The 55,830-nt window shown below is 63.4% G+C and carries 55 protein-coding genes (2 of these 55 cut by a window edge); 32 read left to right on the forward strand and 23 right to left on the reverse strand.

Features of this window, described 5'->3' with window-relative positions; translation table 11 throughout:
* A protein-coding gene (locus MOD31_RS09310) for an ABC transporter substrate-binding protein (protein ID WP_142937230.1) crosses the window boundary here: on the reverse strand, positions 1–1,188 show its 5' portion. It extends 129 nt beyond the left edge of the window; 1,188 of the gene's 1,317 nt are visible here — the first part of the coding sequence; the start codon lies at positions 1,186–1,188; the stop codon falls past the left edge of the window.
* Between the two features lie 293 nt (positions 1,189–1,481).
* Here MOD31_RS09310 and MOD31_RS09315 point away from each other — a divergent pair, with 293 nt between their 5' ends.
* Both MOD31_RS09315 and MOD31_RS09320 read left to right on the forward strand, forming a co-directional pair.
* The gene (locus MOD31_RS09315; protein ID WP_142937229.1) at positions 1,482–2,093 is read left to right on the forward strand and encodes a nucleotidyltransferase domain-containing protein; all 612 of its coding nucleotides are present in this window, start codon (positions 1,482–1,484) and stop codon (positions 2,091–2,093) included.
* A gap of 136 nt (positions 2,094–2,229) precedes the next feature.
* The gene (locus MOD31_RS09320; protein ID WP_250820409.1) at positions 2,230–3,696 is read left to right on the forward strand and encodes a lysozyme; all 1,467 of its coding nucleotides are present in this window, start codon (positions 2,230–2,232) and stop codon (positions 3,694–3,696) included.
* 47 nt (positions 3,697–3,743) lie between these two features.
* Here the strand turns inward: MOD31_RS09320 and MOD31_RS09325 are convergent, their stop codons facing one another.
* Both MOD31_RS09325 and opgC read right to left on the reverse strand, forming a co-directional pair.
* Entirely contained in the window at positions 3,744–5,099 is a 1,356-nt protein-coding gene (locus MOD31_RS09325; protein WP_250820410.1) for a uracil-xanthine permease family protein, read from the reverse strand.
* Between the two features lie 85 nt (positions 5,100–5,184).
* Positions 5,185–7,695 carry an OpgC domain-containing protein gene (opgC, locus tag MOD31_RS09330; protein WP_250820411.1) on the reverse strand — a complete coding sequence of 837 codons (2,511 nt, stop codon included), beginning with the start codon at positions 7,693–7,695 and terminating at the stop codon, positions 5,185–5,187.
* 203 nt (positions 7,696–7,898) lie between these two features.
* On the opposite strand from opgC, the gene MOD31_RS09335 reads away from it, so the two are divergent.
* A complete protein-coding gene (locus tag MOD31_RS09335) occupies positions 7,899–8,504 on the forward strand; it encodes a malonic semialdehyde reductase (protein WP_223941387.1) in 606 nt (201 codons plus the stop codon).
* Positions 8,505–8,683: 179 nt separating this feature from the next.
* On the opposite strand, the gene pgm is transcribed toward MOD31_RS09335, so the two are convergent.
* Positions 8,684–10,345 carry a phosphoglucomutase (alpha-D-glucose-1,6-bisphosphate-dependent) gene (gene pgm / locus MOD31_RS09340; protein ID WP_250820412.1) on the reverse strand — a complete coding sequence of 554 codons (1,662 nt, stop codon included), beginning with the start codon at positions 10,343–10,345 and terminating at the stop codon, positions 8,684–8,686.
* 273 nt (positions 10,346–10,618) lie between these two features.
* Positions 10,619–11,374 carry an SDR family NAD(P)-dependent oxidoreductase gene (locus MOD31_RS09345; RefSeq protein WP_166842668.1) on the reverse strand — a complete coding sequence of 252 codons (756 nt, stop codon included), beginning with the start codon at positions 11,372–11,374 and terminating at the stop codon, positions 10,619–10,621.
* 220 nt (positions 11,375–11,594) lie between these two features.
* Between MOD31_RS09345 and MOD31_RS09350 the strand changes: the two genes are divergently transcribed.
* Positions 11,595–12,266, forward strand: coding sequence for a DUF4190 domain-containing protein (locus MOD31_RS09350; RefSeq protein WP_250820413.1), 672 nt, complete (start codon positions 11,595–11,597; stop codon positions 12,264–12,266).
* Between the two features lie 92 nt (positions 12,267–12,358).
* Here MOD31_RS09350 and MOD31_RS09355 read toward each other — a convergent pair whose 3' ends face one another.
* The 3 genes from MOD31_RS09355 to MOD31_RS09365 are packed head-to-tail and all read right to left on the reverse strand — an operon-like array spanning position 12,359 to position 16,085.
* Positions 12,359–13,858: a peptide MFS transporter gene (locus MOD31_RS09355; protein WP_250820414.1), complete on the reverse strand. Its 1,500-nt coding sequence runs from the start codon at positions 13,856–13,858 to the stop codon at positions 12,359–12,361.
* Positions 13,859–13,912: 54 nt separating this feature from the next.
* A complete protein-coding gene (locus MOD31_RS09360; protein WP_374206984.1) occupies positions 13,913–15,334 on the reverse strand; it encodes an amidase in 1,422 nt (473 codons plus the stop codon).
* A gap of 7 nt (positions 15,335–15,341) precedes the next feature.
* Positions 15,342–16,085, reverse strand: coding sequence for a peptidase E (locus MOD31_RS09365; protein WP_142937220.1), 744 nt, complete (start codon positions 16,083–16,085; stop codon positions 15,342–15,344).
* A 175-nt stretch (positions 16,086–16,260) separates the two neighbouring features.
* Here MOD31_RS09365 and MOD31_RS09370 point away from each other — a divergent pair, with 175 nt between their 5' ends.
* From MOD31_RS09370 to MOD31_RS09380, 3 genes are all read left to right on the forward strand, one after another.
* Complete coding sequence (locus tag MOD31_RS09370) at positions 16,261–16,587, forward strand: rhodanese-like domain-containing protein (protein ID WP_142937219.1); 327 nt, start codon at positions 16,261–16,263, stop codon at positions 16,585–16,587.
* A 32-nt stretch (positions 16,588–16,619) separates the two neighbouring features.
* A complete protein-coding gene (gene pheA, locus MOD31_RS09375) occupies positions 16,620–17,552 on the forward strand; it encodes a prephenate dehydratase (protein WP_250820415.1) in 933 nt (310 codons plus the stop codon).
* A gap of 105 nt (positions 17,553–17,657) precedes the next feature.
* Complete coding sequence (locus MOD31_RS09380; protein WP_142937217.1) at positions 17,658–17,888, forward strand: hypothetical protein; 231 nt, start codon at positions 17,658–17,660, stop codon at positions 17,886–17,888.
* Here MOD31_RS09380 and MOD31_RS09385 read toward each other — a convergent pair.
* Positions 17,885–18,946, reverse strand: a complete 1,062-nt coding sequence (locus MOD31_RS09385; RefSeq protein ID WP_142937216.1) for a diacylglycerol kinase family protein — start codon at positions 18,944–18,946, stop codon at positions 17,885–17,887. The two genes, MOD31_RS09380 and MOD31_RS09385, sit on opposite strands and share 4 nt — an antisense overlap.
* Before the next feature lie 112 nt (positions 18,947–19,058).
* Here MOD31_RS09385 and serS point away from each other — a divergent pair, with 112 nt between their 5' ends.
* A complete protein-coding gene (gene serS, locus MOD31_RS09390; protein ID WP_166842675.1) occupies positions 19,059–20,339 on the forward strand; it encodes a serine--tRNA ligase in 1,281 nt (426 codons plus the stop codon).
* Positions 20,340–20,368: 29 nt separating this feature from the next.
* Here the strand turns inward: serS and MOD31_RS09395 are convergent, their stop codons facing one another.
* Positions 20,369–21,397: a hypothetical protein gene (locus tag MOD31_RS09395; protein WP_250820416.1), complete on the reverse strand. Its 1,029-nt coding sequence runs from the start codon at positions 21,395–21,397 to the stop codon at positions 20,369–20,371.
* 219 nt (positions 21,398–21,616) lie between these two features.
* Between MOD31_RS09395 and MOD31_RS09400 the strand changes: the two genes are divergently transcribed.
* From MOD31_RS09400 to MOD31_RS09410, 3 genes are all read left to right on the forward strand, one after another.
* The gene (locus MOD31_RS09400; protein WP_142937213.1) at positions 21,617–22,462 is read left to right on the forward strand and encodes an HAD family hydrolase; all 846 of its coding nucleotides are present in this window, start codon (positions 21,617–21,619) and stop codon (positions 22,460–22,462) included.
* 128 nt (positions 22,463–22,590) lie between these two features.
* A complete protein-coding gene (locus MOD31_RS09405; protein ID WP_250820417.1) occupies positions 22,591–23,472 on the forward strand; it encodes a helix-turn-helix domain-containing protein in 882 nt (293 codons plus the stop codon).
* 80 nt (positions 23,473–23,552) lie between these two features.
* On the forward strand, positions 23,553–23,948 hold the full coding sequence (locus MOD31_RS09410) for a DUF1761 domain-containing protein (protein ID WP_142937211.1): 396 nt from the start codon (positions 23,553–23,555) through the stop codon (positions 23,946–23,948).
* A 30-nt stretch (positions 23,949–23,978) separates the two neighbouring features.
* Here MOD31_RS09410 and MOD31_RS09415 read toward each other — a convergent pair whose 3' ends face one another.
* Positions 23,979–24,245 (reverse strand): ANTAR domain-containing protein, encoded by a 267-nt coding sequence (locus MOD31_RS09415; RefSeq protein ID WP_250820418.1) that lies wholly within the window; start codon positions 24,243–24,245, stop codon positions 23,979–23,981.
* Between the two features lie 54 nt (positions 24,246–24,299).
* A complete protein-coding gene (locus MOD31_RS09420) occupies positions 24,300–24,719 on the reverse strand; it encodes a hypothetical protein (protein WP_250820419.1) in 420 nt (139 codons plus the stop codon).
* Positions 24,720–24,860: 141 nt separating this feature from the next.
* On the opposite strand from MOD31_RS09420, the gene MOD31_RS09425 reads away from it, so the two are divergent.
* A complete protein-coding gene (locus tag MOD31_RS09425) occupies positions 24,861–25,637 on the forward strand; it encodes a sigma-70 family RNA polymerase sigma factor (RefSeq protein WP_250820420.1) in 777 nt (258 codons plus the stop codon).
* A gap of 42 nt (positions 25,638–25,679) precedes the next feature.
* On the opposite strand, the gene MOD31_RS09430 is transcribed toward MOD31_RS09425, so the two are convergent.
* Entirely contained in the window at positions 25,680–26,642 is a 963-nt protein-coding gene (locus tag MOD31_RS09430) for a glycosyltransferase family 9 protein (RefSeq protein WP_250820421.1), read from the reverse strand.
* Positions 26,643–26,728: 86 nt separating this feature from the next.
* Here MOD31_RS09430 and MOD31_RS09435 point away from each other — a divergent pair, with 86 nt between their 5' ends.
* The 7 genes from MOD31_RS09435 to MOD31_RS09465 are packed head-to-tail and all read left to right on the forward strand — an operon-like array spanning position 26,729 to position 33,540.
* Positions 26,729–27,331 (forward strand): HAD-IIIA family hydrolase, encoded by a 603-nt coding sequence (locus MOD31_RS09435; RefSeq protein ID WP_250820422.1) that lies wholly within the window; start codon positions 26,729–26,731, stop codon positions 27,329–27,331.
* A complete protein-coding gene (locus tag MOD31_RS09440) occupies positions 27,328–28,416 on the forward strand; it encodes a glycosyltransferase family 9 protein (RefSeq protein ID WP_250820423.1) in 1,089 nt (362 codons plus the stop codon). The genes MOD31_RS09435 and MOD31_RS09440 overlap by 4 nt, the downstream gene beginning before the upstream one ends.
* Positions 28,413–29,426, forward strand: coding sequence for a glycosyltransferase (locus tag MOD31_RS09445; RefSeq protein ID WP_142937205.1), 1,014 nt, complete (start codon positions 28,413–28,415; stop codon positions 29,424–29,426). Before MOD31_RS09440 ends, MOD31_RS09445 begins: the two co-directional genes overlap by 4 nt.
* Positions 29,423–30,691, forward strand: a complete 1,269-nt coding sequence (locus tag MOD31_RS09450; protein ID WP_250820424.1) for a glycosyltransferase — start codon at positions 29,423–29,425, stop codon at positions 30,689–30,691. The genes MOD31_RS09445 and MOD31_RS09450 overlap by 4 nt, the downstream gene beginning before the upstream one ends.
* A gap of 14 nt (positions 30,692–30,705) precedes the next feature.
* Positions 30,706–31,392 carry an SIS domain-containing protein gene (locus MOD31_RS09455; protein WP_250820444.1) on the forward strand — a complete coding sequence of 229 codons (687 nt, stop codon included), beginning with the start codon at positions 30,706–30,708 and terminating at the stop codon, positions 31,390–31,392.
* Positions 31,389–32,816, forward strand: coding sequence for a PfkB family carbohydrate kinase (locus MOD31_RS09460; RefSeq protein ID WP_250820425.1), 1,428 nt, complete (start codon positions 31,389–31,391; stop codon positions 32,814–32,816). The genes MOD31_RS09455 and MOD31_RS09460 overlap by 4 nt, the downstream gene beginning before the upstream one ends.
* Before the next feature lie 28 nt (positions 32,817–32,844).
* Positions 32,845–33,540 (forward strand): SDR family oxidoreductase, encoded by a 696-nt coding sequence (locus tag MOD31_RS09465; protein WP_011772894.1) that lies wholly within the window; start codon positions 32,845–32,847, stop codon positions 33,538–33,540.
* Here MOD31_RS09465 and MOD31_RS09470 read toward each other — a convergent pair.
* Positions 33,506–34,681, reverse strand: coding sequence for a glycosyltransferase family 9 protein (locus tag MOD31_RS09470; protein WP_250820426.1), 1,176 nt, complete (start codon positions 34,679–34,681; stop codon positions 33,506–33,508). The genes MOD31_RS09465 and MOD31_RS09470 overlap by 35 nt on opposite strands.
* Before the next feature lie 159 nt (positions 34,682–34,840).
* On the opposite strand from MOD31_RS09470, the gene rfaE2 reads away from it, so the two are divergent.
* Both rfaE2 and MOD31_RS09480 read left to right on the forward strand, forming a co-directional pair.
* Entirely contained in the window at positions 34,841–36,418 is a 1,578-nt protein-coding gene (rfaE2, locus tag MOD31_RS09475) for a D-glycero-beta-D-manno-heptose 1-phosphate adenylyltransferase (RefSeq protein ID WP_250820427.1), read from the forward strand.
* Between the two features lie 13 nt (positions 36,419–36,431).
* Positions 36,432–37,466, forward strand: coding sequence for an NAD-dependent epimerase/dehydratase family protein (locus MOD31_RS09480; protein ID WP_250820428.1), 1,035 nt, complete (start codon positions 36,432–36,434; stop codon positions 37,464–37,466).
* A 2-nt stretch (positions 37,467–37,468) separates the two neighbouring features.
* Here the strand turns inward: MOD31_RS09480 and MOD31_RS09485 are convergent, their stop codons facing one another.
* A complete protein-coding gene (locus MOD31_RS09485; protein WP_223941405.1) occupies positions 37,469–38,551 on the reverse strand; it encodes an aromatic acid exporter family protein in 1,083 nt (360 codons plus the stop codon).
* A gap of 183 nt (positions 38,552–38,734) precedes the next feature.
* Between MOD31_RS09485 and MOD31_RS09490 the strand changes: the two genes are divergently transcribed.
* Genes MOD31_RS09490 through MOD31_RS09500 form a run of 3 tightly spaced genes read left to right on the forward strand, consistent with a single transcriptional unit; the run spans position 38,735 to position 40,697 of the window.
* A complete protein-coding gene (locus MOD31_RS09490) occupies positions 38,735–39,676 on the forward strand; it encodes a hypothetical protein (RefSeq protein WP_250820429.1) in 942 nt (313 codons plus the stop codon).
* On the forward strand, positions 39,673–40,104 hold the full coding sequence (locus MOD31_RS09495; RefSeq protein WP_250820430.1) for a phage holin family protein: 432 nt from the start codon (positions 39,673–39,675) through the stop codon (positions 40,102–40,104). Before MOD31_RS09490 ends, MOD31_RS09495 begins: the two co-directional genes overlap by 4 nt.
* Complete coding sequence (locus MOD31_RS09500) at positions 40,101–40,697, forward strand: DUF3618 domain-containing protein (RefSeq protein ID WP_142937199.1); 597 nt, start codon at positions 40,101–40,103, stop codon at positions 40,695–40,697. Before MOD31_RS09495 ends, MOD31_RS09500 begins: the two co-directional genes overlap by 4 nt.
* Before the next feature lie 79 nt (positions 40,698–40,776).
* Here MOD31_RS09500 and MOD31_RS09505 read toward each other — a convergent pair whose 3' ends face one another.
* The 7 genes from MOD31_RS09505 to MOD31_RS09535 all read right to left on the reverse strand — a co-directional run bounded on the left by MOD31_RS09505 (position 40,777) and on the right by MOD31_RS09535 (position 45,771).
* Positions 40,777–41,253, reverse strand: coding sequence for a phage tail protein (locus MOD31_RS09505; RefSeq protein ID WP_250820431.1), 477 nt, complete (start codon positions 41,251–41,253; stop codon positions 40,777–40,779).
* Positions 41,254–41,269: 16 nt separating this feature from the next.
* A complete protein-coding gene (locus MOD31_RS09510; protein WP_142937197.1) occupies positions 41,270–41,869 on the reverse strand; it encodes a hypothetical protein in 600 nt (199 codons plus the stop codon).
* Between the two features lie 71 nt (positions 41,870–41,940).
* On the reverse strand, positions 41,941–42,576 hold the full coding sequence (locus MOD31_RS09515) for a hypothetical protein (protein WP_250820432.1): 636 nt from the start codon (positions 42,574–42,576) through the stop codon (positions 41,941–41,943).
* The gene (locus MOD31_RS09520) at positions 42,563–43,198 is read right to left on the reverse strand and encodes a hypothetical protein (RefSeq protein ID WP_223941408.1); all 636 of its coding nucleotides are present in this window, start codon (positions 43,196–43,198) and stop codon (positions 42,563–42,565) included. The genes MOD31_RS09515 and MOD31_RS09520 overlap by 14 nt, the downstream gene beginning before the upstream one ends.
* Positions 43,199–43,272: 74 nt before the next feature.
* The gene (locus tag MOD31_RS09525; RefSeq protein ID WP_223941409.1) at positions 43,273–44,079 is read right to left on the reverse strand and encodes a hypothetical protein; all 807 of its coding nucleotides are present in this window, start codon (positions 44,077–44,079) and stop codon (positions 43,273–43,275) included.
* A complete protein-coding gene (locus MOD31_RS09530; RefSeq protein ID WP_250820433.1) occupies positions 44,076–45,056 on the reverse strand; it encodes a hypothetical protein in 981 nt (326 codons plus the stop codon). The genes MOD31_RS09525 and MOD31_RS09530 overlap by 4 nt, the downstream gene beginning before the upstream one ends.
* Before the next feature lie 223 nt (positions 45,057–45,279).
* Complete coding sequence (locus tag MOD31_RS09535) at positions 45,280–45,771, reverse strand: inorganic diphosphatase (protein WP_039239147.1); 492 nt, start codon at positions 45,769–45,771, stop codon at positions 45,280–45,282.
* A 147-nt stretch (positions 45,772–45,918) separates the two neighbouring features.
* Here MOD31_RS09535 and dacB point away from each other — a divergent pair, with 147 nt between their 5' ends.
* From dacB to MOD31_RS09560, 5 genes are all read left to right on the forward strand, one after another.
* The gene (gene dacB, locus MOD31_RS09540) at positions 45,919–47,364 is read left to right on the forward strand and encodes a D-alanyl-D-alanine carboxypeptidase/D-alanyl-D-alanine-endopeptidase (RefSeq protein ID WP_250820445.1); all 1,446 of its coding nucleotides are present in this window, start codon (positions 45,919–45,921) and stop codon (positions 47,362–47,364) included.
* A gap of 60 nt (positions 47,365–47,424) precedes the next feature.
* Positions 47,425–48,546, forward strand: a complete 1,122-nt coding sequence (locus tag MOD31_RS09545; RefSeq protein ID WP_142937192.1) for a zinc-dependent metalloprotease — start codon at positions 47,425–47,427, stop codon at positions 48,544–48,546.
* A 113-nt stretch (positions 48,547–48,659) separates the two neighbouring features.
* Positions 48,660–49,730 (forward strand): tRNA lysidine(34) synthetase TilS, encoded by a 1,071-nt coding sequence (gene tilS, locus MOD31_RS09550; protein WP_308196360.1) that lies wholly within the window; start codon positions 48,660–48,662, stop codon positions 49,728–49,730.
* A gap of 31 nt (positions 49,731–49,761) precedes the next feature.
* Positions 49,762–50,313 (forward strand): hypoxanthine phosphoribosyltransferase, encoded by a 552-nt coding sequence (hpt, locus tag MOD31_RS09555; RefSeq protein WP_011772910.1) that lies wholly within the window; start codon positions 49,762–49,764, stop codon positions 50,311–50,313.
* A gap of 202 nt (positions 50,314–50,515) precedes the next feature.
* On the forward strand, positions 50,516–51,343 hold the full coding sequence (locus tag MOD31_RS09560) for a hypothetical protein (protein ID WP_250820434.1): 828 nt from the start codon (positions 50,516–50,518) through the stop codon (positions 51,341–51,343).
* A 13-nt stretch (positions 51,344–51,356) separates the two neighbouring features.
* Here MOD31_RS09560 and MOD31_RS09565 read toward each other — a convergent pair whose 3' ends face one another.
* Complete coding sequence (locus MOD31_RS09565) at positions 51,357–52,334, reverse strand: type IV toxin-antitoxin system AbiEi family antitoxin domain-containing protein (protein ID WP_250820447.1); 978 nt, start codon at positions 52,332–52,334, stop codon at positions 51,357–51,359.
* Positions 52,335–52,873: 539 nt separating this feature from the next.
* Between MOD31_RS09565 and ftsH the strand changes: the two genes are divergently transcribed.
* The 3 genes in view from ftsH to folP are tightly spaced (at most 9 nt apart) and all read left to right on the forward strand, a layout consistent with a single transcriptional unit that may run on beyond the window.
* Complete coding sequence (gene ftsH, locus MOD31_RS09570) at positions 52,874–54,943, forward strand: ATP-dependent zinc metalloprotease FtsH (protein WP_223941412.1); 2,070 nt, start codon at positions 52,874–52,876, stop codon at positions 54,941–54,943.
* 9 nt (positions 54,944–54,952) lie between these two features.
* The gene (gene folE, locus MOD31_RS09575) at positions 54,953–55,588 is read left to right on the forward strand and encodes a GTP cyclohydrolase I FolE (protein WP_026005412.1); all 636 of its coding nucleotides are present in this window, start codon (positions 54,953–54,955) and stop codon (positions 55,586–55,588) included.
* 6 nt (positions 55,589–55,594) lie between these two features.
* Positions 55,595–55,830, forward strand: partial view of a dihydropteroate synthase gene (gene folP, locus MOD31_RS09580; protein WP_250820435.1) — the start only. It continues 670 nt past the right edge of the window; 236 of the gene's 906 nt are visible here — the first part of the coding sequence; it begins with the start codon at positions 55,595–55,597; the stop codon falls past the right edge of the window.

Raw genomic sequence — 55,830 nt, forward strand, 5'->3', positions numbered from 1 at the left:
CGGACCCTTGAACTGTGCGATCACACCTTCAGCGCGGGACTCAAAGATGGCGCCATAGGGAGCGTTGTTGAACAGTTCGTTCGGCTTTGCCGCTTCCACGATCTTTGCCTGTGCTTCCAGGGTGCTGGGGAAGTTGTTCGCCGCAGCGGACTGCTTGATCTGCTGCTCAGGTGCGGTCAGCCATGCTGCCAGCTTGGCTGCTTCAGCGGGGTGCTTGGAGGTCTTGGGAACCGAGAGGAAAGCACCGCCCCAGTTGGAGGCACCGCCCGGGAAGACATCCGCTACATCCCAGCCGCTTGCCGGTCCGCCGCCGGCGGACTCGAGCTGGCCCTTGATGGTGCCCAGCATCCACGCCGGGCAAACGTGGGTAGCGAAGGATCCGTCCACGAAGGCCTTGCCGTTACCCCAGTCGAACTGGGTCTGGTTGGCGGAAAGGCCATCAGCGGTTCCGGCGGCGAGCATGTCGAACTTAGCCCGCATTTCCTTGTTGCCTTCGACGTTCAGCTTGCCGTCCTTGGTGTAGTAGCCCTCGTCCATCTGGTTGACCATGGAATTCCAGACGAAGCCGGACTGGTCATACCAGGCCTTGCCGGTGGCCTCTTTGTACTGGCGGCCCAACTTGAAGTACGTTTCCCAGCTTCCGTCCTTGCCGCCGAAAAGTTCCGCGACTTTCTCGCGGTCACTCGGCAGGCCCGCCGCCTCGAAGAGCTTGCCGTTGAAGCAGAGTGCCTGCGGTCCTATGTCCGTGCCGTAACCGATCACACGGCCGTTGGGGTCCGTGCCCTGCTTGAACTTCCAGTCCACCCAGTTGCCCTTGATGTCCTCAGCGCCGTGCTCCTTGAGGTCCACGAACTGGTCCGAGACCTCCATGATGGAGCCGAGCCAGCCTTCCTCGATAGCCGTGACGTCGCTGAGCCCGGAGCCTGCGGCGAGCTTGGTGAACGCATCGGTCCGGGCGTTGGAACCGCGGTCGATGTTGGTGGCCTCAATGGTGACGCCGGGGTTCTGCTTCTCATATTCGGCATACAGGTCGTCGTATCCGAAGGTGCCGAAGGTGGTCACGGTCAGTGTGACGGGGTTGTCGGCGCTCGCCGCCTTATCGCCTCCGCCGCTGCAGCCCGCTGCTACGAGGGCTAGTGAGGCTACGCCCGCCAGGGCAGTGAATTTCCTTAGTCGTGAAAACTCCACGATCACTCCTTTGTGTGTTCGAGCGACCGTACGCCAACGGCGAGAGAGCGCTCTCTGGGATGTGGGACCAATGTATGTGCTGCAAGTCACGTACGTCAAGAGAGCGCTCTCTGAGAAGTGCTCTATGTCTTCGGGCGACCACTTAGCCGCGTCCTCGGTGCCCGCCCCTCGAAGGGTTAGCTCTCGGGGCTTTGGGTGGCTCATGTCGCCGAGAATCCGTCCCTCGATGATCACTTCCGGGGCGGCTGGAAGTTTGAAAAATCGCGTACAATAAGAAGCGATTAGGAGACCACATGCAGCTGCAGAACCCGTTGAGGGCGATTTGTCCGACGCTTGAGGCTGATGTCCTCATGGCATTGGCTGACGGTCGTCCAAGTACACCCGGGCATCTGGTTCGGGACCGCGGCATCCAAGCCTCTGTGTCGGGCACTCGGCGATGCTTGGAGCGCCTTCAAGAGGGCGGCATTGTGATGGGAATCCAAGTCGGAAACCGAACCGAGTACGCCCTGAATTCATCCCACATGCTCGCTGGCGTCATCGCAGAAGCATCCCGGGGCAGGGATCGATTCATGCGTTTTGTTTCCCGCGCAATATTGAGATGGCCTGAACGCCCGCTGCAGGTAACCCTTTTTGGTTCAGCGGCACGCGGAGACATGCGCAATGACTCTGATATCGACTTGCTGTTCATCATTCATGACGGTGCTGACGACGACCTATATGAGCAGATTGGAAACCTGGCCGTGGACGTGTACCGCCTTACCGGCAACGACGTTCGTCCGATGATTTACGAAGCGGCCGAAGTGCGGGCGGCACCGATATTCGACTCGATTATGAGGGAAGGCGTCCACGTTCACGGTGACCGTCACTGGTTGTCGCGCCGCCTGCTTGATGCGGCGGCTGCCTAGTGACGGCGAGGTCAGATGCGGGTGCGCGGCTAGAGGATTCGCGGGCTTTCCTCGACGTCGACCTTTAGTTTGGCTGTAGGCTGGGCTGAACCACGTGGGGGCGCCGGTTCCTCCCGCATGCCGAAGGAATCGTCGAATGAAACTCTCCACGCCCAGCTGCCCAAGCACCCCGGAAACGTCACCCAAACGGCGGCCGCAAGGGATTGCCGGCACCAAAACGGCCGCTGCCTTGCTCGCCACCATGCTTCTCATCGCGTCCGGTGCGACGCCGGCCACCGCTTCCGATGAATCGCCCACAGTCCAGAACGACCACGCCATGGGATCTACAATTCGTGGTCATGAAAGCGCAGGCCACTTGTTCACCCTTCAGGCCACGGAGTCCGCCTCATCATTGCCGGGGGTGCCCGGAATGGATGTCAGTAGCCACCAAGGGGTGGTGGACTGGACCAAGGCTGCAGAAAACGGGGCCAGGTTCGCGTACGTCAAAGCCAGCGAGGGAACCGAATACAGCAACCCGTACTTCGCCGACCAGTACGCCGGGGCAGCTTCGGTTGGGATGCTGCGTGGCGCGTATCATTTCGCACTTCCCAACGCGTCTTCCGGTGCCGCTCAAGCCAGCTATTTCCTGCAGAGCGGTGCAGCCTGGACTCCTGATGGTGAAGCACTGCCTGCGCTGTTGGACCTCGAGTACAACCCCTACGGCAGCTCTTGCTACGGAATGACCCCGGGTCAAATGGTTTCGTGGATCTCCGACTTCTCCACCACCATCCTGTCGCGAACCGGGCGCCTTCCCGCCATCTACACCACCACGGACTGGTGGAACACCTGCACGGGTAGGGCCAACGGATTCGGCAACCACCCGCTGCACATCGCGAGGTGGTCAGCGACGCCCGGAGAGCTGCCCGCAGGTTGGCAGGCCTACACCCTGTGGCAGCACGCCGATTCCGGCGTTTTCCCGGGTGATCAGAATGTTTTCAACGGTACCGTCCAGCAGCTGGCAGCCTTCGCCAGCAACCCAGGCCCCATCTTTTCCGACATAACCGGGGGACAATTCACCACCGAAGTCAATTGGCTCGGGTCCCGTGGAATTTCAACCGGATGGACCGAGTCCAACGGAGCCAGGACCTACCGGCCCCTGGCCCCTGTTGCCCGTGATGCAATGGCTGCTTTCCTGTATCGCTTGGAAGGTAGCCCGGAGTTCACGGCCCCCGCCAAGTCGCCCTTTGCCGACGTAGCCACCACCAACCCGTTTTACAAGCAGATCACCTGGCTCGCCAGCAAGGGCATTAGTACCGGATGGGTTGAGGCGAACGGGACCAAGACGTACCGCCCGCTTGAACCGGTAGCCCGCGATGCCATGGCCGCCTTCATGTACAGGCTGGCCGGTTCGCCGGAGTTCAATGCCCCAGCGGAGTCGCCGTTTGCGGACGTTGACACCACCAACCCGTTCTACAAGCAGATCACCTGGCTGGCGAGCAGTGGCATCAGTTCCGGGTGGAACGAAGCCAATGGGACCAAGACCTACAGGCCCTTTGAGCCGGTGGCCCGCGATGCCATGGCCGCGTTCATGAGCCGTTTCGACACCAAGTTTGGGGACCAGTAAGGCTGCTCCCGGATCCACACCTCATCCGCAGGTCCCGGCAGGAAGCCCTACTTCCCCTTCTTCCCGCCCCTCTTGGCCGCAGCATTCATTGCTGACTTCACCGCAGGCGGCAGCCCCGCCGTCTCGGTTTCCGGCTCGGCCACAGTCCCGCGCCAGAGGGCCAGCCCCTTCATGCCGTGGTAGATCACCAGGGCAGCGGCGGAACCCAGTGCAATGCCCGTGAACTTCAGCTCGCCAATGGTCCACGTGTAATCAGCAATGCCGATGATCAAAGCGACGGCGGCTGTGGTCAGGTTGATCGGGTTGGAGAAGTTCACCTTGTTCTGAACCCAGATCTTCACGCCGAGCACGCCGATCATGCCATACAGCATGGTCGCGGCGCCGCCCAGCACGCCCGCCGGAACGGTGGCGATCAATTCGCCGAATTTCGGGGAGAAGCTCAGCAGGATGGCGAAGATACCGGCCACCCAGTAGGCCGCCGTCGAGTAGACCTTGGTGGCGGCCATGACGCCGATGTTCTCCGCATACGTTGTGGTACCGGAACCGCCGCCGAACCCGGCAAGTACCGTCGCGGCGCCGTCGGCCATCAGCGCGCGGCCGGAGACGCCGTCGAGGTTTTGGCCGGTCATCGCGGCCACCGACTTCACGTGCCCCACATTCTCCGCCACGAGCACCAGCACCACCGGCACAAACAGGCCCACCACGCCGATGTGGAATTCGGGCGTCTGGAACAGTGGCAGGCCTACCCACGCGGCGGCGTCCATCTTTTCGTAGTTGACCTCGCCGCGCATCATCGCCACGAGATACCCCACCACAACACCCACCAGGATGCTCAGGCGGCCAAGAATCCCGCGGAACAGCACGGAAACCAGGATGATGGTAACCAGCGTGATCAGCGCGGTGACGGGAGCGGCGTCGAAGTTCGCTTTCGCGGCCGGCGCGAGGTTCAGGCCGATCAGCGCCACAATCGCGCCGGTGACAATGGGCGGCATTAGCCGGTTGATCCATTCGGCGCCAAACTTCTGGACCACCGCACCAATAAGCGCCAGTACGACGCCGGCAAGCACCACACCGCCCAAGGCGCCGCTCACGCCGTACTGCTGCTGGGACGCCATGATGGGGGCGATGAATGCGAAGCTCGAACCGAGGTAGCTGGGCACCCGGCCTTTGGTGATCACCAGGAACAGCAGCGTGCCGATACCCGAGAAGAGCAGTGTGGTGGCCGGGGGCATGCCCGTGATGATGGGGACAAGGAACGTCGCGCCGAACATGGCAACCACGTGCTGCATGCCGATGCCGATGGTCAGGGGCCAGGCGAGCCGCTCGTCGGGGGCCACCACGTGGCCGGGGCGGATGGACTTGCCGTTGCCGTGGAGCTTCCATTTGATGCCGAGCATGCTCATGGCGGGGCCTTCCTCAGAAGAGTATTGGGATTCGGTGCAACATTACCGCCAATGCGGACCTTGGGGCGGCGGCGAATGCTGGCCTCTAGCGGGGAACCAGCCCGAACAGGAACTTTGTTTTGACCATTACCCACAGTGTGGCAAGCAACGCGATGTACACGGCAGTGTTCAGCCACAGGTTTCCGTCCCGCAGGGCAGGGATGTTGGCAATGGCCACAATAAAGAACACGTGCATGATGAACACGTACAGCGTGGCCTGGCCCAGAGGTATGAAGAACCAGCCCACGGCACGAGACAACGGCTTCCAGAAAGCACTCAACAATGCGTACAGGGCAATGGTGATGAGGAAGACGTTGAGCACCCGCCCCGGGCCAAGGTAGGTCCTACTGAAGAAGGTGTCGTAGACAAACCTGAACGTGCTTTCCGGGATCAGCGCGAGCCTAACGTCCAGTTGATTGGTCAGGTAAGGGCCGCTCCAGGAGAACACCGCACAGGCAGCGGCCAGGAAGACGCAAACTCCCAGAAGCAGGCGGCGCTGCGGGTCACCGAACCACTCGATGATCTGACGCCGATAGAACCCGGCGGTCATCCCCACAACAAACAAGAGCTGCCACACGAGAAGCGGGAAAGAATCCTCGAACTGCGACGGCAGCAGGCGGAAACGGAAAATTGATCCCGCCGTGTAGAGGCCGACGCTGAGCGTGAGGACCAGCCACGTGAATCCGCGCGAGAGCGCAACGAGGATCAGGGGGCTAATCAGCAACAGGATCACGTAGAGCCCCATGATGTTGAACTGCCACGGCCCAACCTGCAGCAACAGCAGAGCCGGGATGAGACCCTGCGGGACGGGGAACTGCAGCAGTCCCTCCATCCCGGCGTAGAGATCGTACGTAGTGCCTGCCGCTGCGCGGCCTGCCCCGCCGGTTCCTTGATCCGTGAAGGTGGTGACTGCTGCGGCGTTTATGAAGGGAAGCAGGCTCAGCCCGTACACGATCAACACCACGGCAAGGGCCGTGAAGTACAACTTCCAAGCGCGCTTGGTGGTCCCGTCCACAACGTCACCCAGGTCGGTGGCTATCCGGGGACCGTAAACCATGCCGAGGACCACACCGGAGAGCATGACGAAGAGCTCCGCACCGGAAACCACCCCCAAGGTCTCCTGGCTGAGCAGCTGGAAAACGGAGTTGATGCCCACATGGTTCACCACCACGAACACGATGGCCAGGCCCCGGAGCATGTCGATCCGCGCATCACGCTTACCCGTGCCTGTGTAGGACCATTTACTGGCGAAAGCCCGCGAGGACAACAGCCACAATGCCGCCACAGCAATCAGCACAGACCCGGCCGAAGCCCACGCCGCCCAGCCTTGTATGACCGTCCCACTCTTCGCTTGAGGGGCCTCAATGCCGGGCACGTTGTCCAGGCCCTTCTCAGTGACAGGTCCAAGGGTGAGGCCTGAGGTGTCCAACGAGGTTCGGAACGGGGTGGCCAGCTGGGGCTCAGCAGTGCTCCTCCAGTCAATGGGCACCCGCCCTGGTTCGCGCACATCGGTGGTCTCATTCCACACCACAGCCCGGACCGCCCCATTACCGGGCTCCGCCACCGAGGCAAAGACCTGGTGCCACCACGTTTGCTTGACGTCCAGCTCAGAAGCGCCACCGGCTCCGGGCGAGTAGAAAGCCCCCGTCTCAACCAAGAGAGGCTTGCCGCGGGCCTGTGCATAGGTGTTGTAGAAATTGTCCGTCCCAGCCCCGCCGCTGGAAATTCCCCCGCTGGATACGTGCAGGGCTTCATTGAACTCACCCGCCGTGGGCAGCGTATTGCTGGCCTTACCGGCGCCCGTCGTGTCGTGATAGACGGACAGCCCAACCCAATCCACCACGTCGTCGCCCGGATAGTACGGCTCAAAAGCGGAGTCATCCTGATCCCACACGCCATTACCGCTCGTGTCCACCGATCCCAAGGGCACACCCTTGGGAGGCGTAGACGTTGCACTCTGGAACGGGTAATCCTTCTCAGCTGTGGGAGACCACACCATCTCCGGATCCGGCAGGGTGGACCGGAGTGCTGCGGCTACGTTGTCGAAAGCAGCTCGATAAGCTTCCGGCTCCTGTCCCCAGCTGACCCACGGGGCGTTCATTTCCGGTGCGAAGCGGACCAGGACCTTCCCCCGGAAGCCGGCTGCCGCCGTCGTGATTTGACGCGCAAAAGCGGACGCAACGTCGTCGTCGATGTCCTTCAGGGCGATCCCGGGGCGGACCGTGAGCAGCGCGTGCGAGCCTTGATCCGCGATCTTGGAGAAGTAACCCTTCAAATATTCGCGGCCGCCGTCATCCACGGGCATGGACACGTTCTGGCCGTACAAAGCCGCGGGCGTACCGAGTCGCTGGGCGTAATCCGCAGCTGAGTCCTTGTCCCAGTCCAGCAAAGCCCCGAAAAAGCGTGTTCCAGGATCCTCGACGCCAGGCTGCTGCTGTTCGGAACCGAGTGTCTGCGTGGACGCCAACGCCTGCCCGGTTGGCATCAGGAACATCACCAAAAGCACCACAAGAACAGCCAGTGCCCGCTGGCGGGCCGCTAAGGGAAAGGTAGGCATCAGGCCCCTTCTGGTGTCGTCATTCCCACGGCTGAACGTCCCCCACAACGGGTGGCAGCTCGTATGCACGATGCTACCGACTTTTGCGCTGTGCCCAACGTCACGGGCCGTCATGGGAAGAGGACAACGGAAGTTGAAGTTGCAACCATGGAAAGCAGACGTGCCCGGCCGGTTCAGGGCCGGGCCCAGCGAAAGGTTTACCCATGACGATTGCACACGAAGAAGCAGTCATTGACGCCGCAGCAGTCGACGCCATCTTTGCCGAAGCCCGCACCGCCAACAGCTTCGCCGGCGAGGTCACCGACGAGCAGGCCCGCGCCATCTACGAGCTCACCAAGTTCGGCCCCACCGCATTCAACTCCCAGCCGCTCCGCGTGACCTACGTCCGCTCGGACGAGGCCCGCGCCAAGTTGGTGGACACCCTTTCGCGTGGCAACCAGGCCAAGACCGCGTCCGCCCCGCTGGTTGCCATCCTGTCCTACGACACCGACTGGCAGGGCCAGTGGGACAAGTTCCTCCCCGCCTACGACGCGCCCAAGGCTATGTACGACGCCGACCCCGCTTTCGCCGCTGCTACGGGCAACAACAACGCTCACCTGCAGGCCGGCTACTTCATCCTCGCCGTGCGCTCGCTGGGGTTCGCCGCTGGCCCGATGACCGGTGCCGACTTCTCCGCAATCGACGCCGAATTCTTCCCGGCCGGCGACCAGAAGAGCTTCCTGGTGGTCAACATCGGCCAGCCCGGCCCGGACGCCTGGGGCGAAGCCAAGCCGAAGTTCGCTTACGACGACGTTGTGCGCACCGTCTAGAGTCTTCCCGCAGCAGAAACGCCCGCTCACTTTCGTGTGAGCGGGCGTTTTGCCTTAACGGGGCGACCCTCTGGACGTTCTCTCACATCCCTCGGGTTTGGGGCCAACGCTCTATCACTTCCACCCGGGAGAGAGGGACCCGGATTTAAGGCTGGAATGTGAGAGAAGATTTGAGGAAGTTACGCGATAACGCCGTCCACCAACGCCTTGGCCTCTTCCTGGACCTGCTTCAGGTGATCCGCACCCTTGAAGGACTCGGCGTAGATCTTGTACACATCCTCGGTGCCGGAAGGCCGTGCCGCGAACCAAGCGTTCTCCGTGACAACCTTCAAGCCCCCGATTGACGCGCCGTTGCCGGGAGCCTCGGTGAGCTTGGCCGTGATCTCTTCGCCTGCAAGGGAAGTCGCGGTGACGTCCGCGGCGGAGAGCTTGCCCAGCTTGGACTTCTGCTCGCGGGTGGCCGCAGCGTCAATGCGTGCGTAAACAGGCGCGCCGAACTGGTCAGTCAAACCCTTGTACAGCTGTGAAGGAGACTTGCCGGTGACGGCTGTAATCTCCGACGCCAGCAGGGCCAGCAAGATGCCGTCCTTGTCCGTAGTCCACACACTGCCGTCGAGCTTATTGAAGGATGCTCCGGCCGATTCCTCGCCACCGAACGCGCCCTCACCGGAGAGCAATCCGGGCACGAACCACTTGAAGCCCACGGGAACCTCAACCAACTTGCGGCCGAGCCCATTTGCAACGCGGTCGATGATGGAGGACGAAACCAGCGTCTTGCCCACAACAGACTCGGGGTTCCAGCCGCTACGGTTCCGGTACAGGTAATCGATGGCTACGGCCAGGTAGTGGTTGGGGTTCATCAACCCACCATCCGGTGTCACAATGCCGTGGCGATCGGCGTCGGCGTCGTTGCCAGTGGCGATGTCATAGGCGGCGGTACCATCGGCACCGGCGGCCATCCGCTGGATCAGCGACGCCATGGCCGACGGCGACGAGCAATCCATGCGGATCTTCTCGTCCCAGTCGAGGGTCATGAAAGCCCACTGCGGATCCACGGTGGGGTTGACCACCGTGAGGTTCAGCTGATGGCGCTCGCCGATCTCGCCCCAGTAGTCAACGGACGCGCCACCCATGGGATCAGCCCCGATGCGGACGCCGGCGTTCCGGATGGCGTCAAGATTCAGCACGGAAGGGAGGTCGTCCACATAGCTGCTGAGGAAGTCGAACTTGCCGGTGGTGTCGGCGGCCAGGGCATCGTTCAACGGCATGCGCTTGACCCCGCGGAGGCCGTTCTCAAGCAACTGGTTGGCGCGGTCGGCGATCCAACCCGTTGCGTCCGTGTCAGCGGGGCCGCCGTGCGGAGGGTTGTATTTGAAGCCGCCATCACCTGGCGGGTTGTGGCTGGGGGTGACCACGATGCCGTCGGCCTGGGGAGTGCCCGGGGCGGCTTCGCGGTTGTACTTGAGAATGCCGTGGCTCAGCGCCGGCGTCGGGGTATAACCGTGGCGTGCGTCCACCAGAACGGTGACGCCATTGGCAGCTAGTACTTCCAGTGCTGAGTTCTGCGCCGGCTCACTGAGGGCGTGGGTGTCACGTCCGATGAACAGCGGCCCGGTGATGCCCTGACGGCCACGGTATTCGACGATTGCCTGCGTGATCGCGAGGATATGCGGCTCGTTAAACGACGCCTTCAAGCTGGATCCGCGGTGCCCGGACGTACCAAATGCCACGCGCTGCGCAGGGTCGCCCAGATCTGGAGTTACGTCGAAGTACGCGTCCAGCAGGGCTGTGATGTCAACAAGGTCCTGGGGAAGGGCAACTGTGCCCGCTCGGCTAGCCATGGGGTCCAGCATGCCAGACCTTGGCGTCAGCTGACACGAAATGTCCGCCGATCCGGCCCCTGTGACGCCGAATGGCGTTGTTACGTCAGGAGAAAAACCGCCGAGTCAGCAAAGATTCATTCCCCGTTCACACCACAGCAGGCGCACCCGTTCCCCTTGGGTGCGCCACTTGTTCACCGGTGGCGCACCCTTTCGCGCCATTCGCTCCAGAGGTTAGGGGTGCGATCGGGGGTAGGGGTAGCGAACAACCCAGTGGGAACGAAACTAGGAACGCTAGACGGCGGTGTAGCCGCCATCGACGAGCACGTAGGAGCCGGTCATGAAGCTGGCCTTGTCGGAGAGGAGGAACGTGGTGACGTTCGCGACTTCCTCGGCCGTGCCCAATCGGCCAAGCGGGTGCTTCGCTTCGAGCCCGCTGACAACTTCCTTCGGCGCGGCGGCCAGCAAGGGAGTGTCGATGTAGCCGGGGCCGATTGCATTGACGCGAAGGCCCTGAGCTCCGTATTCAGCGGCAGCGTTCTTGGTCATGCCCACAACGCCGTGCTTGGCTGCGGTGTACGCGGCGTTGCCGGGAGCGGCTACGGCGCCGTGGATCGATGCCATGTTCACAATGGCGCCCTCGGATGCGCCGGCGGCAAGGATGGCCGGGACTTGGTAGCGCATTCCGTAGAGGACGCCACTCAAGTTAATGGCGATGACCCGGTCCCAGTCCTCGATGTCGATTTCTCCAACGGGAGCACTGGCACCGCCGATACCGGCATTGTTGACGGCGTAGTTGAGGGCTCCGTACGTCTCCACTGCGAAGTCGACGGCTTTCTTGCTGTCCTCGGCCACAGCAGTGTTGCCTTGGAACGGTACTGCCGTGCCGCCGTCGGCCGTGATCTGCTCGGCTACGCGCGTGGCGGCGTCGAGGTTGACGTCCACAACAACAACGTTGACGCCGTTCTTCGCGAGGTCCTTGCTGATTGCTTCCCCGAGGCCGGAGCCTCCGCCGGTGACGAGCGCGGTTTTGCCTTCAAAGTTACCCATGATTCCTCCTTTGCGGGACAGGGCCCCGCAGATTTAGTTGGTGAGCGATGATTTAGGTCGCTATCGATGAAAACCAAGTCCGGCTCGAAAATATTCCATGCGTATGCATGAATATGCCCCTACGTGATTCGGTGGCACACGCGCGGGTCGCGCGCTACCTTATGTGGCGCCCCTGGCGGCGGTAGTGTTGGGACCAAAGACCACATCCAGGGGGATACCTATGTCAGACCAGCCATCCAAGGGCAACGAGGATAAGCCTGCGGGCTACGAACCGCCCCAGTACGTCCCGCCCGCACAGTTCAGCGCGCCCGAGCCGGGCACGTACAGCCAGAGCCCGTCCGCCGGGAGCGCGCCGGAGCCGAGTGGGCCTGAGCAAAATGCGCATGAGCAGAGTGGGCCGGAGTACGGCACGCCTGAGTACGGCGCCAACGCCACCCAGCCGATCCCGCCCTACGAACAGGGCTCGCAAGGCCAGAACCCGTACACGCCTGGCGACTACAGCCAACAGCCCCCCTCGCCCTACGGCCAGCCACCCAGCCCGTACCAGCAGCAGGCGTTCAACCAGCAGCCCTACGGCCAGCAGCCTTACGGTCAGCCGCAGTCACCCTACGGCCAGCCCGCCTACTACGCCATGCAGGCCGAGCCCAAGGGCCTGAGCATTGCCAGCATGTGCTGTGGCATCGCCGTCTACGTTGGCTTCGGGTTCTTCATCCTCCCGCAGATTGCAGCCGTGATTCTGGGCCACCTCGCCCTGAAGCGTGAGCCTGCAGGCAAGGGCATGGCGATCGCCGGCCTGGTGATGGGTTACCTCGGCGTGGCGCTGACGCTCATCTTGGGCATCATCTTCTTCGTCGCCATTGGCGCGTCAAGCAGCGGCCGCTACAACTACTAAGACGCGTACGACGGCGACCCTTGCGTCAGGTGGGATTTCCACCGGACCCAAGGGTCGCCGTCGTTAAGGTTGCGTGCCGTGTGCCGGGAAGCCTAGCGAACGCCGCCCATCAGCTTCTTGATCGCGGGCGTAGCCGCAGCCAAGCCAACGGCCAGGACCACTGCAACGCCGCCGATCCCCAGGAAGTACGGGAGTTCGTCCTGGGGGTTGTACAGCCCGGCGAGGATGCCGGCCAGCGTGGTGCCGAGTGAGACGGACAGGAAGAACAAGGCCACCATCTGGGTGTGGAACGCCTGCGGGGCGAGCTTGGTGCTCACGGACAGGCCGATGGGGGAAAGGAACAGTTCGGCCAAGGTGAACATGAACAGGATGCCCACAAGCGCCAGCAGTGGAGTTTTGCCCTCGCCGGCCAGCGGGATGAACGCCAGGAATGCCAGTCCCATGATGAACAGGCCGGCGGAGAACTTCAGCGGCGAACTCGGCTGCTTGGAACCCAGCTTCGTCCAGAGGGCAGCCATGACGCCGGCGAAGATGATGATGAACACCGGGTTGATGGACTGAACCCAGGCGGCCGGCATTTCCCAGCCGAACAGGTTGCGGTCCAGCTTCTCCTGCGAGTACACGGCGATGAAGGTGAATTGCTGCTGGAACAGTGCCCAGAACCCGGCCGATGCAATGAACAAGGGGATGAAGGCGACCACGCGCTTGCGCTCAATGCCGGTGACCAGCGGGCTTCGGAAGATCAGGAACAGGTAGATCACAGCGGCGCCAATTGCGGCGTAGGCCATGCTGCTGGCGAGGTTGTTGACGTTGACGAGCCCCGTTCCGAGCAGTACGCCGATGACAACCAGGATGGCCAGGAAGATGAGCCCATACTTGGTGCGGTCCTTCGCCGGGAGCGGGTTGGGAACGCGGTGCGCTTCCTCGGGGAGCCTTTTGCGGCCCAACGCGTAGATGACCAGGCCGATGGCCATGCCCACGGCTGCGGCGCCGAAGCCCACGTGGAAGCCGTAGCTCGTCTGCAGCCAGCCGGTCACCAGCGGGCCGATGAGCCCGCCGATGTTAATGCCCATGTAGAAGATGGAGAAGCCGGCGTCGCGGCGCTCGTCCTTCTCGCCATAGAGGGTGCCCACCAATGCCGTGGCATTGGCTTTCAAGCCGCCGGAGCCGATACCTACGAGCACCAGGCCCGCTATCAGGCCCGGAACGCCCGGAAGCAGCGCCAGTGCGATGTGGCCGGCCATGATCATGATGGCCGAGCCGAACAGAACTTTTTCGGAGCCGAAGAGACGGTCGGCGAGCCAGGCGCCGAGGATCGTCGACAGGTAAACGCCACCACCGTACGCGCCCACCAAACCAGCAGCGAGCCCCTGGTCGATGGAAAGACCGCCCTGCTCGGCGGTGAAGTACATGTAGTAGAGCAGGATTCCCTGCATGCCGTAGAAGGAGAATCGCTCCCACATTTCCACGGAGAAGAGGCTGGCCAACATCTTTGGGTGGCCGAAGAATGACGTATCGCCCGCTGGCTTTGCGGACTCAGCCGTGGTTTGAGGTGTGCTCATTTTCTCAATGCTGGCACTGACTGCGGGCATTGTCACATCGATCAATGCCCGGGGCAACCACTTTCCATATGTTAGACGTGCTGGCTACCGGGCCTCCAGGACGGCTGCAAGCTGGAGAAGTTGCAGTTCAGATCCCGGCCGGCCGATAATCTGAATTCCCATGGGCAACCCTGAGGCAGTTGTGTGCACCGGGATGCTGATGGCCGGGAGCCCACAGACGTTCACCATGGAGGACCACGGAGCGTACTCGCACTGCCGTTTGTAGTCCTCATCGGCATCGCCGGCCCACTCGCTAGGCCACGGCTCGCCGCTGTGGCCGCCGCCGGTAAACCAGCCGATGGGCCGCGGTGTCTGCGCCAAAGTGGGCATGAGGATCAGGTCCCACTCCGCGTACTGCGCCAAGGTGTCGTGCTCGAACTGCCGCAGGAAACTCAGCGCTTCATTGACTTTAGAGGCGCTCCGCTGTTGCGCCCGACGCCGGAACGTCCGGGTCAACGGGGTCAGCAGCGCCTCACGCTGGGGTGCTATGCGGGCACTCCCGACGCCGGCAGTCCAGGCTGTTGTGAACGCTTCGGGATAGCGGTTGTCGTAGCGGATGCCGGCCTCGGTGACGCTGTGGCCGGCTTTTTCCAGCAGCTTGGTCCCGAGCTCCAAGGCATCAGCTGCTTCTTCGTCGATCTGGAACGGGTAGATACCGGCCCACGGGCTGTCCAAGCTCACCCCGATCCTCAAGGGCTCCGGGGCCTGCCCCACATTGGCGAGGTATCCGCCGTCGGGCGCTTGATCCCGCGGGACCAGCGCGTCCATCAGCAGTGCTGCGTCTGCCGCGGTCCGGGCGAGCGGCCCGGCAACCACCAATTTAGCGGCATCGCCCGCGCTGGCGCCGCCCGGCACCAAGCCCCGTCCCGGCTTTAGGCCCACCAGTCCGCAGGCGCCTGCTGGAATCCGGATGGAGCCGCCGCCGTCGGTACCCGGCGCGAACGGAACCAGCCCCGCAGCTACGGCGGCAGCGCTGCCGCCCGACGACCCGCCCGAGCTTCGTCCCAAGGCGTGCGGATTGCGCGACGGCGGTGCCACCCGGTTTTCGCTGTAGGCCGTAAGTCCAAATTCCGGAACCTGGGTCTTACCCAGCGAGATGACGCCCTGCCCTTTCAACGTTGCTGCGAGGGCGCCGTCCTCCGGAGCTGGTTTGTGCTCGAGGGCTGCGCTGCCGTGCGTGGTGGGCACGCCGGCCACATCCGTGAGGTCCTTGAAGGCGGTGGGCATGCCGTGGAGGGCGGGGAGTTCTTCGCGGCGGCCCTCCCGGGCCAGCCTTGCGTGCAGCGCGTCTGAAGCCGCGGCGTCTTTGAGGGCCTGTTCGGCCGTGACGGTGACGAAGGCACCCAGTTGCCTGTTCCGCGATTCGATGGCCTGCAGGAAATGCTCGGCGGCTTCCCGGGCGGAGAGATCGCCCGCAGCGAGGGCATTGCGGAGCTCAACGGCTGTCAGTTGCGAAATTTCTTGCAGGGGAGGCTCAACCAAGGAATCGTGGCTCCAACCGTTCCTCCACAGCAACAGCGTCCACGCTTTCGCCGGCGCCGGCTGTCACCCGGAAGGCAGCCTTGTTCTTCACTTCGGACACCACCTCCACCAGTTCCGTTCCCCGGTAAACCAGCCCGACGCCGTCGTCCGTGCAATGGGTCTCGCCGAGCGTGCCGTTGGCCACCAGCTTGTGGATGGCCGGGGCGCGCCGCAACTCGGAGTCGTAATGGACGCCGTTGGCGTAGGGGAGGAAGCCCAGAGCATTGGTGACAGGCTTGAGTTCCGGGCCGAAAGAATCGGTCACACCACCCTGATACCAGCAGATGGACCCTGCCGAAACGCCAGCCAATACCACTCCGCTCTCCCAAGCCTTCCGCAGGATTCCGTCCAGTCCGTGCGCCCGCCACACAGCCAGCAGGTTCACCACCGAGCCGCCGTTCACCCACACAACATCCTGCTCCAGGAGGTGCGCTTCCGGGTCCTCGATGTTGGGCATGGTGAAGAGGTTGAGATGACTGAAATCGAACCCAGCAATGCGTGCTGCCTGGTCCATTTCCGCAGCCCACCAGCGCTGATCACCGGATGCAGTCCCGATATGTGTCACCCGGGGTGCCCGGCCGCTGACGCCCGAGAGCTCCACTGCGTAGTGCATCAGGTGGTTGAACTCGATCCGGGTCCGCTCACCCGGCTTGTAGCCGCCGGAGGTCGCCAGAATGGTTGCTTGTCCAGAGGTCATTCGGGCACTCCTAACGGGCCGGGGGTGGGAAGGCGCTTACGTCCCAGTCTTAACGTCCTGGCGCCGGGAAGCAAGGGCAGGTGTTTCCGTGGCGTTGCGGTGTCCCGTGAAGTTACGGTGCCATGCATCGGGGACTAGGCTGGATGCTGGACTAAATCGATGGGAAGGGAACGCCATGAGCGACTTCGATACCGTACCTGTGGGCGACATTCCGGCAGATGCCAGCATTCTGGACGTCCGCGAAGACTACGAATGGGTGGCCGGGCACGCGGAAGGTGCAGTGCACATCCCCATGGACCAGCTGCCGGCACGCCTGGACGAACTTGACCCGGATGACGATCTCTTTGTCATCTGCCGCACCGGAGGCCGGTCATTCCGCGCTGTCCAGTGGCTCGTGGGGCAGGGCTATTCTGCCGTGAACGTCGCCGGTGGCATGGACATGTGGTTTGAGGCGGGGAAACCCATGGTTTCGGATAACGGGCTCAAGCCGGTAGTTCTGTAACCCGCTTATATAACCAGCAAGGAATATCTCCGATGTCAGCAGTCACCTACACCTTCCTCGGCCCCGAGGGCACCTTCACCGAAGCTGCCCTCATGCAGGTCCCTGGGGCTGCCGACGCCACTCGAGTCCCGTGCACCAACGTCAATACGGCGCTGGATCGGGTCCGGTCCGGAGAGGCTGACGCGGCCATGGTGCCCATCGAGAACTCGGTGGAGGGCGGGGTCACTGCCACGCTGGACGCGATTGCCACGGGCCAAGAGCTCCGGATCATCCGTGAGGCCCTTGTCCCCATTACCTTCGTGCTTGTGGCGAGGCCCGGCGTCGAGCTTTCGGACATCAAGCGGATCTCGACGCACGGCCATGCCTGGGCGCAATGCCGTCTGTGGGTGGATGAGCACCTCCCGCAGGCCGATTACGTCCCCGGATCCTCGACGGCGGCATCCGCCATGGGCCTGCTGGAGGACGACGCCCCCTATGACGCAGCCATTTGTGCCCCGTTGGTTGCTGCCGGACAACCCGGCCTCAACGTCTTGGCCGAGGACATTGGCGACAACCCCGAGGCTGTCACCCGGTTCATCCTGGTGAGCAAGCCCGGCCTTCTTCCGGACCGAACGGGCGCGGACAAGACCACCGTGGTGGTGCCGCTGCCGGAGGACCACCCGGGCGCACTCATGGAAATCCTGGACCAATTCGCGTCCCGCGGCGTGAACCTGAGCCGCATCGAATCGCGGCCCACTGGACAATACCTGGGCCACTACTTTTTCAGCATCGACGCTGATGGGCACGCCACTGATTCGCGGGTGGCTGACGCGCTTGCAGGCCTGCACCGGATCAGTCCGGCAACCCGGTTCCTGGGCTCCTATGCCCGTGCCGACAAGCAGCCGGCCGTGGTTGCTCCGCACACTTCTGACGCTGCTTTCGCTTCGGCGCACGCGTGGGTGGATTCAATCCTGAAGGGCTCCTAGCCCGCTATCCACAGGCGGAGCGTCTGCCCTTTCGCAAGAATGCTTCTGTGCGTATGCTTGCCTGATCCATAAACGATGGATGAATGGCAAATGAAAGGAGCGGTCATGTCTGTCCACCGGGATGACAAAGACGGCCAGGGCATGATCGTCAATCCGAAGCCCACTGGCGATAACCAGGACGACTGGAATGGCGATGAAGCTGATCGCGCTGACCGACTCCGCTTTGAAGAAGAACAAGCGATGATCAAGGAGCAGGCTGAGGCCCGCGCTGCTGCCAAAGCGGCCACTGAGGAAGCCGAGAGGGATGCTGCAAAACCGGACGTCGGCGCTCTCTAAACGGTTTTGGCTTTCGGCACCCGCACCAGCAGGGACGCCGGCTCCACTTGCACGGTGACGGTTGTCGCCTCGCCTGAGGGGTCGCCGTCCAGCTGGGTGGCCATGGGTTCCTGGCTGCGGATGATGACCTTCCCTGAACGGTAGAAGCTCATCATCGGCAGGTTCGCTTTGTGCTTGAACAAAACCTTCGTGTACATGGCGAGCCAGCCGAAAGCACTGCGAGGACTCATCACCACAATGTCCAGCATTCCGTCGTCAATCATGGCCTGAGGGATGAAATCAATGCCGCCGGGAATCAGGCCACAGTTGGCAAACAGTACACTGCGGATCTTGCGTGCCTGCTCGGGCTGGTCGTCCATGGTGATGGTGACGCGTTTGCGGCGCCCGGGCAGGTGGCGGACGCCTGCCTCCGTATAGGCGAGCCAACCAACGCTCTTCTTCAGGTCTTCCTTGGTGTCACCCACAACCTCGGCGTCCAGGCCCATGCCGGCGATGACCAGGAACGTGTGCTTCGCTGACTCGCCCGTGATGTCGTTATCCACGCCCATGGTGGCGGTATCGATGTAGCGCTGGTTGCCGAACAACGCCACCTGGATGCAGTCAGCGAGGTCGGTCACGTCAAGATCCACGTTGCGGGCCAGCAGGTTACCGGTGCCCAGCGGGACAAGGCCCATGGCAACGTTCTTATGCGCCAGCGACTCTGCCACAACGCGCACCGTACCGTCACCGCCGCACGCCAGAACGACGTCGGCCCCGTACGCCAGCGCTTGGCGCGACTGACCGTAACCGGGGTCGTCCACGGTGGTTTCAAAGAACTTGGGCGGGTCCCAGCCGGCTAGATCGCAGGCGTCGATGATGGCTTGGCGGGCCTCTTCGGCGTTGTTTTTCACCGGATTGAGGATGACCGCCACGCGCTGGTCCCCAGGGCCGGGCTTGTGTGAGTCCTCCCGGACCGCGCTCCTGATGTGGCGGGCTTTAAGTCGGCGCACACCCCACCAACTGGAGACGGCAAAAACCACGCCCCCAGCGAGAATCAGGTACAGGATCCAGTCGCTCATGGTGCTCCCACACTATCCTCCCGGGCAGTCTCCTCTTGCCTCACGCCCGTGACGGAGGGACTTTGCCCGCTGCGGGCCGGAAAACCGCGGCAGATTCGAATACTCTTGTCTGGTGATCGACGTAAAAGACCTCAGCGAAAATCCGGACAAGTTCCGGGCCAGCCAGCGCGCCCGTGGCGCCGACGAGTCCGTTGTGGACGCGATCATCTCCGCTGACTCCGATCGCCGTGCCGCGCTGATTCGCCACGAAACCCTGCGTGCCGAGCAGAATGCTTTCGGCAAGAAGGTGGCTCAGGCCAAGGGCGAAGAAAAGCAGGCCCTCCTGGCCGAGGTCAAAGAGCTGGCCAACTCGGTCAAGGCCGCTTCCGCCGAGGCTGCCGCAGCGCAGGCCAAGCAGGAAGAGTTGCTGCGGGTCATCCCCAACCTTGTTGTTGACGGAGTCCCCGAGGGCGGCGAGGACGACTACGTTGTGGTCAAGACCGTAGGCACTCCCCGCGAGTTCAAGGATTTTGAGCCGAAAGACCACCTGGAAATCGGTGAGCTGATCGGTGCCATTGACATGGAGCGTGGCGCCAAGGTGTCCGGCTCGCGTTTCTACTTCCTCCGCGGCGTCGGTGCACGGTTGGAAATGGCGCTGCTGCAGATGGCCATGGAGCAGGCGATTGACGCCGGCTTCGTCCCCATGATCACCCCCACTTTGGTGCGCCCCGAGACCATGCAGGGCACCGGTTTTGATGTAAAGCACGACGCCGAGATCTACCGTCTCGCCGAAGACGACCTTTACCTCGTGGGAACCTCGGAGGTGGCCCTCGCGGGCTACCACGCAGACGAGATCCTGGACCTCTCTGCCGGCCCCATTCGCTACGCAGGCCAGAGCTCCTGCTACCGCCGCGAGGCCGGCTCCCACGGCAAAGACACCCGGGGGATCATCCGCGTGCACCAGTTCAACAAGGTGGAGATGTTCATCTACACCACTGTGGAGGAAGCCGCTGCCGAGCACGAGCGCCTGCTGGCTTGGGAAGAGGAAATGCTGGCAAAGTGCGAGCTTCCTTACCGCGTGATCGATACAGCTGCCGGTGATCTGGGCATGTCCGCGGCACGCAAGTTCGACTGTGAAGCCTGGGTCCCCACGCAGAACGCCTACCGCGAGCTCACTTCCACCTCCAACTGCACCACGTTCCAGGCGCGTCGCCTCAACATCCGGGAACGCGTGGTCAACGACGAAGGTGTTGCCAAGGGAACCCGAGCCGTTGCCACGCTGAACGGCACGCTGGCCACCACGCGCTGGATTGTTGCCATCCTTGAGCACCACCAGAACCCGGACGGCTCCGTCAACGTTCCCAAGGCGCTGCAGAAGTACCTTGGCGGCCTTGAGGTTCTCCCGGTTCTCTAGATTCCACTTGTCACCCTCCTACGGACAATTCACCCTCGAGTGCGCGGGTGAATTGTCCGTAGGAGGGTGTTTCTTTGCGGGGTCAGCCCAGCCGCGAGGAGTTTTGCCGTGAACAAGGCGGGATTGTTGGCCGTTGCCCAGTCCCATCGCACTACTTTGAACCCGAGAGCACGCAGCCTGTCCTCACGTTTCTTCTCGGCGAGGACCGCTTCCCTGGTGCTCTGTCCACCCAGATACTCGTCCCTCAAGTACTTTGCATCGCCGTCGAACTCTCCTATTACTCGTTGGTCCCGCCAAAAGAAGTCCGTACGGGCAACGAACCCCATGGCATCGCGGAACTCGCACTGCAACTCCGGAGCAGGGAAGCCGAGAAGGTGCATCTGGGCGCGGCTAAGCGACTCGCCCGCGGAGCCGGAATTCTCGTCAGCAAAGCTCAGAATGTGCTCTACGCGTTGTCTCTTGGCCTCGGAAGCAAGGCCCTCGGCTGCCGCGCTAAGTGCCGCTTTGCTCATGAAAAGCGACGGAAACCTTGCTGCACTGATCGCGTGATCGGCCAAGGTGACGCCCTTGGTGAACGAACCCCTGGCCAGGACATCAACGGCCGTTCGCGCCAGTCCTGTGAGTCGCAACCCGCGCAGGTACACGGTGTCGGTTGAATAGTAGTGCCGGTAAATGCCATATCCGCGGATCCGCTCCAGACCGCTGGTTCCCGAGGAATCCAGGGTGGCTGCGCTGGTGGTCGGCTTTCGAGCGCCGGCATGCCCGCGCGAGGCGTTGGCAAGGTGGATGTGCGATGGAACGCCGAACATTTGCAGTCCCCAGAGCAACGCGGCTGTTTCGAAGCAAAACTCCGCGGAAGGGTTCTCCGCTGCCACGGCCCGTGCGGTTGCGGCGTATCGATCCCAGGGTTTGAGCGCGAGCCAATGCTGTTTGTCCACGTATACGCCCTGGCGTACCCGGACAAGCTCACCCTTCTTGTACCGTCTGCTGAGCTGCCGCGATGCACCTGTTTCCAGTTCATGCCGGGCAGCCACTATGAATTCGTTCTGATAGTCCATGGACCACTGTTGCTGCACAGGGATTCACGTGACTCCCGCTCAGTAGGGCTATGTGGAAAGGGTTCGGTTGTTCACCGTTATGTGGACAATTCACCGGCGGATGCGGGGGTGAATTGTCCGGTAGAGGGTGAAACTCGGAACAGGTATTCACCGTGCGTTAACGCGCAGCTGTGGCGCCGGTCCTAGTTCAGTGTCCGGGGTGTCTGCTCTACTGTAAGTATGACTATTTTGACTGATACTCCAGTTGCTGGCATCGATGACCAGCCAAATAACAACAACAAGTACATGGTGGCATTGGACGTGGACGGCACACTCGTGGACCACGACGGCCACATGTCGGAGGGAGTTCGCTCCGCCGCCCAGGCTGTGGTTGCAAGCGGCCACGACGTCATGATTGCCACCGGCCGCTCGCTCAATGCGACGCTTCCCATCATCCAGAAGATCGGCCTCGAGCGAGGCTACGCCGTGTGCTGTAACGGTGGTGTGACCCTCCGCCTTGATCCGTCGTTGGAGAAGGGTTACGAGATCATCCATAAGGCAACGTTCGACCCCGCTCCGGCTCTGAAGGCCTTGCGGGAACGGCTGCCCAACGCCAAGTACGCCCTGGAGGATGAGGACGGAAACTTCCTCTCCACGGAGCGCTTCCAGGATGCCAGTTTCGGTGTGGAGTCCATCGGCGTCGACTTCCAGACCATGTTGGATGCCACGGCAGTCCGCGTAGTGGTCTTCAGCAGCGAGAACACCTCGGATGAGTTCAATGAGGCCATCAGGCACATCGGACTTTCCGGCGTGACGTACTCGGTGGGATGGACCGCCTGGCTGGACATCGCAGCCGAGGGCGTCACCAAGGCCAGCGCCTTGGAGGTTCTGCGCCACAAGCTCGGAACGGACCAGGCCAACACGGTTGCCGTGGGCGATGGCCGCAACGACATCGAGATGCTCACGTGGGCCGGCCGCGGCGTTGCCATGGGCCAGGCGCCTGACGAGGTCATTGCCGTCGCGGATGAGGTCACCGCTTCAGTGCTCGACGACGGCGCGGCACAGGTTTTGCGCAGCCTCCTCTAACTGCCGCTCGTCTTAGCCGGGCGAACCGCTGTGGCCAACACACCTCCGGTTCGCAACCCTCACCGCTGAGCGGCGGGGGTTGCGAACAAAGGCGGGCTCCGAGTCGCTGAGCTGCCTAGACTGGGCCTGTGTTCTATGAAGAATGCCCACCACCTCCCGGGCTGCAGCCGTTCGTCACCGGGCTGTGGTTTGTCCGCGCTGAGCCGCAGGCAAGGTACGAGAAGATCCTCCCCGGGCCGTCTGCGCACCTGATCCTGAACCTCTCCGACCCTTACAGGCTCATCAGCCCGCCGGAAACAGGCATAGCCGGCAACGTCCCGGAAGCCGGCACGGGCACCACCCGGACGGAAGCCGGCTCAACTGAAGTGTCCACGGGTTTCTACGCGGGCCTTCAGCGTAGCTACCTGATCAGTGAGAACCCGGCCCAGCTCTTCAACGTTGGTGCCCGCCTGACCCCCTACGGACTGGCAGCGTTCACCAGCCAACCGCCGTCGGTGTTTCAGAACCGTGTGGTGGACGCCGAGACTGTATTCCCGGGTTTTTCGGAACTACGCACGCACCTCACCGACGCGGAACCCGAGCAGGCGTTCGGGGCCCTGAGCACCTTCCTCCACCAACGGCTAAGGCCCAGCTACCGGGCGGATCCCAGGGTGGAGAAAGCTACAGAAATCCTGGCGCAGGAGGACGTAGCGATCGGCGTGCTGGCCAAGGATCTGGGTGTCAGCCCGTCCACGCTGGAGCGGATCATGATGCGGGACTGCGGAGCCACGGCAAAAGCGTATTCGGATGTATGCCGCTTCAACAGGATGGTGAACCAAGCGGCGGCCCTGCCGAAGGGCTCGGTGCCGGGCCGCGAGCTTCTTCATTTGGCCGACTATTACGATCAGCCGCACCTGATCCGGTCCTTCAGGCGCTTCAGTGGGTACACGCCAACGGAGTACCTGCAGGTGGTGCAGAGCTATGGTGCGGAGTACGCCACGTTCGTCCCGCTGGAGGAAGTCACCAGCTAGCCTGCGGTTTTTTTACAAGACCCCGCGGGCTGAAGCACTTACAGTCATCTCAGGATCTACCCGCTCTTGAGAGGACAGCGATGGACCTTCAGATCAATTGGCTCGCCGTGCTGTTGGCTGCGCTGGCGACGTTCGTGGTCGGCGGACTCTGGTACTCGCTGCTGTTCGCCAAGCCATGGCAAAAGGCGGCCGGTGTCAGCGATGAGCAGCTGAAGTCCGGAACGGTTCGCGTCTTTGTGGGCTCGTTCCTTCTTGCCGTGGTGATGGCTGTTTTCCTGGCCGCGTTCATTGGCCGTGGTGGGCTCGCATTCGGAACCTTCGCCGGCCTGGCCGCTGGACTGGGATGGGTAGCAACAGCGCTCGGCGTGAACTACCTGTTCGAACGCCGAAGCCTGACTCTGTTCGCTATCAATGCCAGCTACAACGTAGTCACGTTCACCGCCATGGGCGCCATCATAGGCGCGATGCAGGGCTAGGAGCTGGGGTGGCGCCTCAAAGCAGCAGCGTTACTTGAAGTATGTCTGAACGGTCCCGCCGCCCGCCGATTCAACAATGGCCTGCGCAACTACCCGGAGCTTGACGTTCCGGTTGCTGGAGGCTTTCTTGATGAGTTCAATCGCTTCCTCCTGGGTACAGCGGTTCTGCGCGATGATGATCCCTGTTGCCACGTCGATCACGGTACGGGATTCCATGGCTGCCCGGAGGTTGTTGGCTGTCTGGCTGTGCTCGGCGATCAGGACAGCCAGGCGCAGGCCCTTGGACGCCTGCTGCACGTAGTCGTTGGCGCGCTGCAGGGCGGCTTGGTCGAAGGCATTGGGGTGTTCGGATTAGAGGTTGAGGCCAGCCCTTGCAGTGTCATCACTGAGGGGGAATGGCACTGCCAAGACGGACCGGATGCCGTGTTCAGTGACGATCTTGTTGTACTCCGGCCAGGTGTTGTCTTTGGCGAAATCAGGTATGTGCACTTGGGTGATTTCACGGCAGGCACGCAAGCACGGCCCGTCGTCGAAGTTGTACTGCAGTTCATCCAGTATCCGGGCGCGCTCACCGCTGCTGGCCACCGTCCCGGCGGAGCGGTGTCGCATGAGCGTGATGCCGCAGTAGACCTCGTTTCCGGGGGTGCTGAACATGCCGGCCGAGTGCCTGGCCAGCTCCTCCAGGAAGGCTTCAACGTCAGGGGTATCGAGCAGCAGGTCTTGGATATCGGCCACGACTGTAGTCGGCTCGGCGAGCTGAGGTTCTTCCATGCGGAACTCCAATCCCTGATTTGGCTACCTTTCGAGACTAACCCCGAGAACCCGTTGAAAGCTAATAGTAAGTGTGCTTCTCTTTTTAAGGAGTCTTGCCGTGGGCTCACCCTAACCAGCAGGTCCGAGGATTGAAGCCCCATGCGACAGATCCCACCCTTTGGCGTCCCCACACGTCCCCCCACCCATGCGCCGGAAGGCAGAATCCGCCAGAGCTTTCAGGACAGCCTGGTCCTGGACCACCTCAATCTGGCAAAGTCCATAGCCGCCAGATATTCCGCCCACACTCACGACCTCGACGACGTCAGGCAGGTGGCGTACATGGGCCTCATCAAGGCGGCGCGCGGCTATGACGAGGCAAAAGGGGTCAGTTTTCCCGCCTACGCCGCACCTACCATCGCGGGTGAGGTAAAACGCTACCTCCGCGACCATTGCTGGGTGGTCCGCCCACCACGGATCATCCAGGATGTCCGGCGCCAAGTGCTGGCCCGGACGGAGGAATTGACCCAAACACTCCAACGCACCCCCTCTCCGGAGGAGGTGGCCGAAGATTTGCAGTTGGAGCCGTGCCAGGCCCGCGAAGCACTCTTGGCCGGCACCAGCAAGCGCCCGGATTCCCTCGACGTGCCCGCGTCCGAGGGGCGTGATGGTCTCCAAGGATCGCTTTCAGCGTTCGGCTGCCCCACGGATCGGCTGGAGGACGTGCTGGCTCTGCGCAACGCCATCCGCGGCCTGAGCGCTGAGGACCGGCACTTGCTGTACCGACGCTATTACCGGGAGGAAACGCAGTCCACCATCGCGGAGGGGTTGGGAATGTCGCAGATGCAGGTGTCGCGCAAGCTCTCCAAAATCCTGGTGTCCCTCCAAACACAACTGTTGGACGAAGAAGCCCAACTGCAGGACGGGACGGCGCCCTAAAAGCCTGGAATGACAACCCGGGTTACCGCCGGAAGCGGGTTTCTAACAGCGCAGCCCCTCCACTGCGTTCACAACGTCGCGGACACTGACGGCCAAAAGCGCCGGATCGGGATCCGCTGAAAACACATCACCACGGCGGAGTTCGACGGCGGTCAGCACCACGTGCGGTCCGGGCGGCGGCCCCCACTCTTCGGCGGGCGCCGGGCCGAACAGCACTACCGAGGGGCGCTCATACGCGGACGCGAGATGCGCCGCGCCGGTATCTGCTGAGATCACGAGGCGGGCCTCGGCGATGGTGGCCGCAAATTCGGCGAGACCTTGCCGCCCGGCCAGCAATCCGTCGTCGAGATTTACTCCTTTGAGTTTGGCAAACGCTGCGGTCTCCTCAGCGCGCCCGCGCTCTGACGTGCCTCCTGTGAGAACTACCTCGTGCCCGCCCGCGGCAAGTTCCACAGCAACCTCAGCGAACCGTTCCACCGGCCACAGCCTGCTGCCATAGGCCGCCCCCACGTGCACAACGGTGGCGCCGGGACGCGGCGACGAAATCGCGGGACGGTTCAGCCGATAGTCCAGGGGATCGGCGTCGATACCGTGCCAGTCGAGCAGCCTCGTCCAGCGCTCGCGCTCCGGTATGCCGGTGATCCATTCAGGCCCTTCAGTGCCGTGTGAAGCATGCGACACCACCCGGTTGGCTTGGAGTTCGTCAATCCGCAAACGGCTTTCAGCGCCGTTTCCGTGCAGGTTCACGGCGATGTCCACAGCGCCCCGGGGAACTGTCAGGGGGTCATCGAGCCCTGGGGTTGGCAGGAGGTGAATGCCGCCCACCAACTCCAAAGCCTCGGCAATCCATGCAGGCGCGGCGTACAAGATCCGGTGCTCGGGGAACGCCCGGCGCAAGCCCCGCAGTGCCGGGACGGCAACCAGTAGGTCCCCCAATTTCAGGGCGCGCAAGGCAAGCAGTAGCGGCTGATGGTTGTTCTCGTCACTGTCCAAAACTGTGTCCAAGGAGGCCTCCCGCTAGGAGTCTAGCTGCAGGAAACTTCTCGGGGCCGCATTGTTTAGCGCCGGGAGAACCGGGGAACGTTGCGGGTATGGGAGGAACCGTAACGTTGAAGGCGGTCCTGTTTGACCGCGACGGAACACTGGTTGTTGACGTGCCATATAACGGCGATCCGCAGCTGGTGCGACCCATGGATGGTGCCCGTGAAGCATTGCAAAAAGTACGTCAGGCAGGGCTGGCCACGGGAGTGGTAACCAACCAGTCGGGCGTGGCGCGTGGGCTGTTGACCGTGGAGCAGATGCACTCCGTCAACCACCGGGTGGATCAGTTACTGGGACCGTTCGACGTGTGGGAGTTCTGTCCGCACGGACCAGAGGACGGTTGCGCCTGCCGCAAGCCCCAGCCGGGAATGATCCTGGACGCCTGCCACACCCTGGGTATCAGCCCGGAGGAGGCGGCCTTCGTTGGCGACATTGGTGCTGACATGGAGGCGGCTGCTGCTGCCGGTGTCAAGGCTGTGTTGGTGCCAACGGAAGTCACGCGACGCGAAGAGATTGAGGCGGCCGGCCGTGTTGCGGAGGACCTGGGCCATGCGGTGGAGCTCCTGCTGACGGAGGCTCTGGGCCGGACTCTGGACGGAAATCCGGACCGGACTATAGCCCGGACCTTGGACGAGCAGGATGCCCCTGTATGAGCCGCGTCCTGGTAGCCCGGCTGGACAGTATGGGCGATGTCCTCCTTTCCGGACCTGCCCTGCGGGCCGTGGCGAACGGAAGCCGCCCCGATGGCAGCCGACCCAATGACGTGGTTCTGCTCTGCGGTCCCGAAGGATCGAGCGCAGCGGAGCTACTGCCAGGAGTCACGCAAGTGCACACGTGGGCGTGCCCGTGGATTGTGAATCCCGCGCCGCCTGTCACGGATGAGATGACCCGGGGCTTGATCGAGTTTGTCCGCAGTTCGCGGATTCAGGAAGCGGTCATTCTTACCTCCTTCCACCAGTCCCCGCTTCCGCTGGCGATGCTCCTTCGCCTGGCCGGCGTCAAAAAAATCACGGGTGCATCAACGGACTACGCGGGCTCGCTCCTGGATGTCCGGCTCAAACCTGGCGAGGATTTCCCGGAGGATCAACCGGAAGCGATCCGGGCGCTCACCATCGCAGAGGCCGGCGGGTATGTGCTGCCCAACGGGGATGATGGGAAGCTTCGCATCACCACTGGCGAGGACCCTGAAGGTGTGGCTGATGAGCTGGCTGATGAGGGCCGGTACATTGTGGTCCATCCGGGATCTGCCGCACCGGCAAGGGCATGGCCCGCACTTCACCACGCAGCAGCTGTGGAACTTTTGGAGGCGTACGGGCACCGGGTGGTGGTGACAGGAGGCCCGGACGAAACTTCGCTCACGGCAACGGTGGCCGGCCCCGCTGCCCGGAACCTGGGCGGTGGAACCAACCTCCGGACGCTCGCAGCGGTACTGGCGGGAGCCGCCGTCGTAGTCACCGGCAATACCGGTCCCGCCCATCTGGCGGCAGCGGTGGGCACGCCGGTAGTGTGCCTGTTCGCCCCGGTGGTTCCAGCCATCCGATGGGCACCGTACGGCGTCCCGCTGGAACTGCTGGGCGACCAGGAGGCGCCCTGCAAGAACTCCCGTGCCCGTGTTTGCCCTGTCGCCGGGCATCCCTGCTTGAGCTCAGTGACCCCGGAACAGGTTGTGGAAGCTGTTGAACGGCTCCTGGGTGGCGTGTCATCTCTGTCCACCCGACGGAAGGTGTGGAAACCATGAGGATTCTGGTGTGGCACGTCCACGGCGGGTGGATGGAGGCATTCGTCCGCGGCCGGCATGAGTACCTGCTGCCGAAAACGTCCGACGGCGGCGCGTGGGGTTTGGGGCGAGGCGGCCGTCAGTGGCCTGCCGCCGCGCAGGAAGTGGACTTGGAAACCCTGGACCCTGGCAGTGTGGACGCTGTTGTCCTTCAGCGGCCGGAAGAAATCGCAGCAGTTGCCCGAACCCTTGGCCGCAGCCCCGGCGTTGACCTCCCGGCCGTGTACCTGGAACACAACACCCCCAAGGGCGACGTCCCATTCACCCTGCACCCCTTGGCGGACCAGGGCGCCATTCCCGTGGTCCACGTGACCCATTTCAATCAACTCTTTTGGGACACGGGAACGGCAACCACCACGGTGATTGAGCACGGCATCCCGGACCCCGGACACCTGTACACGGGGGAGCAGGAAGAGATGGGCGTGGTGGTTAACGAGCCTGTCCGGCGTGGGCGGGTCACGGGAACGGACCTGCTCCCGGGCTTTGCCGGTGTGGGGCCGCTGCGGGTCTTCGGCATGGGGACAGAGGCCCTGCCCGAAGCACTGAACCTCAAGGGATTCGGCCTCAGCGAGGAAAGGCTACGCATCGCCGGTGACGTCCCGGCCCCGAAACTCCACCAGGAACTTGCCCGCTGCCGCCTGTACCTTCATCCCCTGCGCTGGACCTCGCTCGGGTTGGCGCTGCTGGAAGCCATGCACCTTGGCATGCCCGTCCTGGCACTAGCCACCACCGAGGCGAGCCGCGCCATTCCGCGCGGTGCAGGCTTGGTTTCCAACGACGTCGGCGATCTCCAGAGGTTCGCCCGGCGGCTGCTGGATGACCCCGACGACGCCTACGCCATGGGCATGGTGGCCCGCGAGGCCGCGCTGCAACGCTATGGGCTGGACACGTTTCTTGGCGCCTGGGACCAACTCCTGGCTGACCTCCCCCAAGGCGCCCGCCGCCACCACACAGAGAGGACGCACCCATGAAAATCTCCATGGTCTCCGAACACGCCAGTCCGTTGGCCGCCTTGGGAGGCGTTGACGCCGGAGGGCAAAACGTCCACGTGGCGGCGTTGTCTTCAGCGCTGGCAGACCGCGGCCATCAGGTCACGGTGTACACGCGGCGCGATGACCCCGATCTACCTGCAAAGGTGCAGGTTGGGCCGGGACTCAGCGTTGTTCACGTGGATGCCGGTCCGGCCCGGCGCATTCCCAAAGACGATCTCCTGCCGTACATGGGAGAGCTGGCGGACGGGATCTGCGCAGACTGGGCCGGCCACCTGCCGGACGTGCTGCATGCTCACTTCTGGATGTCCGGACTCGCTGCCATCCAAGCATCCCGCCGGGCACAAGCAGCGGATCCCGTACCAGTGGTGCAGACTTTCCATGCCCTCGGATCGGTGAAACGCCGCCACCAAGGGGCCGCGGACACCAGCCCGCCGGCCCGGGAATGGCTGGAACCGTGGGTAGGACGCACCGCGGACTGGGTCATCGCCACGTGCCCCGATGAGGTCTTCGAACTCAAGGCCCTTGGCATCAGCCGGTCCAAAATTTCAGTCGCACCCTGCGGTGTGGATCTCACGTTGTTCCCGGGAACGTCCGACGCCGAAACCAAGTCCCGCACGCATCGCATCCTCAGCGTGGGACGCCTGGTGCAACGCAAAGGCGTGGACTTGATCATCCAATCCCTGCCGCTGCTGGCAGAGGCGGGCTTCAACGACGTGGAACTGCTGATTGTGGGCGGTTCCGGTGACGCCCTGACGCTTGAAGAAGACCCAGAAGCCCAGCGGCTCCATACCTTGGCGAAGGAACTTGGCGTCGAGGACAAAGTGAGCATGCGTGGCCAAGTCCCGCGGGATGCGATGCCCGGAATTTTCCGCAGCGCCGACGCCGTGGTCTGTGCTCCTTGGTATGAGCCGTTCGGCATTGTGCCCCTTGAAGCCATGGCTTGTGGCGTGCCTGTGGTGGCAGCAGCTGTGGGTGGGCTGCGGGAAACCGTGGTGGATCAGAAGACCGGACTGCATGTCCCGCCCCGTGACCCCGAAGCCTTGGCCGAGGCGCTGGGAAAGCTGCTGGCAGATCCTGATCTTCGCGCCGACATGGGCCGTGCCGGTGCTCGGCGGGCCCGTTCCCGCTACTCCTGGGAACGCATCGCCGCAGACACCGAGAAAGCCTACCGATCCGTTCTGGCGGCAGGACTGTCCCGGCAAGCCGGCGAACGCTTGGAACCATTGGAAGGAACGGCACTGTGACTATCAAAGGCCTTATGGCCCAAGAATCCACCCTCCCGTCGGCACTCCCGGATAACGTGCCTGCCCGGTGGTCCCCGGACGCCAGCAATTCCAACCACATCGCCGAGGTCACCAAACACCTGGACAACGTCCTGCCCGCTCTGGAATCCCTGCGCTCGCAGTCGGGACGCTTATCCGAGTGGGGCACCGAACTCGCCAAGAGGCTGCTATCCGGGCAACGGTTGCTGGCGGCTGGCAACGGCGGTTCAGCTGCTGAGGCGCAACACCTCACCGCCGAGCTGGTGGGCCGGTTCGACGAGGAGCGCGCGCCCTTTTCCGCGATCTCGCTCCACGCAGAGTCTTCCGCCCTCACTGCGCTCTCCAACGACTACGGATACGAGGAAGTCTTCGCCCGCCAAGTCAGGGCCCACGGCCGCGCCGGGGATGTTCTTATCCTGCTCTCCACCAGTGGCCGCAGCCCCAACCTGCTCAAAGCCGTCCGTGCAGCACGGGAACGCGGCATCACCACCTGGGCACTCACGGGCACCGGCCCCAACCCGCTCGCCGATGCCTGCGATCAAGCCATCACCGTGGACGCCATCGCCGCGAACGCCCAGGAAGGCCACCTCATTGCCGTCCACGCCGTGTGCCGGGCCTTTGATGCCGAGGTAGCCCGACGGACCGGCTCGGCATTGAACTCCTTCGGAGGGCGGCAGCCTTGAGGATCACCGTGGTTGGGGATGTCCTCCTCGACGTCGACATCAACGGGACCGCCACGCGGCTCAGCCCCGACGCGCCGGTGCCGGTGGTGGACGTGGCCGACATCCGGCGTCGTGCAGGTGGCGCGGGTCTGGTGGCTACCGTGCTCGCGCACGACGGCCACGACGTCGCGCTGGTCACCGCGTTGGGGAACGACGACGGCGCCAGCCACCTCAGGCGAGCACTGACCGGCGTGTCTGTGCTCGCCGGAGCCGCGCTCGCCCCGACGCCCACCAAGACGCGCGTGAGGATCGGGACGCATCCGATGGTCCGGTTCGACGAAGGATGCGCGCCGGCTCCCGTCCCGGCTTGTACGGAAGAAATGCTCCATGCCATTGCCTCGGCGGATGCCATTGTGGTGGCCGACTACGGCCGCGGAATCGCCGCCAACGCCGAGATTCGTTCCGCCCTCACAGATGCTGCCAAGCGCGTCCCTGTGGTGTGGGACCCGCATCCTGCCGGTTCCCAACCCGTGGAGGGGGTCGCCGTCGTGACGCCCAACCTTGCCGAAGCGTTGGCCTCTGCCAAAGCGGGAGGCTTGGACCCGTCCCGTACCGGTGCCGAAGAAGCTGGCCAATACCTGCTCCAAAAGTGGGGAAGTGGCGCCGTTCTGGTGACCAAGGGTGCAGACGGGGCGTTCCTGCTCTCCGCCGATGGCGCGGCGCAGGGCATCCCCGCACCCAGGACCACTGTCAGTGATCCTTGCGGGGCCGGCGACCGACTCGCCGCAAGCCTCGCCGTGTACTTGGGGCTCGGGCTCGGCCTCGCGCAGGCTGCCACCAAGGCAGTGGAGGATGCGTCGGCATTCCTGGCAGCGGGCGGAGCGGCATCGCTGGCGGTGGTGACCGAAGCGGCGGCGTCAACTTCCGGGAACCAAGCGAGTCCCGTCGTCGAACTTAAGGGTCTTGAAGTGGTGGACCCCGGTGACCTGCATCCGGACGGCGTCCAACTGGCCCGGGCCGTGCGGAGCAGAGGCGGCACGGTGGTGGCCACTGGCGGCTGCTTCGACCTCCTCCACGCCGGCCACGCCCGGACGCTGGCCGCCGCGCGCAGCATGGGCGATTGCCTCATCGTGTGCTTGAATTCCGATGAATCGGTCCGGCGGCTCAAGGGCGCACACCGGCCAATCGTCAGCGTCGAAGACCGGGCGGAGTTGCTGCTGGCACTCGAATGCGTTGACGCCGTGGTGGTCTTCGGCGAGGACACCCCCGAAGCCTGCCTCAGCGACATCCGGCCCGATATCTGGGTCAAGGGTGGCGACTACACGCCCGAAGTATTGCCGGAAGCCCGCTTGTTGGCGGACTGGGGAGGGCGCTGCGTGACAGTGCCCTTCCACCCGGCACGCTCCACCAGCGGCTTGGCTGCAGCGCTTGCCAAGGTCAGCTGACCAATCAACCATCACCGAGAGGAACCGCATGAACACGCAAACACCCGGCCGCGTCATCGTCACTGGAGGCGGCTCCGGACTTGGCGCTGCGATCGTGGAAGCCATCCGCGACGCCGGCGGCACACCCTTCGTCTTCGACCGCGACGTCAGCAACGTCTCCGGCGCCAAAGCCTTGGAAGTGGACGTCTCCAACCGCGAAGCAGTGGAAGCTGCCGTCAAGGAGGCCGCCGAAACCCTGGGCGGCCTGGATGGGGTGGTCACTGCCGCAGGCATTGATCGCTGCGGCAAGTTGGGCGACGTTCCGGCAGAGGAGTGGGAGAAGGTCATCGGAGTGAACCTCCTAGGCACAGTGTCCGTCATCCGGGCAGCTTTGCCGTACCTCAAGGGATCCCGGGGCCGGGCCATCACCATCGCCTCCACACTCGGGCTCCGGGCGCTGCCTGATGCCACGGCATACTGCGCCTCCAAGTTCGGAGTGATCGGCTTCAGCCGGGCCTTGGCCGCAGAAACAGGGGGAGTCATCGGCGTCACCACCATCATCCCTGGCGGCATGAAAACGCACTTCTTCGATGACCGCGACGAACAATACAAACCGCAGGACGATTCCAAGCTCAACGATCCCGCCAACGTGGCGCAGGCCGTGGTGTTCGCCCTCTCCCAGCCGTTCGGCAGCGAGGTCCGCGAACTCCTTATTTGCCCCGCAGAAGAAGGCTCGTGGCCGTAAGGTCCAGGACGTCCTGAACAACGTCGGCCACGGCGATGCCCCTGATGAGGGTGTCGTCGTGGCCGCAATGCGGTGCCGTCCAACCAACTTGGGTGACGTCCGAGCCACAGCGCGGGCAGCGCGTCACCCAGGACATGTGGACGCGGTGCAGGCTCCGACCGCGCGGACCGGCGTTTAGGGCGTTGCCCACCCAGAAGATTCCTACCGTAGGCGTCCCCAACGCCTGCGCCAGGTGCCGCGGACCGCTGTCGCTGGCGAGCATCACCGTGGCGTCCGCCAAGAGCGCAGCCAAGTCTCCAATGTCCAATTCGCCAGCCACGGAGCGCACGGCTTTGCTGTCCACCTCAGTGAGATGCCGGACCGCCGATTCCGCCACTTCCTGCGCCAAGGCCTTCTCTGAACGGTCACCCACGATCAACACCTGCGCCCCTTCGGCTGCTGCTGCGGCCACCGCTTCAGCGAAGTACGACGCCGGCCATCGCCTTCGCGGATCGGTGGCACCCGGGTGGACCACCACCAAAGACCTCCGTTGAGGGTCCCTGAATCCCACGATGTTCCTTTGATGTTCCGGTAGCGGGCGAAGGGGAGGAGCGATGATCGGCGGAGCTCCGGCCAAACCTGCGAGCTCCAGCCAGCGGTCCGGTTCGTTCTGGTAGTAGACGTAGTCCAGATTCCGCTCCAACCGATCCGCGTCCTTGGTCCGCGTGCCCACTGTGTGGCGCGCACCAAGGCGGAGCAGGAAAGGGTTGGAGAAGCGTCCGCCGCCATGCATCTGGAACGCAACATCAAACTCCTTGGCCCGCATCGCCTCTACAAAGGCCTCCTGCGCCGCAATATCCTCCGCATCGTCCTCAAAGCGCTCGCCGTTCCGTGGACCGTCGTGGACGCCGCGCGCCACGGGCAACATCTGGACGACGTCAACGGGACCTTCCGTTGCGGCCACCACTGCCGCGTGGATGGGTGTGCCCAAGAGCGTGATGGTGGCGGCGGGGTATGCGTTCTTCAACGCAGAGAGGGCGGGATAGGTGTAGATCAGGTCACCCAAACCGCCGCCCCTGAGGACCGCTATTCGCTTGACGTCATTGAACTTTTCCAGGATTGGACCCACGCCGGGGCTCGGAGTCGTCAGCGGTTTCTCCATGGAATGATTCCTTTCGCTGGCTGTGCTTCGGGCTGGTTCTTCCGTAGCTCCGGGGCCGTAGTGATTCCGGGCGGAAACTCCCGGGCTCAGCGTGTGAAGCCCCCGCCGCGGGGTACCTGAGGGGAACAGGAAACTGTGAGCCCAATCGGAAGGTACCCCATGGCACGCCTATCCAATCAAGAAGGCCTGGCCAATCAAGAAGGCTTGGCTGACTGGTTGCCGGGTCGCTTGGCCGAGGAACGTCCTGTTGTGACGGTCATCGGAGATTCCATTCTGGATGGCTGGTGGGATGGAACCATAGACCGATTCTGCCGCGAAGCCCCGGCCCCTGTGGTCCAGGTCCAGCGCCGCGACTTCGCCCCGGGAGGTGCCGCCAATACGGCAATGAACCTCGCCGCGATGGGGGCGGACGTTCGCTTTGTTTCCCTGGTGGGAGAGGACTCCGGAGGCCACATGCTACTGGATCAGCTCAGCTCGGCGGGAGTGGACGTATCGCACGTCGTCGCCCATGCAGGCATGACAACCACCACCAAATTCCGGGTGAGCAGCGGCGGGCAGGTGATGCTGCGCCTGGACGATGCCTCCAAGGAGCTCCCCGCTGATGGCCTCCGCCAGATGGCCGCTGCTGTCCCGGAAGCCCTCCGCGGCTCATCAGCCGTGGTTCTCTGCGACTACGGAGCGGGCGCTTTGGACGGTGCGGTGCGGGATGCAATTTTCGATCACCTGGGTCCCGGAAGCGACGTACCGGTTTCCTCGGAAGTCGGCTCTGCCAATGCCCGGCAGGACACGCTGCTGGTAGTGGACGCCCACCATCCAGGACGTTGGGCCGGGCTCAAGCCGGACCTAGCCACCCCGAATGCGCAGGAGGCCGCCGGGCTGCTGGAGACCGAGTTTCCCGGAGGCGCTGCCAGGTGTCCCTTTGTGGAAGCCCACGCGGACCAGCTCCTGCGCGCCTCAGGTGCGGCCGCCGTCGTCGTGACTTTGGACCGCGAGGGAACCTTGACGATCCGGCGTAACGACACCTTGCAAAAGCCGGCTACCCACCGGACCTGGGCGCGGCCGCAGGCGGAGAAACAAGCTTCGGGTGCCGGCGATACGTTCGTGGCGGCGTTGACTATCGCCCGGGCCGCGGGAATGCCGCTGACCAGCAGCGTGAACCTGGCTCAAGCGGCCGCCGATGTGGTGGTCCACCGGCCAGGTACCTCCGTTTGTACCACCGACGAACTGGCAAAGCACCTGCGGGGATTCGCCGATACAGCACTGACGGACGCCGATTTGGCCCGTCAGGTGGACGAGCACCGCCGGCAGGGAAAACGGATTGTGCTGACCAACGGCTGCTTCGATGTACTCCACCGCGGCCACACCCGTTACCTCAACCAGGCCAAGCAACTGGGTGACGTGCTGGTGGTGGCGCTGAACAGCGATTCCTCCGTGCGGAAACTCAAGGGCCCGGACAGGCCGGTCAACTATGAAGCGGACCGGGCGGCAGTCATTGCGGCACTCAGCTGCGTGGACCATGTCACGGTTTTCGATACCCCCACTCCCATACCGCTCATAGATCTCCTGCGGCCGGATGTCTATGCCAAAGGCGGCGACTACACACCGGAGATGCTCCAGGAAACCGAGGCGGTGGAACGCTACGGCGGCACTGTGACCATCCTGGACTACGTGCCCGAACACTCCACCACAGCGGTCCTGGAACGCATCCGTTCCACGGGCGAAGCCCCGCAGACCTGAGGAAGAAGCAGACATGCGTATGGTGATCATCGGTGCAACAGGACACGGCGGTACTGAACTGCTGAAACGGCTCCAGAGGGCACGTTCTGAAGAGGGCGCGGACTTGGAGCTGGTGGGTGTGGTCCGGCGGCAACCTGATCAGGACGCCGCCCCGTATCGCGGAGTCGAGTGGCACACCCTGGACATCAGTGCCGCTGAGGATCAACCCGCCCTGGAAGCAGCGTTGGCAGGGGCCGATGCACTGGTTCATCTGGCGTGGCTGATCCAGCCGAACCACAACCGGGAGATGCTCCGCCGGACCAATGTAGCCGGGACAGCCCACGTGTTGGCCGCCGCCCGCAAGGCCGGAGTGGGACACGTGGTGTGCGCATCATCCGTGGGAGCGTACTCCCCGGCCCCCAAGGACCAACGAACCACGGAGGACTGGCCTGCCGGCGGGATCCGCAGCTCGCACTACAGCGTGGACAAGGCAGCGCAGGAAAGGCTCCTGGACAGTTTTGCCAAGGAAAACCCCGGCATTGTGGTGGCACGGCTCCGCCCGGCGCTGATGTTTAGTGCCGGTGCGGGGAGCGAGGTTGGCCGCTACTTCCTGGGACGGTTTCTGCCCCGGCTGGTTCCGCGTAAGCCTTGGTTGCCGTTCCTCGCCGTCCCCAAAGAGATGGTGTTCCAGGCAGTCCACACGGCAGACGTCGCCGATGCCTACTGGCGAGTGGTGGAGCGCAAAGCGCAAGGCGCATTCAACATTGCCGCCCAGCCAGTCATCGACCCCAACGCCTTGGCGTGGATTCTGAACGCCCGGCGGGTGATGCCGTTCCCGCTGACGGTGCTGCGCGCCGTCGTCGAGGTCAGTTGGCGACTCCGCCTGCAGGCGAGCGACGGCGGATGGGTGGACATGGCGGCCAACGCGCCAATCATTGACACCGCCCGGGCGCACGCTCTTCTGGGTTGGTCGCCCACGCATTCTGCGCTGGAGTCACTGGCAGAAATGCTGGATGGACTCGGCGCAGGAAAGGGGCGGGAGGCATCTCCTCCGCTGAGGCCGCGGTAGCCCTATTCGGCAGACAGCACCACGGTCAGGATCCGGCGCAGGCTCATGGCCACGGACGCCGGCGCGTTGACGGGGGATTGGTCAGCGGCGGCCTCGGCCACGGCGTCGCTGAGTACGCCGATGCTGTCCTTCGCTTGCGCCAGACGGTTGGCCAACTCACCGTTTTCGGCGTCGCGCCAGTGATCGACCACCGCCGCCACGGACTCCAAAGCTTCCGAAAGGGGGCCCACGACGGCATCCGGGATGACCGTCCCTGCCCCCTCCTCCCAGATGGCGCTGGCGAGGACGTCGGTGATGTCCTGGACGTGGAAGGTAAGGCGTTCCAGGGTGCGCAGACCGGCCAGATCGCTGGGCAGGCGGGTTGCACGACGGCGGGACCTGGGGTTCGCTTTGGCGCTCAGTTCAGCTTGATGCACCGCCGTCCGGACGCCGGCTGCCGTGAGTGAAAGTTCGTCGCTGCGGCTTGCCCAGGCCTCATGGTTTGGTGGCCAGGACTCTTCCATGGCCCGGGCCATGTCCTTGAGCTGGCGGGACAACGCGCCTTGGTGCCCCGCGATGGCGGGATCGATGTCATCCAGGTGAAGGGGCGGAAATATGAGCCAGTTCACCGCGAATCCAACGCTGACGCCCAGGGCCATCTGGAGGACATAGGCGAAGGAGAATCCCTCCGCATTTGAATCACCCAGTACAAGGACGAACAGTGCGGCCATGGGAATCCACTCGGAAGCCGTGCCAAGCCGGGGAAGGCCGCCAATGAGAACGCCGAGTCCCACCACCACCGCGACGGCAAGGGCAGTAGGGGCGGCCACGGTGGTGATGGCGAAGGCCATGCCGATGCCCAGCACCAACCCTGCCAGGCTCTGTAGGCCATGTTTGGCGGAGTCGGCCACTGTGGGGTGCATGCTCACCAGGGCGCCCAGTGGTGCGTAGTACGGATATTCGGCGGCCGGTCCGGGCATAAACGGTGCGAGGTACCAGGCCAGTCCGGCGGCAACAGCCGTTTTGGCGGCAAACAAGAGGCGGTGGCGGGTCACGGTTTTTCGTAGCGCGGGAATCAGCCGTCGCCTGTTGGGCAATTGGCTCATCAAACCAACGTTGACAGGTCTGCCCTCCCGTGTCGAGCGAAAAGCGGCGAATGTGGGCCACGGCATCTTTTGCAGATTCAGGCGATTAGAACCGGGTCAGGCGGGTACACACCCATTGATAGTAACGATACTTACTATCCCGGCTGCTGTCCGCAGCCTGCCAACTGTGGAAAGAGAGCGATAATGACTGAGAGCAAATCGCCGCAGGACGGAAGCTTCGCGGCGCCAACCACCGGTGCCCATGTAGGCACCGAACCGTTCACGGGAAATTACTTGGACTCGGCCAATGGTGAGACCCAAACTTCAGGAACCACGGGAATCAGCGGAACCCCCACGGGTTCAGGTTCCGCCAGCTCAGGCAAGGTGGATACTGCCAAGGAAGAAGCTGCGGGAGTCGCAGGCGCCGTAGGTGAGGCTGCCGGCGGAGTCGTAGACACCGCCAAGACCGAGGCCGGTCACGTGGCTCACGAAGTCAAGGTCAACGCCCGCCAACTGCTGACGCAGACCAAGGGTGAGCTGACAGATCAGGCTCAGGCCCAGCAGCAGCGTGTTGCAGAAGGTTTGCGGTCCATCTCCGACGAACTTTCCACCATGGCCAACTCGACTGAAAACGGTGGCGTAGCAACCGAACTGGTCCAGCAGGCGGCGCAGCGATCCTCCTCGATTGCCCAGTGGCTGGAAGGTAGAGATCCAGGATCGCTGCTGGATGAAGTCAAGGGCTTCGCACGTCGCAAGCCGGGAGCCTTCCTCATGATCGCTGCGGGTGCGGGCATCCTTGCCGGCCGCCTGGGCCGGGGCATGGCAGGCAACGCCTCCGATGCGGCCTCCACAAGCGGCGTGCCAGCCACCACGGAGACGCCTCGCGCCGCGTACTACCCCACCCAGGGCTACCCCACCCAGGTGGGTGCGGTGACTCCGCCGGCAGTGGACCTCCCCGGACCGACGGCCACCACCGCCGGATACGGCTCGGCCACCACCACCGGCTACGACGCGGGAACCACCGGTGGCTACGACGGGTCCACGCTCCCTTACCCGGAGACCGAGGCTGGCGGCGTTAAGGCCCAGGGCGACCCGCTGGCAGGACCGCTCGACCCCGATGACCCCCAGTATGGAGGTCACCGATGAGCAGTCCCGCCGATCTACCTCCCACAGAAGCGCACATGAAGGCGGAGACCCTTCCCCTGGGTGAGCTCCTGAGCGACCTGACGCGTGATGTTTCAACGTTGATGCGGCAGGAAGTGGAGCTGGCCAAGGCGGAACTCAAGGAGTCCGCCACCAAGGCAGGCAAGGGCGCAGGGATGCTGGGTGGGGCTGCATACGCTGGCCACATCACCGTGCTGTTCCTGTCCATTGCCCTCTGGTGGGCTTTGGGCCAGCTTGTTGGTCTCGGGTGGTCCGCCGTAATCGTCGCGGTCGTCTGGGGAATCGTCGCAGCCGTTTTGGCTGCCAAGGGCCGCAAGGAACTCAACGCCATCAAAGGCATGCCCCAGACCGCTGAGACGGTCAAAGAAATACCCCCCGCTTTGAAACCGAACACTGAGGAGACACGATGACGCAGAACCCCGACGCCCTGCGCGCCGATATCGAAGAAACTCGCCGGCGGCTCAGTACCAACGTTGACGCCGTGGCTGACAAGGTCACGCCGTCGCACATCGTCAACCGCCGGGTGGACAAGATCAAAACCGCTGTGTTCGGCGCCCGCGATGACGTCAGTGATGCTGCCGGGAATGCTGCACACCGAGCCGGGGACGCTGTTTCCGGTGTGGCCAGCAATGTTTCCGGTGCCGTCTCGGACATCGGGGACGCCCCGCAGGTCATCACCCGCAAGGCACAGGGCAGCCCGATCGCGGCCGGCCTGATCGCTTTCGGCGCGGGCTTGCTGGTGTCCTCCCTGTTCCCGGCTTCGGAAAAGGAACGCGAAGCTGCCCAAGCGGTCAAGGACGCAGCTCAGCCCCTCACCGATGAGCTGAGTCACGCGGCCCAGGAAGTTGCCGAGCACCTGCGCGAGCCAGCACAGGATGCCATGCAGAACGTCAAGGACAGCGCCACGGAAGCCGCGGCCAACGTCAAGGACGAAGGCCAGGCAGCTGCCGCTGACGTGCAGGACCGCGCCGGCACCGCCAAGGACAACATCAGCAACCAGTAACCTCCCGCGCTGACCCAAGTGAGTCGCAGCAGAGCGCGTTTTGAGCCCTCAAAACGCGCTTAACTGCGACTCAGTTGGGTTATGCAGGGGTGGGTGGGTACTCGCCCTTGATGACAAAGTAGGAACCCCGGATAGTCCCGGCAAGCTTTGACTTCTGCCGGGCAAACTTGAACTTCGCTTCCAACTCGGCAGGGACCTCCATCCCGTCGGCCAGCTTGAAACCAACCGCCCTTTTCCCGTCTTCAAGGCTGTACATCACGTTGATGGCCAGGCCTGATTCGTAAAAGACGTAGGCCATATGAAGGTCTTCAACCTGGAACGCAGTGGCTTCCAGGGGGCGGGACTCAATGACCAGGTCGCGTTCTTCGCGAAGGATCCGGCTGACGCGGTCCACCACGTCCGGAACCTCATTTGCCGGGCTCACCTGAAATACGTGGTTGTACTTATTGTGGAAGTAGCGGGCCTCATTGGCGCGCAACCCAGCTGCAGCCTCGGCTACCGGCGACGATTCCAAGCCGACTGTGGATACAGTCTTGAAATCAACGGTGTACGGCATGGGCCCTCCTGGTCAGTCAGCGAACTTCGAGAATCATCTGCAGTAAACGGGCTGCTGCGGGACGGGCGGCGTGTTCCTCTGCCCACTGTGCCCGCGCCAGCGCTTTGCTGACTGCTTGAGTGGTGATGCCGAGCTCCTGGGCAACGGCTCGCTGTTGACCCCGGACGCCCGGGGTGAGCAGATCCAACACCCGCCACTCCGCTGCACTCCGGTGCTGCACTATGTGCCCCAGGAGTCGCAGCACGGCTTCAGCCTCTGAAGCGAGGGCGGCAAGGGGGCCGTCCACTGCCACGGGAACACGTTCTTTGCCGTTGCGAAGACGGTCCACCGCCCTGCGGGCGTAAACGAGGCCATGTCCGGAGGCGTCTTTGACCAGGTTGGGCAAGGGCTCGTTAATGGGCCCCACCCCGATACCCACGTACCACTGGCCCGTACGGAGCGCGATCAGGGCCGTCTCCACGGCTTGATGGCTGCACTCCACGATGCCTTGGACCTCGTCTTCAACCGAGCGGTCAAAGTCGAGCCGCGCAGGAATGTGCCGCAGGTCCTTGAGCAATTGCGGCACAAGATCGCCGTCGTGGCGACTGTCGCGTTGGTTGATGGTGAGAGTGAACATAGTGGATCACATGCTACCGGCTGGTAGTCGGTCTGCAAGGGCCAAATTTGCCCACTGGTGAGTCAAACCGGTCAGTCAAGCGCCGTTTGTCCCGTCAGTACGACGGCGGGCAGCGCACCTGCCGCCGCCCGCGCGGCGTCGGGTATTCCGGCGTCCTGCATGGCCCCTTGGATGGCTAGGACCAAAGGGGCGGGGTGGTTGTTGGAGGCAAAGACCCAGAAGGTGTCGCGGGCCTGGAAAACCACCGCAAACTGGCCTCCGGCGCCCAGAGAAACCTTGCTGCGTGCCACGAGTCTGTGATCGGGGTCGGTGCCATCGATGGTGGTGACAGCTTTGATGCTGCCGGGCACCACGTCATTCCAGCGGAGCACCAAAGTGGTGTGTTTCTGCGAGTACTTGGCCACCACCCCGGCATCAAACACCAAGAGTTTGCGGAAACTCCCCAGGAAGGTCATGGACCACAGCAGCAGGCCGGTCAGGATGCTCGTCAACGCAAAGAAGGCGGGATCGTTGAAGTGTCCGGCCTCCCGAGTGGAGCGGATGGGACTGATGAACTCGGCGATGGTCCCAAAGACGAAACCCACAACTAGGCAGGGGAGCAGGACCTTCCAGAAGATCTTGCGTGAGGAGGCTACGTAGCGGAGCTGCCCCAACTCAGGACCGAGCTTGCGCTCAACCCGGCGAACCAGCCAGTTACGGCCGTGCATCCGGGCGCTGGCCGTAAAGGTTGGGCAGGTTCTGCCGCTCTGCAGCAGCCGCCTGCTCTGCCGCCGCTACCTTGGGGTCCGGGATGGGCTGCTGGCCTTGCGCGATTCCCGAGCGCCGGTCCATGGCTGCAAACTTCGGGTCCCAGGTGTCATCTCCGCCGCCGCTGATGGCGGAGGCAATGAGCATCACCACGAAGAACGGGAAGAAAGACCAGCAGACGGCGCGCCAACCGCCCAACCAGGCTCCCGCCGTCGTGCCGTTCTTGATACGCACAGAGCGCATACCGCCCGCGGCGTCGCCTACGCTGCCCACGGATCCCCAGATCATGCCGTATATGAAAAGCCCAACAAACCACAGGACCACGTAGAGCGTCAGCCACAAACCGTCGTTGTATCCCAAGGCCGAGCCGCTGTTCATCATGGCCTCCCGGATCACGACGGCGATCACGGCCAGGACCGCGTAGCCCACCAGGAACACCACGGCATCCAACACACGGCCCCAGAAGTGCGCAGTGCCGCTGGCCTTGACGAAGTACGCGCCGGTGTCCGTGTGGCGGCGGACAGGGCGTCCGGTCAGCGGATCCACCAAGCCGGTGGAGGTTGAGGGTTTAGGAGTGCTCATGAGGGGCTTTCAGCTCGACGGCGGGATGCGGCTTTGGACGGCACTTTCTGGAGCGGAACGTCAGGACCGGAACGTCAGGCCAGCCCGGCCAGTCCGCCCAGGACGCGGGCCAAGGAAGGGGCGGAAGTTTCCTGCAACTCGAAGGTCACGGCTCCGCCCTGCTCCGGCAGATCGGATTCCGGCGCGCCCTCCACACGAGGAGTCAGCACGTGGACGCCGGACGGGCCGGTATACACAGTGACGGTGGGGAAATCGTTGGTGTCGGAGTTGAATGCCACCACGTTGCTTGCGGCTTGGGTGTCAGCCAAGGCTGTGGCTGCGTGGGCCTCGAACTGGGCCTCCGTGTAGAGGGCAGGGTCCGAGTCGCGCGCGGCAGCCTTTTCCGGGTCCACGAATTCCGCCAGGCGCGGTACCAGTTGTTCGCGGGTGATCACCGTGAAGCCGTGCAGTCCGCTCTCGTCCACTTCCTCCAGCAGTACGCCGTCGTCGTGGAGGTAGCTGTAGAGCCAACGCTTGCCGGTGGAGACGGTGCGCTCCACGGATACGATGCTGCTTCCGCTACGGCGGAGGGTGAGTGCGCCCGTGATTTCCTCGGTGGCGTGCAGTCGTGAGGGTTCAGTTTCGCCCTCGAAGACCACCGGGTACACGAGTTCCTTGGCCAGCAGGCCGCGCAGGGCAATAGCGCACATGAGCTCCTTGCTGGCGTCCTGGGCCGAAAGCCACGGCAGGGCCACCAGCTGTTCGTGCTGAACGCCGTCCAGTGCCACAATCTCTTCATCGGTCAGTGTGGGCAATGGCGCTCCGATTGCACTGGCCGAAGCCAGGACCTTCGCTGCGGCCTCAATGTCCCGCTGGGTCCATTTCATGGTGCTGGTGGTCATCCGAATATCCCTCCGACAAAGTTTCCGACTGACTTGGCGGCGTCACTGACCCCGTCTGCCACCTTACTGCCTACGTCCTTCGCGAAGCCCGCCACCTCCTTGGCGCCGTCGGCAATGTAGCTGCCCGGGTTGCGGGCGAAGTTGCTGATGGAGTCCCAGTTGTCGGCCACGAGGTTGCCCAAAGCCCAGGCGCCGGCAACAATGCCGGCGCCGATCACGATCGGAGCACCGATCGGGCCCAGCAGGGCTGCGCCACCGGCCGTCATGAGCATGATGCTACCAACGCCACCCACGACGGACAGGCCGCCGGCCACGCGATCGCCGGTCCCGCGCCAACCGTCGTGCTGGGGGTTGATCATGTCGCTGATGCCGCCCACAATGTTCAGCGGCGCCGCCAGTGCTCCGGCAACACGAAGGCCTTTGGAGAACTTGCTGGCATCTTGGAACGCCTGGCTGTAGGGGATGCTGGCCCTGGCGTCGTTGAGGACGTCGGTGACTTTCTCACCGTTGCGCAGCGCGGTCATGGCGTCCCGGATGACGGTCCCGCCTGCCCTCCAGTTGGTCAGGACTTCGCGGGTCTTCACCCATTCGGCGTTGCCAAGCTTGAGGTATTTGTACGCCGTCCACAGCGGGGCGGCCAGTCCTTTGACGCCCATTGCTGTGTCATAGACGTCCTTGAGAACGCCCACCGAGGTGCCGGAGCCGTCATTGTGGCTGGCGAATTCCTGCTGGTTGGCGTGCTTCTTCAGCTGGCTCGCGTTCTCACGGAGCATGTTGGCGGCCTTGACCAGGCTCTGCCGGTGCTGGGAGTTCCAATCACCCTTGAACACGGTGGCATCGCGGCCTTGCCATGCCGTGGTGGAGTTGATCGCGTTGGACAACTGTGTGCTTTGCAGGCTGATGGCGTCGGCAGCTTTGCCCATCACGCCTGCCAGACTGCGAAGCTGCGCTATGTCCGCGCCATAGAACCCAGCCATGTGGAACCCCCTGTAAACAAGCATCGAAAAGTCTCGTCCCAGCCTAAAGGGACCTGCGAGCTGCCGCGATGGGGAGACATGCCCATGTGCATGAAAAAGAACGACGGCGGCCGGTGCGGTTCGCAGGGAACCGCACCAACCGCCGTCGGGACCCAACTGAGTCGCATTAATGCGCGTTTTGACCGCTCAAAACGCGCTTAACTGCGACTCGGTTGGGGAAGAATCAGTGTCCGGCAGCCGGGACGTAGCGCTTGATGGAAGCTTCCAGCTCGGCTTCGGCAGCGGCACGGTCGCCCCAGCCTTCAGCCTTGACCCACTTGCCCGGCTCAAGGTCCTTGTAGCGGGTGAAGAAGTGCTCGATTTCCTTGATCAGGAATTCGCTGACGTCGCTGACTTCCTGGATGTGGTCGAAACGTGCGTCCACGGGAACGCAGAGGACCTTGGCATCTCCGCCGCCGTCGTCGGTCATGTTGAACACGCCGATGGGGCGGGACTCAACAATGACGCCCGGGTGGAGATCGAAGTCCTGCAGGAGCACCAATGCGTCCAACGGGTCGCCGTCTTCGCCCAGGGTGTTCTCGAAGAAACCGTAGTGCGTGGGGTACTGCATGGAGGTGAACAGGACGCGGTCCAGGCGGACACGGCCGGTTTCGTGGTCAACTTCGTACTTGACGCGCGATCCCTTGGGGATCTCGATGGTCACGTCGTGCTTCATGGAATGCTCCTTGACGGGTGTGGGTGGGGCGCGGCAGGCAAAAGCACGGCCGGCGCCGCCGACTACTATTGAGGATATAGCGAGAGGCCCGGGTTTCTTGAACCGGCGGGGACATTTCAGGACTGACAGGACCAAGCAACTTCCATGATGGGCGTGAAAAACGGGGGTGCCCGCAAGCGGGATACGCCGGTGTGGGGGCGCTTTGCATGGCCGCTGCTACTGACCACAGTTTTGTTATGCCTTGGCGCCGTAGTGGTGGTGGGGACGTTTCCGGGCCTGATCACTGTCCCGAAGCCCATGCCTGCAGTTCCCGCCTGGCATAAGGTGCCGGACCGTCTATCCGACGTCAACAGTGTGCTTCCCTTGGATGAGAAGGCTCCTATTCCTGTGCCTGCCCAGGTGGCAAAACTCCTCAACGCCACGCTCACACCGGATGGTGCCGGCAGCATCAGCGGCGTGGTGATGGACGCCTCCACGGGCCAAGTCCTTTTTGATCGCGACGCCAACGCCAACCGCATCCCGGCCTCGAACATGAAGCTGCTGACCGCCGTCGCCGCGCTAACGGCGCTGGGCCCAGAGTCCCGGTTCACCACCCGCGTGCTCGCATCCGACAATCCCTCAACAGTGGTGCTGACCGGGGGAGGGGATGTGCTGCTGGGTTCCGGCGCCTCCGAACCCTCAGCCGTTCTTGGCCGTGCCGGCCTGGCATCGTTGGCTGCGGACACGGCCGCCGCTCTGACTTCGGCCGGTGTGAACGGACCGATTACCGTACAAGTTGACGACTCACTCTTCAGCGGCGCGCCCCTTAATCCCGCCTGGAGCCTGGACGACGTCGCTGCCGGCGAAACCGCGCCCCTGTTTTCCTTGGCGTTGAACTCCGGCCGCTATAACCCTGAGGTTTTGACCGGTCCCCGGCCCCAGGATTCCGCCATCACCACCGCCCAAGCGTTCGCCGATCAGTTGGCGGCCGCGGGCGTCCCGGTGAGTCCCGGCGTCGAACGCGGCAAAGGCCTCCCCGCCAAGGTGTTGGCTGCTGCTGAGTCGGCCACCGTCAGCGAGCAAGTGGACCTCATGCTCGAGTCTTCGGACAACTTCCTCGCCGAAGCGTTGGGGCGCATGACCGCTTTGGCGTCCGGCCAGGCAGGGACGTACGACGGCGCCACTGCAGCCGTGCGGCAAAGGCTGGGGGAGCTGGGGATCGCCACGGATTCGATGCAGTTGGCTGACGTTTCCGGCCTGGCCTTGGAGAATCAGGTCACCGCCCACCAGTTTGCCGAGGTTGTCCGTGCCATCACCAGCGGACCTGACCCTGCCCTACGGACAGCGCTCGATGGGTTTCCGGTAGCCGGACTTACCGGAACCCTGGATAACAGGTATGTGGACGCCGGCACGTCCGAGGGCGCCGGGCTGGTACGCGCTAAGACCGGGACGTTGAATACCGTGCTCGCATTGAGCGGTTACGTTGTGGACGCTGATGGCCGGCTGCTGGTGTTTTCGTTCATCGGCAATGGGCTGGATCCCGGAGCCGCGGGCAACAAGGTGGCCTTGGACCGCTCTGCGTCGGTGCTTGCCGCGTGCGGCTGCCAAGGCTGAATCCTCAGCGCGGAGCGAACTTAAGGCTCACTGTCAGAGACGTGTGGTGTGATGGACCGTATGGTGTCATCTGCCCGCGATTCGTCAGCAGGGGCCCCGGCCCTGATCAATTGGGACCTGGCCGCCTCTACGGCTGCCCGGCTTGCCCCTCCAGGTCCGGAGCTTAGCGCCGGGGAGATCGGCAAGGCCGTGGACAATCTGCGCTTCAACGCGGATATCTCCGTCCCGCACGTGCACGACATCACCGGCTTGGATGCCGCGAAGGACCTGCGCGATTCGCACGTCCTGGTGGTGGACAGGGCCTCATGGTCCAAGGCCAACACTCAAAGTTTCTCAGTGATGCTCCAGCCCGCCCTGGAGAAGATGCTGGAGAGCCGCAGCGGGGTGGCAATGACCCCGGCTGCGACTGCTGCCAGCGGTGCCATCACCGGCACCCAACTCGGTGCCGTGCTGGCGTTTCTCTCCAGTAAAGTCCTCGGCCAGTACGATCCTTTTGCTGCGCTGGCCCCGGATTCGAATGTTCCCCCGGGCGGCCGACTCTTGCTGGTGGCGCCCAACATCATCTCCGTGGAGCGCGAACTCAATGTCCACCCGGACGACTTCCGTCTCTGGGTTTGCCTGCATGAACAGACCCACCGGGTCCAGTTCGCGGCTGCGCCTTGGCTCCGGCACCACATGCTGGATGAGATCGAGAAGCTCAGCGGCAATCTTCTGGGCAACATGGATACGTTGGTTGAACGCGCCGGCGCTGTGGCCAAGTCACTGCGCGACCGTAACCCTTCCGAGAAGACGCCGGGCCGTGGCGCCATCCTGGATCTCCTCCAGAACCCGGAGGAAAAGGCGTCCCTCTCCCACATCACGGCTGTCATGAGCTTGCTCGAAGGTCACGCCAACGTGGTGATGGATGCCGTGGATTCGAGCATCGTCCCCTCCGTGAGGACCATCCGCCAGCGCTTCAACGAACGGGGCAAGGACCGCGGCGTGGTGGAGAAGTTCATCCGCAACCTCCTCGGCCTGGACGCCAAGATGCGCCAGTACACTGATGGCGCCAAGTTCGTCCGCGAAGTAGTTGCCGTGGCCGGCATGGAGGGCTTCAACCGGGTGTGGGAGTCCGCCGAGTACCTCCCCACCGAAGAAGAGATCCACAACTCCAAGCTGTGGCTTGAGCGGATGGGACTTTGAGCGTTCCTGTTGGTTCTGGTGGTTCCGCCAGCGGGTCCGCTGTGGGCGCTGTAGCCAAGGGTCGACGTCGGCCCGGGCGTTTGGCGCCTGTCGTCGGCAAGGCGCGGAAGCAATTGCAGAACGCCCTGTCCTCCGCCGGCTATCCCTCACGTGTGCTTGTAGCCTGCAGTGGAGGCCCGGATTCATTGGCTTTGGCAGCAGTTGCCGCCTACTTTGCCAGGCGGGGCCATGTAGACGGGCATCCAGTGTCCGTGGCGGGCGTAGTGGTGGATCATCAACTGCAGGCCGGCTCCGCGGAAGTGGCTGCCCGTACCGCTACTGTGCTGCGCGAGCTGGGGCTTTCTCCGGTCGAAGTGCGGACCGTGGAAGTCGCCGCCACTGGTTTTGGACCGGAAGCCGCAGCCCGGGACGCCCGGCATGCTGCGTTGGAGTCTGCCGCATCCCGGCTGGACTGTGATGCGATCCTGCTGGGTCACACCTTGGACGATCAGGCCGAACAGGTACTTCTGGGCTTGGCCCGTGGGTCCGGAACACGATCCCTCGCTGGCATGAGGCCCGCACGGGGACGCCTGCTCCGGCCCTTCTTGGGTCTCCGCCGTGAGGAGACGCTGGAAATTTGCCGGGTGGAGGAGCTCTCCCCCTGGCACGACCCCAGTAATTCCGATCCCGCCTTTGCCCGCTCCAGGACGCGTGTTGAAGTGATGCCGGTTCTGGAAGAGAAACTCGGCCCGGGTGTTGCAGAATCGCTGGCCCGGACCGCGGCAATCCTGCAGCAGGACGCGGACTTTCTTGAAGAGCTGGCCAACGAGACCTATCTCTCACTTGTGCAGCGCGTGGACGACGGCGCGTGGTTGCCTGAAGACGCCGTACGTGAGCTGCCCGCAGCGCTCAGGTTCCGTGTGATCGCGAAGGCGGCGGCCGACGTCGGCGGTCAACAACCCGGCTACGGGCGCCTCCAAGCTGCGGAAGCGCTGCTTCGCAGGCAAGGCTCGGCAGGGCCCGTGGAGCTGCCCGGCCACGTCAGTGTGTACCGCCTGTCCCTCAGCGATCTGGAGCAGGAAGGACCTGTTTCCGCGGGTGCTTTGTCCGCGTTCTCGGCGGGCGCTGCGGCTGACGGCGTTCCCCGACTAGCCCCCCGCTGTGGGAAGCTAGTATTCCGGCATCAGAAATCGTCCCAACAGTAGCCGCACCCGAGCATCAAAACAGGAGCCATTGGTGGATTCAAACGACGTCCAGGCAGATCTCAAGCACGTTCTTTACACCAAAGAGCAGATCCAAACGCGTATCGCGGAGCTCGCGGCGCAGATCGACAAAGACTACGAAGGCCGCGACATCCTTATTGTCGGTGTCCTCAAGGGTGCTGTCATGGTCATGGCTGACCTCGCACGTGCGCTGCACAGCCACGTCAGCATGGACTGGATGGCTGTCTCGTCCTACGGTTCGGGCACCCAGTCCTCCGGTGTAGTCCGGATTCTCAAGGACCTTGACACCGACCTGATGGGCAAGGACGTGCTCATTGTTGAGGACATCATTGACTCCGGCCTGACCTTGTCCTGGCTCAAGTCCAACCTTGAATCCCGTGGCACGGCCAGCGTCGAGATCTGCACAGCTTTCCGCAAGCCGACCGCCGCCAAGGTGGAAATCGACGTCAAGTACGTTGGCTACGACATCCCCAACGAATTCGTCGTAGGTTACGGCCTCGACTACGCCGAGAAGTACCGCAACCTGGACTTCGTGGGCACCCTGGCCCCGCACGTTTACGAGTAAGCCCTTCCGCTTAGCCCGTTGGCTCTGTTTGTCCTGTTTGTCCCGCCGCACCCTTTCCCGCCGTCTGCACCCGTAACTTCTGGTGCGTTTGGCGGGTGTGGGTGCGGCGTTGGCGCTTAAGGGGTGCGCCCGGCGGGCGCGGGTGCGGTCATAGGGGACCCGAAGCCTGACGCCGCAACGGCTCCTCGCGCTAAACTGGACCATGACCGGTGCTCCCGCCCGTCTCTTGACGTGGCTCGCCGTCATGGCGACTCTTCTCACGGCCTGCACTCCTGCGGTCGATCTCACTGAGACCGATGCCGGACAGCCCATCGCGTCCTCTTCCGCCATGCCGACTACGGGTGACCTCCAGGCGGTCCCGTCAGCGGGCGCCACACAGACCCCTGTGGCACCGCAACCCGCACCGCCGCCACCGCCGCCCGCTGTTCCTCAGGCTTTCGCTTTGAACCTCTACCAAGAGGGGGACTTTGTCCCGCAGTACACCTTTGACTGGTGTGTTGCGGCGAGCATCCAAATGGCACACAACCTCGTCGATGACACCGGCGGCGGAACGTGGGCAACCTCCGCACAGCAAAGCGAGCTGTGGGAGATGGCCCGTGCACGGTCATCGAATTCATTCAACGGGGCCAACCCGCGGGGCTGGGCTCAGGTCTTGACCGAGGTTGGAATGGGCCCATATGCGGTGGTCAGCATTGCCACCTACGAGGACACGCTGCAGACGGCGGCGCGTGCAATAGCCGAAACCGGGCGGCCTGTAGGGCTCGTCATGTGGAGCGGTCGGCATGCCTGGGTAATGAGTGGCTTTGAGTCCATGGGTGATCCCACGCAATTCGCGGAGTTCCAAGTGACGGGGATTCGTGTCTTGGATCCGCTCTATCCCCATGGCAGTGGGCAGTGGGGCCCTTCTCCGGAGCCCAATAGTCTGCTTACTCCGGAGCAGCTTGCCACACAGTTCGTGGTCCGTGAGCCCCGGCGCTGGAGCTCAGACCTGCCCACTGGATACTTGCTGGTGCTCCCGGTCGCGGCCTGATTCAACCGGACTCTCAGGCCGCCCGCAGGGAGCGCAGGCCGCCGTCGTTCAGAATGCGTGCGAATGCTCGCGGGTTCATCATCTCGGACCAGTCCCAGCGAACCACAGTGAGGCCTAATGCCCGCAGCCCATTTTCGCGGGCCTTCTCTGCCATGATTGCCTGCTGGATGGTCTGGTTTCCCCGTAACTCGTGTCTCAAATATTTTCCGTGCCCATCGAATTCCCCCACAAGACCGAGTTCGGGCCACCAGAAATCGGTTCTGGCGGTTCGCCCGTTCCCCAGCGTAAAAGAGCCCTGAAGGCTAGGCATGGGGAAGTTGAGCAAGATCATTTGGGCTCGACTCATGGATTCCCCCACCGATTCGGGCTTTTCCGAGGAGAGATCCAGAATCGATTGGGCACGTCGCTGCCTTGAGACGCTGGTGAGAGCGGAGACAGCTTCAACCAGTTCGTCCACTGGCGCCGGCGGACCCCATGCCTTGTCCTTGTTCCAATCGTCGGCCGTAAAGGCGTCGCCCCACCTTTGGTTTCGGCGGCTGGAGTCCACGAGGGCCAAGGCTTCGGCAAAGTTCAGGGCAGCTGCCAGCTCCACTGTGGTGCGGACCTTGTCTGTGACTTTGAAGCCGCCCAGTTGGGTTACCCCAGTGTCGAGAGGTCCCAGGCTTCTCCTAATTCCGTGCTTTGACCTGCCACCCCGGGGGTCGCCTGTGACGGTGCATAAGCTCCGCGGCACTCCCACTACGCCGAGGCCCCAGAGGAGCGCTGCCGTCTGCAAGTTGAAGAGGGGCGCCGTATTGGTCGTATTGACCAGCGCAGCGGCTTGGAGGCCGTGCCGCTGACGCTCGTTCAATTCCGCCCAATAGGCAGCGCGAATATAGGCTCCGCGTCGAATCCGAACGAGCTCGCCACGTTTGGCCTGCTTCGCGAGCTGGCGCGCGTCCTGTCCAATGCGTGTCGCATCTGAAGCAAGTATGAGTTCCGGAATGAGCATAGGTTCCACGCTTCCTGTTCTTCTGCGAAGGCGAAAGCACCCGTCCGAGGTATGTGGAAAGCCGAGCTATGTGGAAAACGGCATCGAGACCACTCGGACGAGACCCAAAATGGCGCACACCAACGGGGCCCAGTTGTTCGCAAGCTCCTCCCAAGCCGGCACCCTCTTCCGCCGGGCGCGCCTGTTCTTCAACAAGTGCGCACCCTTTTCCGCCGTTCGCTCCAGAGGTTACGGGTGCGGATGGCGTGAACGGGTGCGCGGGCGGTGGGGGTGGTGGGAGCCGGATGCGGAAGGGGTGCGGATGGCGTGAACGAGTACGCAGCAAGGCGACGCCGCACCCGCACCCAACGAGAGTGCATAACCCCTGTTCCAGCGCACCCAACGCGAGTATCCTGTGTACGCCCAGAGGGAACTTTTGGACTTTCCGATGCGTGAGTTACTGGGAACGGTGTATAGCTAGAAACTGAAGCAGCACCACTCGCGCGCAGAAGTTGCGCCTCGCAGCACTACCAGGAGGGACGGGGCAAAACCCCGATCAGATGAAAGCTAAGAGTTTCTTCAAGGGCCCGGGCATCTGGATTGTTGTCGTCGTTGGCTTGCTCCTGGTGGCATTCGCAACGCTGGCTCCGGGCGGTTCCACGCGCATTGACACCAAGGAAGGCCTCGAACTCCTTTCCCAAAGCGGGAAGGTTGAGCAGGCCAAGATTTTCGACGCCGAGAACCGCGTTGACCTGGTGCTCAAGGACAACCTGAACCTGGACGGCCAAGATAAGGGCAAGAACGTTCAGTTCTTCTACGTCACAGATCGCGGTCCGGATGTGGTTAAGGCTGTCACCAACGCCAACCCGGACAAGGGCTTCACGGACCAACCGGTGGAGAATAACTGGTTCTCCGGCCTGTTCTCCCTGCTCATTCCGGTGCTGCTGCTGGGTGTCCTGTTCTGGTTCCTGCTTTCCCGCATGCAGGGCGGCGGCTCCAAGGTGATGCAGTTCGGCAAGTCCAAGGCCAAGTTGGTCAATAAGGACATGCCGCAGGTGACCTTCGCTGACGTCGCGGGTGCGGACGAAGCCGTGGAAGAGCTCCAGGAAATCAAGGAGTTCCTCCAGGAACCGGCCAAGTTCCAGGCCGTGGGTGCAAAGATCCCCAAGGGTGTGCTGCTCTACGGCCCTCCGGGTACTGGTAAGACGCTGCTGGCCCGCGCTGTAGCTGGCGAGGCCGGCGTTCCCTTCTTCTCCATCTCCGGCTCGGACTTCGTTGAAATGTTCGTCGGCGTTGGTGCTTCGCGTGTTCGCGACCTTTTTGAACAGGCAAAAGCGAGCTCCCCGGCCATCATCTTCGTCGACGAAATCGACGCCGTTGGACGTCACCGCGGTGCCGGTATTGGCGGCGGCAACGATGAGCGCGAGCAGACCTTGAACCAGCTCCTCGTTGAGATGGACGGCTTCGACGTCAAGACCAACGTCATCCTTATCGCTGCCACCAACCGCCCCGACGTCCTGGACCCTGCGCTCCTGCGCCCGGGCCGTTTCGATCGGCAGATCACCGTGGAAGCTCCGGACATGATCGGCCGCGAACAGATCCTTAACGTCCACGCCAAGGGCAAGCCCATGGCACAGGGCATCGACCTCAAGGCCGTGGCCAAGAAGACCCCGGGCTACACCGGCGCAGACCTGGCCAACGTGCTCAATGAAGCCGCATTGCTCACTGCACGTTCCAACGCGAACCTCATCGATGACCGTGCCCTTGACGAGGCAATCGACCGCGTCATGGCGGGCCCGCAGAAGCGCAGCCGGGTCATGAAGGAACTAGAGCGCAAGATCACTGCGTACCACGAAGGCGGCCACGCTCTTGTTGCTGCCGCACTGCGTAACTCCGCTCCGGTCACCAAGATCACCATCCTTCCCCGTGGCCGTGCTCTCGGGTACACCATGGTGATACCTGAGGATGACAAGTACTCGGTCACCCGCAACGAGTTGCTGGACCAGATGGCCTATGCCATGGGCGGCCGTGTCGCTGAGGAAATCGTGTTCCACGACCCCTCAACAGGTGCATCCAACGACATCGAAAAGGCCACCGCCACGGCCCGGAAGATGGTCACCCAGTACGGTATGAGCGAACGCGTGGGTGCCGTGAAGCTGGGCCAGGGCGGCGGTGAGCCGTTCCTGGGCCGCGACGCGGCACAAGAGCGTAACTTCTCCGACCAGATCGCCTATGTTGTGGACGAGGAAGTGCGTCGCTTGATCGACCAGGCACACGACGAGGCTTACGCCATCCTCACGGAGAACCGCGACGTCCTGGACCGGTTGGCCTTGGAGTTGCTGGAGCGCGAAACCCTGAACCAGCAGGAAATCGCTGACATCTTCCACGACATCCGGAAGCGCGATTTCCGCGAGATCTGGCTGTCCAAGGAGTCCCGTCCGGTGCAGTCGATTCCTCCGGTGGAGAGCCGCGCCGAGAAGGCTGAACGCGAAGCCCAGGAAGAGGCCAAGCAGGCCCGATTGGATGAGCCTTTGGACGTCGTGGCACCGCATGCCCAGGGAGTCAGCAGCCAGGAGTCGTTCCAGGCCCCGCAGCCCGACGGCGGCAACGACCACCCGCATCACGGCTAAGCTTCTGCTGTGACTCATTTCGACGACGACGACGACCTCGCCGCCGCCCACGGTTCCGCCGCGGGCTCCAAGCACGGACACAAAGTGGACCGTCCGCGCATTGAAGCGGCCGTCCGTGAGATCCTGCTGGCTATTGGTGAAGACCCTGACCGCGGAGGACTCCTGGACACGCCTAAGCGCGTAGCCAAGGCTTACGCCGAGGTCTTCGCAGGTCTGCACCAGCACCCTGCGGATGTCCTCTCCACCACTTTTGACCTGGACCATGAAGAGCTTGTTTTGGTCAAGGACATTCCCTTCTACTCGACGTGCGAGCATCACTTGGTGCCGTTCCACGGAGTGGCACATGTTGGTTACATTCCGTCACATGACGGCAAGGTGACCGGCCTGAGCAAGTTGGCACGACTGGTGGATATTTATGCGCGGCGGCCCCAGGTGCAGGAACGCCTCACCACCCAGATCGTCGAGGCGCTGGTGAAGCACCTCAACCCGCGCGGCGCGATTGTCGTCGTCGAATGTGAACACATGTGCATGTCCATGCGCGGCATTCGCAAGCCCGGCGCAAAGACCGTCACCAGTGCGGTGCGCGGTCAACTCCATGACCCGGCCACCCGCGCCGAGGCCATGAGCCTCATACTCGGAAGGTAAAGCACTATGGACTCCCTCGCTGCAGCACCCGGAACCGGCCCGGCCACAAGCCCGTTGCCGATTCTCCGTAAACCGCGCCCCGCGGCCAGGTTCGAGGACCTGCCGACGGATCGCACGCTCGTTATGGGAATCCTCAATGTCACCCCGGATTCTTTCAGCGACGGCGGTACTCACCGGACGCCGGATACTGCCATCGCGCTCGGCCTGCGGATGTTTTATGCAGGTGCGGACATCATCGACGT

The organism is Paenarthrobacter sp. TYUT067 (assembly GCF_023656375.1).
In the GTDB taxonomy this organism is placed as follows: Bacteria; Actinomycetota; Actinomycetes; order Actinomycetales; family Micrococcaceae; genus Arthrobacter.

Excerpts from the sequence above, each read along its gene's own strand:
- MOD31_RS09465 (WP_011772894.1), top strand. The coding sequence starts at position 32,845 with ATGAACACGCAAACACCCGGCCGCGTCATCGTCACTGGAGGCGGCTCC.
- MOD31_RS09435 (WP_250820422.1), top strand. The coding sequence starts at position 26,729 with ATGGGAGGAACCGTAACGTTGAAGGCGGTCCTGTTTGACCGCGACGGA.
- MOD31_RS09325 (WP_250820410.1), bottom strand. The coding sequence starts at position 5,099 with ATGAGCATGCTCGGCATCAAATGGAAGCTCCACGGCAACGGCAAGTCC.
- MOD31_RS09480 (WP_250820428.1), top strand. The coding sequence starts at position 36,432 with ATGCGTATGGTGATCATCGGTGCAACAGGACACGGCGGTACTGAACTG.
- MOD31_RS09345 (WP_166842668.1), bottom strand. The coding sequence starts at position 11,374 with ATGGGTAACTTTGAAGGCAAAACCGCGCTCGTCACCGGCGGAGGCTCC.
- MOD31_RS09425 (WP_250820420.1), top strand. The coding sequence starts at position 24,861 with ATGCGACAGATCCCACCCTTTGGCGTCCCCACACGTCCCCCCACCCAT.
- MOD31_RS09395 (WP_250820416.1), bottom strand. The coding sequence starts at position 21,397 with ATGGACTATCAGAACGAATTCATAGTGGCTGCCCGGCATGAACTGGAA.
- MOD31_RS09365 (WP_142937220.1), bottom strand. The coding sequence starts at position 16,085 with ATGACCTCTGGACAAGCAACCATTCTGGCGACCTCCGGCGGCTACAAG.
- MOD31_RS09400 (WP_142937213.1), top strand. The coding sequence starts at position 21,617 with ATGACTATTTTGACTGATACTCCAGTTGCTGGCATCGATGACCAGCCA.
- MOD31_RS09545 (WP_142937192.1), top strand. The coding sequence starts at position 47,425 with ATGGTGTCATCTGCCCGCGATTCGTCAGCAGGGGCCCCGGCCCTGATC.
- MOD31_RS09560 (WP_250820434.1), top strand. The coding sequence starts at position 50,516 with ATGACCGGTGCTCCCGCCCGTCTCTTGACGTGGCTCGCCGTCATGGCG.
- MOD31_RS09525 (WP_223941409.1), bottom strand. The coding sequence starts at position 44,079 with ATGACCACCAGCACCATGAAATGGACCCAGCGGGACATTGAGGCCGCA.
- MOD31_RS09485 (WP_223941405.1), bottom strand. The coding sequence starts at position 38,551 with ATGAGCCAATTGCCCAACAGGCGACGGCTGATTCCCGCGCTACGAAAA.
- MOD31_RS09320 (WP_250820409.1), top strand. The coding sequence starts at position 2,230 with ATGAAACTCTCCACGCCCAGCTGCCCAAGCACCCCGGAAACGTCACCC.
- MOD31_RS09470 (WP_250820426.1), bottom strand. The coding sequence starts at position 34,681 with ATGGAGAAACCGCTGACGACTCCGAGCCCCGGCGTGGGTCCAATCCTG.
- MOD31_RS09505 (WP_250820431.1), bottom strand. The coding sequence starts at position 41,253 with ATGCCGTACACCGTTGATTTCAAGACTGTATCCACAGTCGGCTTGGAA.
- ftsH (WP_223941412.1), top strand. The coding sequence starts at position 52,874 with ATGAAAGCTAAGAGTTTCTTCAAGGGCCCGGGCATCTGGATTGTTGTC.
- opgC (WP_250820411.1), bottom strand. The coding sequence starts at position 7,695 with ATGCCTACCTTTCCCTTAGCGGCCCGCCAGCGGGCACTGGCTGTTCTT.
- MOD31_RS09445 (WP_142937205.1), top strand. The coding sequence starts at position 28,413 with ATGAGGATTCTGGTGTGGCACGTCCACGGCGGGTGGATGGAGGCATTC.
- pgm (WP_250820412.1), bottom strand. The coding sequence starts at position 10,345 with ATGGCTAGCCGAGCGGGCACAGTTGCCCTTCCCCAGGACCTTGTTGAC.
- MOD31_RS09385 (WP_142937216.1), bottom strand. The coding sequence starts at position 18,946 with ATGAGCGACTGGATCCTGTACCTGATTCTCGCTGGGGGCGTGGTTTTT.
- MOD31_RS09315 (WP_142937229.1), top strand. The coding sequence starts at position 1,482 with ATGCAGCTGCAGAACCCGTTGAGGGCGATTTGTCCGACGCTTGAGGCT.
- MOD31_RS09565 (WP_250820447.1), bottom strand. The coding sequence starts at position 52,334 with ATGCTCATTCCGGAACTCATACTTGCTTCAGATGCGACACGCATTGGA.
- rfaE2 (WP_250820427.1), top strand. The coding sequence starts at position 34,841 with ATGGCACGCCTATCCAATCAAGAAGGCCTGGCCAATCAAGAAGGCTTG.
- MOD31_RS09520 (WP_223941408.1), bottom strand. The coding sequence starts at position 43,198 with ATGAGCACTCCTAAACCCTCAACCTCCACCGGCTTGGTGGATCCGCTG.
- MOD31_RS09335 (WP_223941387.1), top strand. The coding sequence starts at position 7,899 with ATGACGATTGCACACGAAGAAGCAGTCATTGACGCCGCAGCAGTCGAC.
- pheA (WP_250820415.1), top strand. The coding sequence starts at position 16,620 with ATGTCAGCAGTCACCTACACCTTCCTCGGCCCCGAGGGCACCTTCACC.
- MOD31_RS09455 (WP_250820444.1), top strand. The coding sequence starts at position 30,706 with ATGGCCCAAGAATCCACCCTCCCGTCGGCACTCCCGGATAACGTGCCT.
- MOD31_RS09535 (WP_039239147.1), bottom strand. The coding sequence starts at position 45,771 with ATGAAGCACGACGTGACCATCGAGATCCCCAAGGGATCGCGCGTCAAG.
- MOD31_RS09355 (WP_250820414.1), bottom strand. The coding sequence starts at position 13,858 with ATGCCCGCAGTCAGTGCCAGCATTGAGAAAATGAGCACACCTCAAACC.
- MOD31_RS09490 (WP_250820429.1), top strand. The coding sequence starts at position 38,735 with ATGACTGAGAGCAAATCGCCGCAGGACGGAAGCTTCGCGGCGCCAACC.
- MOD31_RS09450 (WP_250820424.1), top strand. The coding sequence starts at position 29,423 with ATGAAAATCTCCATGGTCTCCGAACACGCCAGTCCGTTGGCCGCCTTG.
- MOD31_RS09350 (WP_250820413.1), top strand. The coding sequence starts at position 11,595 with ATGTCAGACCAGCCATCCAAGGGCAACGAGGATAAGCCTGCGGGCTAC.
- MOD31_RS09410 (WP_142937211.1), top strand. The coding sequence starts at position 23,553 with ATGGACCTTCAGATCAATTGGCTCGCCGTGCTGTTGGCTGCGCTGGCG.
- MOD31_RS09530 (WP_250820433.1), bottom strand. The coding sequence starts at position 45,056 with ATGGCTGGGTTCTATGGCGCGGACATAGCGCAGCTTCGCAGTCTGGCA.
- MOD31_RS09380 (WP_142937217.1), top strand. The coding sequence starts at position 17,658 with ATGTCTGTCCACCGGGATGACAAAGACGGCCAGGGCATGATCGTCAAT.
- MOD31_RS09440 (WP_250820423.1), top strand. The coding sequence starts at position 27,328 with ATGAGCCGCGTCCTGGTAGCCCGGCTGGACAGTATGGGCGATGTCCTC.
- MOD31_RS09500 (WP_142937199.1), top strand. The coding sequence starts at position 40,101 with ATGACGCAGAACCCCGACGCCCTGCGCGCCGATATCGAAGAAACTCGC.
- MOD31_RS09420 (WP_250820419.1), bottom strand. The coding sequence starts at position 24,719 with ATGGAAGAACCTCAGCTCGCCGAGCCGACTACAGTCGTGGCCGATATC.
- MOD31_RS09370 (WP_142937219.1), top strand. The coding sequence starts at position 16,261 with ATGAGCGACTTCGATACCGTACCTGTGGGCGACATTCCGGCAGATGCC.
- dacB (WP_250820445.1), top strand. The coding sequence starts at position 45,919 with ATGGGCGTGAAAAACGGGGGTGCCCGCAAGCGGGATACGCCGGTGTGG.
- MOD31_RS09515 (WP_250820432.1), bottom strand. The coding sequence starts at position 42,576 with ATGCACGGCCGTAACTGGCTGGTTCGCCGGGTTGAGCGCAAGCTCGGT.
- MOD31_RS09495 (WP_250820430.1), top strand. The coding sequence starts at position 39,673 with ATGAGCAGTCCCGCCGATCTACCTCCCACAGAAGCGCACATGAAGGCG.
- MOD31_RS09510 (WP_142937197.1), bottom strand. The coding sequence starts at position 41,869 with ATGTTCACTCTCACCATCAACCAACGCGACAGTCGCCACGACGGCGAT.